The sequence below is a fragment of the Pantoea sp. SO10 genome, from assembly GCF_005281435.1.
Lineage (GTDB): Bacteria > Pseudomonadota > Gammaproteobacteria > Enterobacterales > Enterobacteriaceae > Pantoea > Pantoea leporis.
In genome coordinates, this window is sequence record NZ_CP040096.1 from 287,758 (window position 1) to 344,740 (window position 56,983).

Annotated in this window: 54 protein-coding genes (2 of these 54 running past the window's edge); 24 read left to right on the forward strand and 30 right to left on the reverse strand. The window is 54.1% G+C overall.

Features of this window, described 5'->3' with window-relative positions; all coding sequences use genetic code 11:
- Positions 1 to 1,590, forward strand: the 3' portion of a protein-coding gene (locus tag FCN45_RS20810) for an FGGY-family carbohydrate kinase (protein ID WP_137387102.1). Its footprint begins 51 nt before the window's first position; only the last 1,590 of its 1,641 coding nucleotides appear in the window; its start codon lies off the left edge, out of view; its stop codon occupies positions 1,588 to 1,590.
- Positions 1,587 to 2,195, forward strand: coding sequence for an SIS domain-containing protein (locus tag FCN45_RS20815; RefSeq protein ID WP_110867098.1), 609 nt, complete (start codon positions 1,587 to 1,589; stop codon positions 2,193 to 2,195). Before FCN45_RS20810 ends, FCN45_RS20815 begins: the two co-directional genes overlap by 4 nt.
- Before the next feature lie 110 nt (positions 2,196 to 2,305).
- Here the strand turns inward: FCN45_RS20815 and FCN45_RS20820 are convergent, their stop codons facing one another.
- The gene (locus tag FCN45_RS20820; protein WP_110867097.1) at positions 2,306 to 2,494 is read right to left on the reverse strand and encodes a YjfB family protein; all 189 of its coding nucleotides are present in this window, start codon (positions 2,492 to 2,494) and stop codon (positions 2,306 to 2,308) included.
- A gap of 610 nt (positions 2,495 to 3,104) precedes the next feature.
- Between FCN45_RS20820 and FCN45_RS20825 the strand changes: the two genes are divergently transcribed.
- The 3 genes from FCN45_RS20825 to FCN45_RS20835 all read left to right on the forward strand — a co-directional run bounded on the left by FCN45_RS20825 (position 3,105) and on the right by FCN45_RS20835 (position 6,555).
- Positions 3,105 to 4,340, forward strand: coding sequence for an oligosaccharide flippase family protein (locus tag FCN45_RS20825; protein ID WP_137387103.1), 1,236 nt, complete (start codon positions 3,105 to 3,107; stop codon positions 4,338 to 4,340).
- A gap of 5 nt (positions 4,341 to 4,345) precedes the next feature.
- Positions 4,346 to 5,215, forward strand: coding sequence for an ATP-grasp fold amidoligase family protein (locus FCN45_RS20830; protein WP_137387104.1), 870 nt, complete (start codon positions 4,346 to 4,348; stop codon positions 5,213 to 5,215).
- 260 nt (positions 5,216 to 5,475) lie between these two features.
- Positions 5,476 to 6,555 (forward strand): mechanosensitive ion channel family protein, encoded by a 1,080-nt coding sequence (locus FCN45_RS20835; RefSeq protein WP_137387105.1) that lies wholly within the window; start codon positions 5,476 to 5,478, stop codon positions 6,553 to 6,555.
- On the opposite strand, the gene FCN45_RS20840 is transcribed toward FCN45_RS20835, so the two are convergent.
- Complete coding sequence (locus tag FCN45_RS20840) at positions 6,536 to 7,084, reverse strand: GNAT family N-acetyltransferase (RefSeq protein ID WP_137387106.1); 549 nt, start codon at positions 7,082 to 7,084, stop codon at positions 6,536 to 6,538. The genes FCN45_RS20835 and FCN45_RS20840 overlap by 20 nt on opposite strands.
- A 177-nt stretch (positions 7,085 to 7,261) precedes the next feature.
- On the opposite strand from FCN45_RS20840, the gene FCN45_RS20845 reads away from it, so the two are divergent.
- Positions 7,262 to 7,723, forward strand: coding sequence for an OsmC family protein (locus tag FCN45_RS20845; RefSeq protein WP_137387107.1), 462 nt, complete (start codon positions 7,262 to 7,264; stop codon positions 7,721 to 7,723).
- Between the two features lies 1 nt (position 7,724).
- Here FCN45_RS20845 and FCN45_RS20850 read toward each other — a convergent pair whose 3' ends face one another.
- The 4 genes from FCN45_RS20850 to FCN45_RS20865 all read right to left on the reverse strand — a co-directional run bounded on the left by FCN45_RS20850 (position 7,725) and on the right by FCN45_RS20865 (position 12,972).
- Entirely contained in the window at positions 7,725 to 8,801 is a 1,077-nt protein-coding gene (locus FCN45_RS20850; RefSeq protein ID WP_137387108.1) for a diguanylate cyclase, read from the reverse strand.
- A 173-nt stretch (positions 8,802 to 8,974) separates the two neighbouring features.
- Positions 8,975 to 10,810, reverse strand: a complete 1,836-nt coding sequence (locus tag FCN45_RS20855; protein WP_137387109.1) for a methyl-accepting chemotaxis protein — start codon at positions 10,808 to 10,810, stop codon at positions 8,975 to 8,977.
- A 314-nt stretch (positions 10,811 to 11,124) separates the two neighbouring features.
- A complete protein-coding gene (locus FCN45_RS20860; RefSeq protein WP_137387110.1) occupies positions 11,125 to 11,517 on the reverse strand; it encodes an adenylyltransferase/cytidyltransferase family protein in 393 nt (130 codons plus the stop codon).
- A gap of 405 nt (positions 11,518 to 11,922) precedes the next feature.
- Positions 11,923 to 12,972: an NAD(P)-dependent alcohol dehydrogenase gene (locus FCN45_RS20865; protein WP_137387111.1), complete on the reverse strand. Its 1,050-nt coding sequence runs from the start codon at positions 12,970 to 12,972 to the stop codon at positions 11,923 to 11,925.
- A 111-nt stretch (positions 12,973 to 13,083) separates the two neighbouring features.
- On the opposite strand from FCN45_RS20865, the gene FCN45_RS20870 reads away from it, so the two are divergent.
- Positions 13,084 to 13,515 (forward strand): helix-turn-helix domain-containing protein, encoded by a 432-nt coding sequence (locus FCN45_RS20870; RefSeq protein WP_137387112.1) that lies wholly within the window; start codon positions 13,084 to 13,086, stop codon positions 13,513 to 13,515.
- On the opposite strand, the gene FCN45_RS20875 is transcribed toward FCN45_RS20870, so the two are convergent.
- Positions 13,457 to 14,281, reverse strand: coding sequence for a helix-turn-helix transcriptional regulator (locus FCN45_RS20875; RefSeq protein ID WP_110867089.1), 825 nt, complete (start codon positions 14,279 to 14,281; stop codon positions 13,457 to 13,459). The genes FCN45_RS20870 and FCN45_RS20875 overlap by 59 nt on opposite strands.
- A gap of 103 nt (positions 14,282 to 14,384) precedes the next feature.
- Here FCN45_RS20875 and FCN45_RS20880 point away from each other — a divergent pair, with 103 nt between their 5' ends.
- Positions 14,385 to 15,272, forward strand: a complete 888-nt coding sequence (locus FCN45_RS20880; protein ID WP_137387113.1) for an SDR family oxidoreductase — start codon at positions 14,385 to 14,387, stop codon at positions 15,270 to 15,272.
- 40 nt (positions 15,273 to 15,312) lie between these two features.
- Here the strand turns inward: FCN45_RS20880 and FCN45_RS20885 are convergent, their stop codons facing one another.
- From FCN45_RS20885 to FCN45_RS20900, 4 genes are all read right to left on the reverse strand, one after another.
- On the reverse strand, positions 15,313 to 15,603 hold the full coding sequence (locus tag FCN45_RS20885) for a type II toxin-antitoxin system RelE/ParE family toxin (RefSeq protein WP_137387114.1): 291 nt from the start codon (positions 15,601 to 15,603) through the stop codon (positions 15,313 to 15,315).
- An 8-nt stretch (positions 15,604 to 15,611) separates the two neighbouring features.
- Complete coding sequence (locus tag FCN45_RS20890; protein WP_137387115.1) at positions 15,612 to 15,884, reverse strand: type II toxin-antitoxin system Phd/YefM family antitoxin; 273 nt, start codon at positions 15,882 to 15,884, stop codon at positions 15,612 to 15,614.
- 104 nt (positions 15,885 to 15,988) lie between these two features.
- Complete coding sequence (locus FCN45_RS20895) at positions 15,989 to 16,810, reverse strand: Cof-type HAD-IIB family hydrolase (RefSeq protein ID WP_101761208.1); 822 nt, start codon at positions 16,808 to 16,810, stop codon at positions 15,989 to 15,991.
- Between the two features lie 122 nt (positions 16,811 to 16,932).
- Positions 16,933 to 17,571 (reverse strand): TetR family transcriptional regulator, encoded by a 639-nt coding sequence (locus FCN45_RS20900; RefSeq protein ID WP_371419614.1) that lies wholly within the window; start codon positions 17,569 to 17,571, stop codon positions 16,933 to 16,935.
- 90 nt (positions 17,572 to 17,661) lie between these two features.
- Between FCN45_RS20900 and FCN45_RS20905 the strand changes: the two genes are divergently transcribed.
- Positions 17,662 to 18,330: an O-methyltransferase gene (locus FCN45_RS20905; RefSeq protein WP_137387435.1), complete on the forward strand. Its 669-nt coding sequence runs from the start codon at positions 17,662 to 17,664 to the stop codon at positions 18,328 to 18,330.
- 34 nt (positions 18,331 to 18,364) lie between these two features.
- On the opposite strand, the gene zigA is transcribed toward FCN45_RS20905, so the two are convergent.
- From zigA to FCN45_RS20920, 3 genes are all read right to left on the reverse strand, one after another.
- Positions 18,365 to 19,585: a zinc metallochaperone GTPase ZigA gene (zigA, locus tag FCN45_RS20910; RefSeq protein ID WP_137387117.1), complete on the reverse strand. Its 1,221-nt coding sequence runs from the start codon at positions 19,583 to 19,585 to the stop codon at positions 18,365 to 18,367.
- 165 nt (positions 19,586 to 19,750) lie between these two features.
- Positions 19,751 to 20,857 carry an ABC transporter substrate-binding protein gene (locus FCN45_RS20915; protein WP_137387118.1) on the reverse strand — a complete coding sequence of 369 codons (1,107 nt, stop codon included), beginning with the start codon at positions 20,855 to 20,857 and terminating at the stop codon, positions 19,751 to 19,753.
- 116 nt (positions 20,858 to 20,973) lie between these two features.
- Complete coding sequence (locus FCN45_RS20920; RefSeq protein WP_137387119.1) at positions 20,974 to 21,726, reverse strand: IclR family transcriptional regulator; 753 nt, start codon at positions 21,724 to 21,726, stop codon at positions 20,974 to 20,976.
- A gap of 391 nt (positions 21,727 to 22,117) precedes the next feature.
- Between FCN45_RS20920 and FCN45_RS20925 the strand changes: the two genes are divergently transcribed.
- The 6 genes from FCN45_RS20925 (at position 22,118) to FCN45_RS20950 (ending at position 26,935) form a co-directional block, all read left to right on the forward strand.
- Positions 22,118 to 22,510, forward strand: a complete 393-nt coding sequence (locus FCN45_RS20925; protein ID WP_008109150.1) for a RidA family protein — start codon at positions 22,118 to 22,120, stop codon at positions 22,508 to 22,510.
- 142 nt (positions 22,511 to 22,652) lie between these two features.
- Positions 22,653 to 23,489 (forward strand): transporter substrate-binding domain-containing protein, encoded by an 837-nt coding sequence (locus tag FCN45_RS20930; protein ID WP_137387120.1) that lies wholly within the window; start codon positions 22,653 to 22,655, stop codon positions 23,487 to 23,489.
- A gap of 50 nt (positions 23,490 to 23,539) precedes the next feature.
- Positions 23,540 to 24,277, forward strand: coding sequence for an amino acid ABC transporter permease (locus FCN45_RS20935; protein WP_137387121.1), 738 nt, complete (start codon positions 23,540 to 23,542; stop codon positions 24,275 to 24,277).
- Complete coding sequence (locus tag FCN45_RS20940; RefSeq protein WP_137387122.1) at positions 24,274 to 24,918, forward strand: amino acid ABC transporter permease; 645 nt, start codon at positions 24,274 to 24,276, stop codon at positions 24,916 to 24,918. The genes FCN45_RS20935 and FCN45_RS20940 overlap by 4 nt, the downstream gene beginning before the upstream one ends.
- Positions 24,915 to 25,652, forward strand: a complete 738-nt coding sequence (locus FCN45_RS20945) for an amino acid ABC transporter ATP-binding protein (protein ID WP_008109157.1) — start codon at positions 24,915 to 24,917, stop codon at positions 25,650 to 25,652. The genes FCN45_RS20940 and FCN45_RS20945 overlap by 4 nt, the downstream gene beginning before the upstream one ends.
- Positions 25,653 to 25,663: 11 nt before the next feature.
- Entirely contained in the window at positions 25,664 to 26,935 is a 1,272-nt protein-coding gene (locus FCN45_RS20950; protein ID WP_137387123.1) for an alanine racemase, read from the forward strand.
- Positions 26,936 to 27,033: 98 nt separating this feature from the next.
- Here FCN45_RS20950 and FCN45_RS20955 read toward each other — a convergent pair whose 3' ends face one another.
- Complete coding sequence (locus tag FCN45_RS20955) at positions 27,034 to 28,056, reverse strand: LLM class flavin-dependent oxidoreductase (protein ID WP_137387124.1); 1,023 nt, start codon at positions 28,054 to 28,056, stop codon at positions 27,034 to 27,036.
- Positions 28,057 to 28,260: 204 nt separating this feature from the next.
- On the opposite strand from FCN45_RS20955, the gene FCN45_RS20960 reads away from it, so the two are divergent.
- Both FCN45_RS20960 and FCN45_RS20965 read left to right on the forward strand, forming a co-directional pair.
- Complete coding sequence (locus tag FCN45_RS20960; RefSeq protein WP_137387125.1) at positions 28,261 to 29,328, forward strand: fatty acid desaturase; 1,068 nt, start codon at positions 28,261 to 28,263, stop codon at positions 29,326 to 29,328.
- Positions 29,225 to 30,010, forward strand: a complete 786-nt coding sequence (locus FCN45_RS20965; protein WP_371419615.1) for a phosphate/phosphite/phosphonate ABC transporter substrate-binding protein — start codon at positions 29,225 to 29,227, stop codon at positions 30,008 to 30,010. Before FCN45_RS20960 ends, FCN45_RS20965 begins: the two co-directional genes overlap by 104 nt.
- Positions 30,011 to 30,094: 84 nt before the next feature.
- On the opposite strand, the gene FCN45_RS20970 is transcribed toward FCN45_RS20965, so the two are convergent.
- The 8 genes from FCN45_RS20970 to FCN45_RS21005 form a co-directional block, all read right to left on the reverse strand.
- Positions 30,095 to 31,435, reverse strand: a complete 1,341-nt coding sequence (locus FCN45_RS20970; RefSeq protein ID WP_137387127.1) for an LLM class flavin-dependent oxidoreductase — start codon at positions 31,433 to 31,435, stop codon at positions 30,095 to 30,097.
- 10 nt (positions 31,436 to 31,445) lie between these two features.
- Positions 31,446 to 33,053 carry an ABC transporter ATP-binding protein gene (locus FCN45_RS20975; RefSeq protein ID WP_137387128.1) on the reverse strand — a complete coding sequence of 536 codons (1,608 nt, stop codon included), beginning with the start codon at positions 33,051 to 33,053 and terminating at the stop codon, positions 31,446 to 31,448.
- Positions 33,050 to 33,883, reverse strand: coding sequence for an ABC transporter permease (locus FCN45_RS20980; protein WP_137387129.1), 834 nt, complete (start codon positions 33,881 to 33,883; stop codon positions 33,050 to 33,052). The genes FCN45_RS20975 and FCN45_RS20980 overlap by 4 nt, the downstream gene beginning before the upstream one ends.
- Positions 33,880 to 34,872 carry an ABC transporter permease gene (locus tag FCN45_RS20985; RefSeq protein WP_137387130.1) on the reverse strand — a complete coding sequence of 331 codons (993 nt, stop codon included), beginning with the start codon at positions 34,870 to 34,872 and terminating at the stop codon, positions 33,880 to 33,882. The genes FCN45_RS20980 and FCN45_RS20985 overlap by 4 nt, the downstream gene beginning before the upstream one ends.
- A gap of 12 nt (positions 34,873 to 34,884) precedes the next feature.
- On the reverse strand, positions 34,885 to 36,498 hold the full coding sequence (locus FCN45_RS20990; protein WP_137387131.1) for an ABC transporter substrate-binding protein: 1,614 nt from the start codon (positions 36,496 to 36,498) through the stop codon (positions 34,885 to 34,887).
- Positions 36,499 to 36,534: 36 nt separating this feature from the next.
- On the reverse strand, positions 36,535 to 37,059 hold the full coding sequence (locus tag FCN45_RS20995; RefSeq protein WP_101761768.1) for a GNAT family N-acetyltransferase: 525 nt from the start codon (positions 37,057 to 37,059) through the stop codon (positions 36,535 to 36,537).
- A 570-nt stretch (positions 37,060 to 37,629) separates the two neighbouring features.
- Positions 37,630 to 39,243: an ABC transporter substrate-binding protein gene (locus FCN45_RS21000; protein ID WP_137387132.1), complete on the reverse strand. Its 1,614-nt coding sequence runs from the start codon at positions 39,241 to 39,243 to the stop codon at positions 37,630 to 37,632.
- Between the two features lie 159 nt (positions 39,244 to 39,402).
- Positions 39,403 to 40,275, reverse strand: a complete 873-nt coding sequence (locus FCN45_RS21005) for a hypothetical protein (RefSeq protein ID WP_137387133.1) — start codon at positions 40,273 to 40,275, stop codon at positions 39,403 to 39,405.
- 488 nt (positions 40,276 to 40,763) lie between these two features.
- Here FCN45_RS21005 and FCN45_RS21010 point away from each other — a divergent pair, with 488 nt between their 5' ends.
- The 4 genes from FCN45_RS21010 to FCN45_RS21025 all read left to right on the forward strand — a co-directional run bounded on the left by FCN45_RS21010 (position 40,764) and on the right by FCN45_RS21025 (position 46,158).
- Complete coding sequence (locus tag FCN45_RS21010; protein WP_137387134.1) at positions 40,764 to 41,561, forward strand: fimbrial protein; 798 nt, start codon at positions 40,764 to 40,766, stop codon at positions 41,559 to 41,561.
- Between the two features lie 102 nt (positions 41,562 to 41,663).
- Complete coding sequence (locus FCN45_RS21015) at positions 41,664 to 42,167, forward strand: CS1 type fimbrial major subunit (RefSeq protein ID WP_101761189.1); 504 nt, start codon at positions 41,664 to 41,666, stop codon at positions 42,165 to 42,167.
- A 76-nt stretch (positions 42,168 to 42,243) separates the two neighbouring features.
- Complete coding sequence (locus FCN45_RS21020) at positions 42,244 to 44,979, forward strand: TcfC E-set like domain-containing protein (RefSeq protein ID WP_137387135.1); 2,736 nt, start codon at positions 42,244 to 42,246, stop codon at positions 44,977 to 44,979.
- Between the two features lie 12 nt (positions 44,980 to 44,991).
- Positions 44,992 to 46,158, forward strand: a complete 1,167-nt coding sequence (locus FCN45_RS21025; RefSeq protein WP_137387136.1) for a CfaE/CblD family pilus tip adhesin — start codon at positions 44,992 to 44,994, stop codon at positions 46,156 to 46,158.
- 151 nt (positions 46,159 to 46,309) lie between these two features.
- Here FCN45_RS21025 and FCN45_RS21030 read toward each other — a convergent pair whose 3' ends face one another.
- Positions 46,310 to 46,903 (reverse strand): LuxR C-terminal-related transcriptional regulator, encoded by a 594-nt coding sequence (locus FCN45_RS21030; RefSeq protein ID WP_137387137.1) that lies wholly within the window; start codon positions 46,901 to 46,903, stop codon positions 46,310 to 46,312.
- A 168-nt stretch (positions 46,904 to 47,071) separates the two neighbouring features.
- Complete coding sequence (gene fusA, locus FCN45_RS21035; RefSeq protein WP_137387138.1) at positions 47,072 to 49,168, reverse strand: elongation factor G; 2,097 nt, start codon at positions 49,166 to 49,168, stop codon at positions 47,072 to 47,074.
- 211 nt (positions 49,169 to 49,379) lie between these two features.
- On the opposite strand from fusA, the gene FCN45_RS21040 reads away from it, so the two are divergent.
- The gene (locus FCN45_RS21040; protein WP_110867062.1) at positions 49,380 to 50,291 is read left to right on the forward strand and encodes a ketopantoate reductase family protein; all 912 of its coding nucleotides are present in this window, start codon (positions 49,380 to 49,382) and stop codon (positions 50,289 to 50,291) included.
- Positions 50,292 to 50,321: 30 nt separating this feature from the next.
- Here FCN45_RS21040 and FCN45_RS21045 read toward each other — a convergent pair whose 3' ends face one another.
- Positions 50,322 to 51,089, reverse strand: a complete 768-nt coding sequence (locus FCN45_RS21045; RefSeq protein ID WP_137387139.1) for a YdcF family protein — start codon at positions 51,087 to 51,089, stop codon at positions 50,322 to 50,324.
- Positions 51,090 to 51,188: 99 nt separating this feature from the next.
- Here FCN45_RS21045 and FCN45_RS21050 point away from each other — a divergent pair, with 99 nt between their 5' ends.
- Positions 51,189 to 52,256 (forward strand): LacI family DNA-binding transcriptional regulator, encoded by a 1,068-nt coding sequence (locus FCN45_RS21050; RefSeq protein WP_137387140.1) that lies wholly within the window; start codon positions 51,189 to 51,191, stop codon positions 52,254 to 52,256.
- Positions 52,257 to 52,294: 38 nt separating this feature from the next.
- Here FCN45_RS21050 and FCN45_RS21055 read toward each other — a convergent pair whose 3' ends face one another.
- Both FCN45_RS21055 and FCN45_RS21060 read right to left on the reverse strand, forming a co-directional pair.
- Entirely contained in the window at positions 52,295 to 52,984 is a 690-nt protein-coding gene (locus FCN45_RS21055; RefSeq protein WP_137387141.1) for an aspartate/glutamate racemase family protein, read from the reverse strand.
- A 15-nt stretch (positions 52,985 to 52,999) separates the two neighbouring features.
- A complete protein-coding gene (locus FCN45_RS21060; RefSeq protein ID WP_137387142.1) occupies positions 53,000 to 55,057 on the reverse strand; it encodes an FUSC family protein in 2,058 nt (685 codons plus the stop codon).
- 254 nt (positions 55,058 to 55,311) lie between these two features.
- Between FCN45_RS21060 and FCN45_RS21065 the strand changes: the two genes are divergently transcribed.
- Complete coding sequence (locus tag FCN45_RS21065; RefSeq protein WP_137387143.1) at positions 55,312 to 56,259, forward strand: sulfonate ABC transporter substrate-binding protein; 948 nt, start codon at positions 55,312 to 55,314, stop codon at positions 56,257 to 56,259.
- Positions 56,260 to 56,393: 134 nt separating this feature from the next.
- Here FCN45_RS21065 and FCN45_RS21070 read toward each other — a convergent pair whose 3' ends face one another.
- Both FCN45_RS21070 and FCN45_RS21075 read right to left on the reverse strand, forming a co-directional pair.
- Entirely contained in the window at positions 56,394 to 56,708 is a 315-nt protein-coding gene (locus tag FCN45_RS21070; protein ID WP_137387144.1) for a DNA-binding transcriptional regulator, read from the reverse strand.
- Positions 56,701 to 56,983, reverse strand: the 3' portion of a protein-coding gene (locus FCN45_RS21075; protein WP_137387145.1) for a toxin. The gene runs 62 nt beyond the window's last position; the window shows 283 of its 345 coding nt (coding positions 63-345); its start codon lies beyond the right edge, outside the window; it ends in the stop codon at positions 56,701 to 56,703. The genes FCN45_RS21070 and FCN45_RS21075 overlap by 8 nt, the downstream gene beginning before the upstream one ends.

The window sequence follows — 56,983 nt, forward strand, 5'->3', positions numbered from 1 at the left end:
GGCGTCTTCGATATGACCGGCCGCATGGTCGGCCAGGCCAGCCGTGAGATCACGTTGTACCGCCCGAAAGCCGATTTCGTCGAACAGTCTTCCGATGAGATTTGGCAGTCTGTCTGTAACGCCGTAAAAGACGCGGTTAATCAGGCAGATATCAATCCTATTCAAGTGAAAGGCATCGGTTTTGACGCCACTTGTTCGCTGGTGGTGCTGGATAAAGAAGGTAAACCGCTGACCGTCAGCCCGTCCGGGCGAAGCGAGCAGAACATTATTGTATGGATGGATCACCGTGCTATCACGCAGGCAGAACGCATCAATGCCACCGGCCACCGCGTGCTGGAATTTGTTGGCGGAATCATCTCACCAGAAATGCAGACGCCAAAACTGCTGTGGCTGAAGCAACACATGCCGACGACCTGGAGCAACGTCGGGCATCTGTTCGACCTGCCTGATTTTCTTACCTGGCGGGCCACGCAGGACACCACGCGTTCGTTGTGCTCTACCGTCTGCAAATGGACCTATATCGGTCACGAAGACCGCTGGGACTCGAGCTATTTCCGCCAGATCGGTCTGGAAGATTTGCTGGAAAACAACGCGTCGAAAATCGGTAGTGAAGTAAAAACCATGGGTGAGCCGCTGGGGCATGGATTAACTCAGCGCGCCGCTGCAGAAATGGGGTTGATTGCCGGTACGGCGGTCAGCGTCTCCATTATTGATGCCCACGCGGGTAGCCTCGGCATTCTGGGTGCCAGCGGCGTATCCGGCGAATCAGCGGATTTCGATAATCGCATCGCGCTGATTGGCGGGACGTCCACCGCTCATATGGCGATGTCGCGTAGCGCACGCTATATCGGTGGGATCTGGGGGCCATATTATTCGGCGATTCTGCCGGATTACTGGCTGAATGAAGGCGGACAATCGACTACCGGCGCGTTAATTGATCATGTCATTCAGTCACACCCGTGTTATCAGGATTTACTCAAACAGGGACAAGACAGCGGCAAAACGATTTATGAAATTCTGAATGGTATTTTGCGCAAAATGGCGGGTGAGCCAGAAAATATTGCTTTCCTGACCAAAGACATTCATATGTTGCCCTATTTCCACGGCAACCGCTCACCGCGTGCCAATCCAACACTCACGGGCACGTTGACTGGCCTGAAATTGTCTCGCACGCCGGAAGACATGGCGCTGCATTATCTCGCCACCATTCAGGCGCTGGCGCTCGGCACTCGTCATATTATTGAAACCATGAACCAGAGTGGTTATTGCATTGATACCATGATGGCGAGTGGTGGCGGCACTAAAAACCCGATTTTTGTGCAGGAGCATTCCAACGCGACAGGCTGCGCAATGCTGTTGCCGGAAGAGAGTGAAGCGATGTTGCTCGGCAGCGCCATGATGGGCACCGTTGCAGCGGGTGTCTATGATTCGCTGCCGGAAGCCATGGCTGCAATGAGCCGTATTGGTAAAACCATCACACCACAGACCAACAAAATCAAAGAGTATTACGATCTTAAATACCGCGTATTCCACGAGATGTATCACGACAGCATGAAATATCGTGACCTGATGCAGGGGAAAACCGAATGAATGCGGAAGAAGAATTTACTCAGGCATGTCAGGCCTGGCAGACCTATAGCGAGGAATTACTGGCGTTACAACGTAATCTTGATGCCGAAACCTGGCATCAGCTCCTGATGCTGGTTACCGGATGCCACGGTAAAATTGTTGTGACCGGTGTTGGCACCTCGGGCATTGCCGCGCGGAAAATCGCCCACATGCTGGCATGCGTCGAGCAACCGGCAGTGTACCTCAACGCTACCGATGCAGCCCACGGTGACCTGGGATTTATGCGCAACAACGACCTGATGATCCTGATTTCACGTGGCGGTAATTCTGAAGAACTGACGCGCCTGCTGCCGACGCTTAAAACCAAAGGCGTTGCTATCATCAGCGTGACGGAAAACCTGGACTCAGCGATTGCCGACGCCGCTACGCTGGTGGTGAAAACGCATATCCAGCGGGAGATCGACCCGCTTAATATGCTGGCTACCACTTCTATCATGCTGGTGCTGGCGGTGTTCGATGCGCTGTGCTGTAACATCATGCTGCGTAACGGCTTCGATCAACAGCGGCTGCTCAACGTCCATCCGGGCGGAAATGTCGGCAAAATACTGCGCGAACAGGATATGTGATCGACACCTTCATCCTGTAATTTCTTCCGCTAATAACATGCCAACACTACTTAATCATTTGGGGAGTGATACCCGATCGACATCACTCCATAAAACCGTTAATGCTGACTTCAGGCAGTGGTATTAATGTTGCGCCCAATTGCAGGGTTTGCAGGCAACTGAGGAATCGAATCCAGAATGCCGCTCGCCATCGATTGCTGATTATCTAACGTTTTCTTCAGTACTAACGTGCTTATTTTATTAGCCAGTTCCATGTTATCAAGGCCGGTAGCCAGTGATGTAATTTGTGATACATCCATCTTGCTCTCCTGATTAATACGAATAATGAGTACAAAAACAGCTTTTAAAAGCCTGAAAGGCTTATCGGCATTTGCACGCATTACTTTAACGTTCATTCATAAGGCGATTCCGCAGAATCGCCCCTCAAGCCACTCACCGCATTATGAATGTCTGCGAGGCCAGCACCACAACAAAGCACAGCTGTAGGAGTCTGAAAGCCACAGCGGTACTGACGTGGTCAGAAATCAGCCCCATGAAATAGGGCATAATCGCGCAATGAATTGCGCCGCTACACTGTGTGCTCTCGGTAATTAGTCCCGTTTAAGAAAATCATGATCATCATCACAATATATAGAGCCGAACACAATTAAATAATGGACTCAATATTTGAAAACGCACGTCATTAATCTGATTAATAAAAAATCCCTTCACTAATTGGGTATCAGCAGCCACACTGTCAACCAATTAATTTAGCCTGCAGGATAAACAGTAATATTGGGTGTTTTTTATATGAATATTTCGCAATAAAACACAACATAAATGCATATACAAGAAAGCTTCAATTTTTGCGGATGGCTTGTAAACAGTCCTTAACGCTATCAACACAGCTACGTAGATGAGAGACATGCAATGTACTCTAACTCAATATGGATCATGTTAGAAAAGTCAGTCAATATCATCGGGCTACTATATATTAATGCGCTGATGGCAAAATACGTTGGCCCTGAAGACTATGGCAAAATAAACATTTCAACTTCTCTGTTTATATTTGTGCAAACGCTATCGTGGTTTGGCGGTCAGAACATCATCTTTAAACGCATGAGTGAAAAGAGTAAATCTGGGATCGCATTAGCGATACACACACAAAATCAACGGCGATTTTTCTTTCTCCTGTCATCAAGCGCGGTGTTGATCTACCTCTACTTCTTCACTGACATCATTGTGTTTCTATTTGGTGTGGCCAACTGTATTGCCACTTACTACATTGTGATGGACTTCTTTTCCATCTACAACAACACACAATTAAAATCAAAAATAAACACTATCACCAATGTGATCGGCTTATCTGTTGCCTTGTTGATTCGATTTTCTATTTCATACTTCAAAATGCCCGTGTACTACTTCACCATTCCTGTTATTATCATCCCGCTCATACCTTATTTCCTGCGTCTTATCTATTTTAACTACACCACAAAAGTAAATGAGAATCGTAAAGGCGCCGGAATGTATAACCGTCATATGTTATTCACCGGCGGTGCGCTGATTTTATCAAGTCTATCGGCTGACATCTATACGCAGATATCGAGCATTTTTTTGGCAAAAATCCTTTCTTACTCAAATCTGGGCGTGTATAGCGTCGCGTTAACCATAGGAGGTGCCTGGTCATTTATCGTATTGGCATTAATAACAAGCTTCTTCTCAAAGATATACAGTGAAAAAGATCAAATCACCGTTGAAATGCTACTCATTAAAATCAACCGAATTGTCATCTTGTGTTCGCTTATAGCGTTAGCTGGATTCTACTTTTTTGGTCAATACTTCATCCATTTACTGTATGGCGATAAGTATATGGATTCCGTGAGTATCATTCCCATCATTATCGTCGGCACTATGTTCTCTGCATTAGGTACAATTTGTTATCGCTATATGATCAAAGAGTCCGGATACAGTTACCTGGCTAAAAAGATGTTTTTATGTTGTGTCTTAACCATACCGCTTTCATGGCTAATGATTAATTCCTTCGGCATTAATGGGGCCGCATACTGTTTTTTGATCGTTGAGATTATGTCTTGCACTTTACTCAATTACTTCTTCAGAAATAAAACAATCATCAAAATGCATCTTAACATTTTCAAACTGAGATAATTTTAATGAAAATGATAAAACACACAGTCAAATCAGCGTTAAAAATCAGCGCATATATGTACCCAGAATTTTGCGCTAAAACACATTACTATATTAAGTTCAAGAAAAAACTGAACTTAACCAATCCAATCAATTTCAATGAAAAAATTCAGTGGCTCAAATTCAATGAGTTAAATGGCGATATTTATACCTTGTGCGCGGACAAGTATAAGGTTCGGGAGTATGTGATAGCGAAAGGGTGTGGTGAAATCCTGAATGAACTCTACGGCGTGTATGATGACCCAATGGATATTGACTACCGCGCATTACCCAATAAATTCGCACTTAAGTGTAACCATGGCGCAGGTTACAACATAATCTGTGATAGCAAAGCATCGCTGGACATCGAAAAAACCAACAAGCAACTCAGTAAGTGGTTGAAGCAGGATTTCTCCTCCCATTTCATTGAGCCGCAGTATAAGAAAATTGACCGCAAAATCTTATGCGAAAAATACATTGAGAATGAACGTAGTGGATTCCCAGAGGATTATAAATTCTACTGTTTCAATGGAAAACCTTATGCGGTAATGGTGTGCATGGAGCGAGAGAAAGGCACACCTAAATTCTATTATTTTGATATGAATTGGCATCCGCTTCCCTTTGAAGATACTGTTGAATTAATCAATACCAACAGCTATCCAAAGATGCCGGAAGGTTTCAATAACATGAAAGAGTATGCGGTTAAACTGGCCGCTGATTTTAAATTTGTTCGTGCTGACTTCTACCTTCTCAACGGTAAGGTTATTTTTGGTGAATTGACATTTACGCCCTCTGCGGGACTCGATGTGACACTGCAGGAAGCCGATGCTATTTTAGGCAGCCAGCTAAAGTTGTAGTTTGAAAGTGATTGATTTACCTCCTTTCGTAACAGGTGCGCATCACCGCGCACCCTACAAAAACCTTGCCAAACTGCCTAAGAGTCGCCATATGTGGCGACCGATGCATACGCCACCCATCCCCTGACAACCAAGCCTGCCAAAGCGTCTATACTGATAAACATGAATAAATAATCTGCAGATAACCGATAACAGAATGGTTACTGAATTTTTTGACTTATCTGACAACCAAGGTTGTTGGCTTAATAAAAGGGAAAGTAATGCCATTATTATTTGATGAGTTATCTGGTGCTCCAACATGGGTGCCTGCTGTTTTGCTTGTCACTCTCTCACTCGCAATAGGATTTCTGGCGCGATTTATCCTCCTTAGATTTATTCGCTACTGGCAAAAACGTGACAGAAAACTGTTCAAGTCACTGGAAAAGCATCTGCGCGGATCGCTGTTTCTGTTTATCCCTTTATTGTTAATTAGTGCTGGACTTAGTTATGTTAATATCCAGCCAGGATCGCTGAGCTTTATTACCACCACCGTTAATATATTCATTATCTTATCCTTCTGCTCGGTGCTTATTCGATTGATCAATGTGGCGCAGGATATGCTATTTATTCGCTATGATATCAATCTTTCGAATAACCTTCGTGCGCGAAAAATTCGCACGCAGATAATGTATGTGAAAAAAGTCGCGATTGTCGTACTGGTGACATTGTGTCTTTCGCTAATTTTGCTCAGTTTCCCTGGCGTGCGAAAATTCGGCACCACCATTCTCGCTGGTGCCGGAGTAGCCGGTATAATCATTGGCTTTGCCCTGCAGAAATCGCTGGTTAATCTGTTCGCCGGGATTCAGATCGCCTTTACCCAACCGATAAAAATTGATGATGCTGTAGTGGTGGAAAATGAATGGGGCTGGATTGAAGAGATCAACCTGACTTATGTTGTGGTGCGTATTTGGGATCTGCGTCGTTTAGTTTTGCCCATCACCTACTTTACCGAAAATGCCTTCCAGAACTGGACGCGCAATAACGCCCAAATATTAGGCTCTGTTTTTCTTTACCTCGATTATTCGATGCCATTAGATCCTCTGCGTAAGCATTTTGAAAAAGTCCTCAGTGAAACTAAACTCTGGGATCAACAAACTCAGGTGCTTCAGGTTACGGATACCACTGACAAAACCATGACCATCAGATTATTAATGACGGCGCAGAATTCCCCCACCGCCTTTGATTTACGCTGTTACGTGCGGGAAAAGATGATTGAGTTTATTCAGCAAAATTATCCGCAGAGTCTTCCTCATGTGCGGGCGACACTGACTGATGCCGGGTTTAGAGAGGCGAGTCAATGAAGTTGTTGTGGAAAATCTTATACAGCACATGCTCAGCTAGCGCGTGATCGGCAGGTAACGCGGGATGGAGAAAGATAGTGTGTTTCTGCATCCCCAATCGCTGCATCAGCTTCTCAGATGGCGTGTTATGAGTAGTGGTGAACGAAACGACCTCGGGAAGATGCAAAACATTAAACGCGTAAGCCAACGATGCCTGGGCGGCCTCTTTGGCGATTCCCTGCCCCCAGAACTTTTTTTTAATACGCCAGCCAATTTCCGTGCAGGGAGAAAAATCGAAGCGATCTGGCTGCTGTGCTAAACCCACGCTGCCGACAAATTCGCCGGTGGCTTTCATCTCAACGGCCCAAAAACCCCAACCCTGGTTTGCAACAATCATCGCCTTAAATCTTGCAACGACGTTGTCGCTTTCCTGACGACTCAGCGTTTTCGGGAAATACTTCATCACTTCGGGATCGGCATTGAGTTCGGCAAAGGGTTGTAAGTCTGTTTGCTGCCATTGTCGGAGGATCAGGCGGTTTGTCTCTAACATGGTAAATTTTCCCTTAAACGTTATCCGATTCCTTAAGTTTACCTAACAGCCTTCGCTATAAACAAATTACACGGCCCCTTTCCTTTCATGAAAATCGATATCACCGATCGCAGACGTTGTAGCAGCAATTCCTGATAGTCTGCTGATGTCATGTTCATTTTAAAAGGAGCATCAGTAATGGCAGCAAAAGAACACCATTATCAGGTCACGGTGCGCTGGACCGGCAACCGCGGCAACGGCACCGCATCTTATACTGCTTACGATCGTAACGCGGAGCTGATTGCCGCTGGCAAAGAGACGATAGCGCTAAGCGCCGATCCAGCGTTTCGCGGGGATGCGACGCGCTGGAATCCGGAAGAGTTATTGCTGGCTTCGGCCTCGGCATGCCACAAATTGTGGTATCTGCATTTATGTTCTGACGCCGGAATTGTGGTGGAAGCTTATGAAGATGCAGCAGAAGGGACAATGATTGAGGGCACGCGCGGTCGGTTTACCAACATCACGTTGAAACCGCGCATTGCGCTGCGCGATCCGACGGATGCGGACCGCGCGCGTGAACTGCATCATCAGGCCCATGAAGCCTGCTTTATTGCTAACTCGCTTAACTTCCCAGTGAACTGCGAACCCGAGTTCGTGTAATTCAGGCCGCGCCGGCCAGCGACGGTTGCCACAAGCGCACGCCATTGCGTCCGGCGCGTTTCACCTCATACAGCGCTTCATCGGCATGCCGCAACCAGTGACGTATGGATTCTGCATGCGCTGCCGATGCAATACCTATACTCACCGAACAACGAAACTCCGCCGATGCCGGTAAACGCACCTGCGCAATCTTTTCCTGCAAACGTTGGGCCAGCGCCACCACCGATTCGTCGCTGGCATGATGCACAATCACGCCTAGCTCATCGCCGCCAAAACGCGCCGGAATATCCTGCAATCCCACATGATTGCGCAGTAGCGCGGAGATCTCCGCCAGCAGGAAATCCCCCGCCTCGTGTCCCCACGTATCGTTTACCGATTTGAAATAATCGAGGTCTATAAGCAGTAAATAGCCAGCGCTGTCGCCACGGCGCGTGCTGAGAAATTCGCTCTCCAGCCGACGTTCAAACAAGCGACGATTGGGAATCCCCAGACCGGGATCCATCAGCGCAATGCGCTCCAGCTCGCGGTTGCGTTTACGCAGTTGCCAGGTGAGATTGTACGAGGTGACGCTGAGTACCAGCATGTAGCAGGTTGCCAGCGGCAGGCTCAGCCAGACGGTACGCGTGCTGAACGCCAAATCAACGCCTGCGCCATCCACCAGCCATACCAGCACGAATGCGCAGAGAAATGCCTGCATCGCTGCAATCAACTGGGCTGCACCGCCCGCTGCATAGCGGTCCGAGGCTAACACCGCCATGATGACAAAGGAAGGTAGCGGACTCAGCGCCATCAGCGCTACCCAAATGCCACCAAAGGCGGCATCAAGGGTTAAGTTGTGCCGCTCGGTGGCGGTGGAATCTTCGGCCCGCAGCGCGCGGTGATAAGCCAGCCACGGCCAGAGAAACGCATTCACAAATAACAGGGCGCTAAACGCCAGGCCACGATCCCGCTCCATCAGTACCGAGAGAATCGGGAAAAAACATAACATCGTGCCGAGTTGACGCATGATAAACATGCGGCGGACGAAGCGTTGGGAGCGCCGCTTCAAATGGCTATCGTCAGGTGAGTAGTAGTTCATGCAGAGAAAGTATCAGGACGACAAGAATTGCAGTTTAACGGGAAATATCGGCGGCAGATCGCTTTATTTTAAGAATATTTACCTTGTAATTCTGCGGCCGCACAAAGGTGTCAGCAAGCTGACCCAAAGAAAGTCCGTGGAAGTAAATCTGGAGCTACTTCCACGCTGTTTTTCTAACGTGCAGCACCTTGCAGGCGGAACTGCGACACCAATCGCTCCAGCATCAGCGCCTGCTCTTCCAGGGAGTTCGCCGAGTGCGAAGAGGCGCTCACCAGCGTGGCGTTCTGCTGCGTGGTGGTATCCAGCTCGCCGACCGCGCGGGCAATTTGCTCGATTCCGCGGCTCTGTTCATCCGACGCCGCGGAAATCTCTTCCATAATTTGATTCACACGCGCAATGCTGCCGAGAATCTGATCCATGGTTTCACCGGCGCGCGCCACCTGCTGATGGCCATTGCTGATGCGTCCGACCGATTCATTGATCAACTGTTCGATGTCTTTCGCCGCCCCGGCGCTGCGCTGCGCCAGATTGCGCACTTCGCTGGCGACCACGGCAAAACCGCGTCCCTGCTCGCCGGCACGCGCGGCTTCTACCGCCGCGTTCAACGCGAGGATGTTGGTCTGGAAAGCGATGCTGTTAATCACGGCGGTGATATCGGCGATCTTCTTCGAGCTGTCAGAGATTTCGCCCATGGTGTTCACCACATCACGCACCGCGATGCCGCCTTTATTGGCGTTGTACGAGGCTTCCGCCGCAATCTGACTCGCCTGTCGCGCATTGGTGGCGTTGTTTTTCACCGTGGCGGTGAGTTGCTCCATGCTGGCAGCGGTTTCCACCACCGCCGCCGCTTGTTGTTCGGTGCGTGAAGACAAATCGAGATTGCCTTGATTAATAGCGCTGGCCGCCTGCGATACGCTGCTAACGCTGCTCAGCACATCGCCGATCATGCTGCGCAGCCGTTCGTTCATGCGTCCCATCGCCGAAGTCAGCTTGCCGAACTCATCATGCCGATCGGTGGCAAACTGCGAGCTGAGATCGCCATTGGCGATGCGCTCCGCCAGTTCCAGGTTATGGAATACCGGACGCGTGATCTGACGAATGATGTACCACGCCACCAGCACGCCGAACAAAATCGCCAGACCACCAATCAGCAGCGAAATCGCCGCCGAGCCGTTGGCCAGTTCATCGTTACGCGCTTTGACGATGGTAATGATCTGTTTGATCGCTGCACTACTCTTGTCGCCCGCCACTTTGACGGTGTCCTCCGCCGCACGCAGCTGGCCATAGGCATCCGCCGCTTGCAGACTCAGGCTTTTGAATTTCTCGGTGTCCTGCCACAGTGCGGTGAATTCGCCCTGCTGTTCCGGCGGCAACTGCGCCAGCAGCGCTTTCATGCCTTGATCCGCCTGCTGGAAATGATCCTCCTGCGTTTTACGCAGCGCATCGCTGACGTTAAAACGCAACGCCCAGGCTTCTTCGCGCACATTGCTGATAGCGAACAGCTGCTGGTAAATTTGATTGGTAAGTTCAGGATTAGTAACCGGTGTGCGAATCAGTTGGGTGTAGCGCGAAGTCATATCTTGCCGGCTTAAAGCGTCAAGTTGCGAGCGCAGGCTATTGAGTTGTTGCGTGGCTTGCGTCATCGCGCCAATGCTGTTCTGGAAACTGGCGAGGTGCGTTCCCAGTTCATCCACCCGCGCTCTGGCACCTTCCGACCATGAAAGTTGCTTGGCATCACTGGTGAGTTGCTGCGCATGCGTGACGTAATTCGCCATCACCTGGCCGGATTTGTCGTCCCCATAAAGATATTTGAGGCGGTTAATTTTGGCCTGGAACACTTCAATGTTGATGTCATAAATCAGGTTGGTTTTCTGATAGATGTCATGAATGGCGTTAAAGCGCTGCACGCTTAATCCGGTTGCCAGCGCCACTAACAACAGCACGATGCCGAATCCTGCCGACAGCTTACGCGTGATGCGCACATTACGTAATCGGGATACCAGCCCCATCTTCCCTGCTCCTGCGTTAATTATTTTTGTATGGTTTGTAAGGGAGTTATCGGAGGGTTGCGGGAAATGTTTATTCAGGATGGTGCAAAAAGTGATTGCAGGATGTGACGCGCCGCGAGGACATGGAACGTAACGATTGCTGTATTAATGTTGGGCATCATCCTTTCCGCAAATGGAAATAACATTTCCGCGCGTTCACTAAATCCCTTTAGAAACCAAGTATTGCAATGCATTAAATGACGGCAAAGCCGATGAGCGTGCAGCGCAGGTTATCGCTGATGCGATAAAATAGCCTTGTATGCGGGCTGATGGCATTAGCGCTTCTTTATTATTTCGATTAAAGACGTGGTGGAGATACTAGGCGTGCGCTCAAGATAAATGACTTCAGCCAGTGAAGAAAACTTATCAAACTTCCCTTTCCAGTCATCACCCATTACCAGCGTATTGGCGTTGTATTTTTTTATGTAGTCAGCCTTCAATTCCAGCGATTCTTCAAGAAACACTTCATCGACGTATTTAATACCCGCGATAATCGACATTCTGTCGCTTTCATCGTAAACCGGGTTGCGCCCTTTTTTATGGAAGTTTAAGGCGTCCGAAGAGACCCCGACGGTTAACCAGTCACCCAGCGTTTTTGCTCGCTGTAAGATATTTAAGTGCCCAACATGGAACACATCGAAGGTTCCGAAGGTGATGATTTTTTTCATGGGTTTGATATCGATTAAAAAATTGGCCCCAAACTTAGCAATTTACATGCCACAAAAATAAAGACCTATTTTCAATAAGATAGGTGAAATTCGTTTTTTAGCGGAAGTGACATTTCCATGTACGCGGAAATGATTGATGCGGTGAGTTGTGAACGGATGGATTGCCCCAGTTGGGCATGTAGAAGTCAGATTTTGCTGTCCGACTGGCAGGCCGCAAAAGAGTTAAACCCGCGAGTTGTTACGCAGTTTTCTAAAAGTATGTTGTAACTATGAGAGCCATTTTTTCTCTGGCGAGCTAACACTGCGAATTAGAGACTTAAAATGAATGATATCAATAGTATGAGTTTGTTTATTTAAGCGATTTCAGCATGAAATCGCCCGCCACAACGTGCGGGCAATAACGCTTTACCAGCGTGTCGCTTGCATATCGATAACGAAACGATATTTCACATCGCCCTTCAACATGCGCGCGAAGGCTGTTTCGATCTCTTGACCGGCAATCACTTCAATATCGGCAGTAATATTATGTTTGCCGCAGAAATCCAGCATCTCCTGAGTTTCCTGAATGCTGCCAATCGATGAGCCGCTAATGCTCAAACGACGATTTACCATCGGCGTCACATTTGGGGACTGGTGCGGTTGCTCCGGAATACCCACCAGCACCAGGCGACCGTTGGTTTTCAGCGTGGCAAGGTAAGGATCGAGATCGTGCGGAGCCGAGACGCAGTCTACGATAAAATCCAGTGAAGTTTGCGCGGCGGCCATCTGCCGGGCGTCACGTGAAACCACCACGCGCGTCGCCCCCAAGCGCAGCGCATCTTCACCTTTGCCGGGTGAAGTGGTGAAAAGCGTGACTTCCGCGCCCATTGCGCTCGCCAGCTTAACGGCCATATGCCCTAATCCGCCCAAACCGACTACGCCGACTTTATCGCCGGCTTTTACGTTAAAGTGACGCAGCGGCGACCACACGGTAACGCCCGCACACAGCAGCGGTGCAACGCCAGCCAGTGGCAAGGTTTGCGGTACGGACACCACAAAGTGCTGATCGACCACCACATTCTGCGCATAGCCGCCCCACGTGCTGTCGCCGGTGTATTTGTCGATGCCGTTATAGGTCGCCACAAAGCCGGATTCACAATACTGCTCTTCTTGCTGCTGGCAGAAATGGCATTCGCGGCAGGAATCGACCATTACGCCGACGCCAACTACATCACCGGCTTTGAAATTCGTTACGTCCGCGCCGGTTTCAACAACGCGTCCGACAATTTCATGTCCCGGCACCAGCGGATAGCGGCTGACCGCCCATTCGTTACGGGCCATGTGCAGATCCGAATGGCACACACCGCAATACAGAATTTCAATTTTGACATCCTGCTGTTGCAGCGGTCGCAATGCAATCTGGCCTGAAGAGAGCGGTTGGGCCGCGTCGTGCGCGACTAATGCATTGATTTTCATAGGGCCTCCGAAATGAGTTGGCTTTGGCTAGCTGAAGGCGGCAGACTATAGTGAACATGGTGCAAAATTGATAGTAGTTACCTTTTGGTAACCATTCAGGAGACGAGAACTATGCCCGCGATGGTAGACGGTAAACTGTTTTTTTATGCGGATTCGCCGCCGCGACGGTTAATGGATCTGTTTTCGGTGAAATGGAGCAGCATGGTTCTGCATGCGCTCTATCATTGGCCTAACCATCGCGCACGCACCGGCGAGCTCCAGCGCAGCCTGCAGGGAATTTCGAAGAAGATGCTGTTTCAGACGTTGAAAGAGCTGGAGCAGCGCGGGCTGATTGCGCGTCACGTTTATGATGTGGTGCCGCCGAAAGTCGATTATCGCCTAACACCGCTCGGCATGACGTTCGCGACACCGATCGAGCAGATGTATCAATGGGGGCTGGAGAATCAGGCGGCGCTGGATGAGATGGAAGCCCACTTTCGCGCCGCTACGGACGTGCCATCAGCCGCGCCACACATTCCCGATCGTGCTGCTGACGCGGATTAAACACCACCAGGCTTAAACCCGGTTTACCTTCAACCGCAAAAGTGCTGTATTCCATCTCAAGCACGCCTTCGTCCGGCAGCCACAGCTGTTTAATACCTTCGCCATGCTGACTCACTTCCTGTGATTGCCACAGCTGGCGGAAGGTGTCGCTCATCTCGCACAGTTCCTCCACCAGCGCGCGCACATGCTCGCTGGCGCCGGTGCGCGCCACATCTGCGCGAAAGTTGGCCACCATGCCGCGTGTCACTTTATGCCAGTCCGGCAGACGCTTTTTCATTTCCTCGTTACGAAACATCATCAGCAGGATATTGCGCTGGGCAGGCGGCAGTTCAGCGTAATCGACAAACACTTTGGTTGCCGCACGGTTCCACGCCACCACTTGCCACTCTGCGGTTTTGACCAGCGCTGGCGTGTTCTCCATGCTGTCGAGCACGCGCTGCAGCGATGGCGAAACATCCACGCCCGCCTGCCATGTCACGCCAGGCAGACGATTTTGCGCCAGCAAAAACAGATGATCGCGCTCGGCGGCGCTCAGCTCTAATGCGCGGGCTAAGCGTTCCAATACTTCTTCCGATGGCGCGCCGCCTCTGCCCTGCTCCAGCCACGTATACCAGGTAGTGCTGACACACGCGCGCACCGCCACTTCTTCCCGGCGCAGGCCCGGCGTGCGGCGGCGAAGTAGGGTGTAACCAAGTTTCGCCGCATCCAGCCGCTGGCGACGTTCACGCAGATAGTTGCCGAGCTGGTTGTCATCTTGGGAAGTCATGCCTTTATCCTGTTAGTGCGTATACCTGTATAAGCTCACGACTTTTCGTCGCGTTGCAGACTTTTATGATAGTGCTTCAACTTTGAAAAAGTGGAGCACCAATATGCGAATTTTTGTGACCGGGGCGAGCGGCTTTATCGGTTCCGCCATTGTGAAAAAACTGCAGGCACGCGGTTATCAGGTGCAAGGTCTGGCGCGCAGCGAGGCTTCCGCAGAAAAACTGCAGCAGCAAGGTGTGCAGGTGATTCGCGGCGATCTGCAAGATCTCGACGGCCTGCGTAAGGCGGTCGAACAGAGCGATGGCGTGATCCACGCAGGATATATTCATGATTTCAGCCGCATGGATCATGCCGCCGAGGTCGACCAACGCGCGATTCTGGCGATGGGTGATGTATTGGCAGGTTCAGATCGCCCGCTGATTGTCACCACCGGCACCGCGCTGGTGTCGCCGGGACGTCTCGCCACCGAACAGATTCAACCAGCAGCGGGCGCGCATCCACGTTCCAACTCCAACGTCGCCGCGCTGGCGCTGGCCGACAGCGGTGTGCGCGTGGCGCTGGTGCGTTTACCGCCAACCGTACATGGCGCAGGCGATCACGGATTTATTCCGATGATCATCAATATGGCGAAGGAAAAAGGCGCAGCGGTGTATGTCGGCAAGGGTGAGAATCGCTGGCCCGCGGTGCATCGCGATGATGCCGCTGAACTGTTTTGCCTCGCGGCTGAAAAAGCTGAGCCGGGCGCGATTCTGCATGCAGTGCAGGAAGAAGGGGTGCCATTCCGGCAGATTGCCGAAACCATCGGCACCGGATTATCACTGCCGGTGAAAAGCCTGACGCTGGAAGAAGCAAAAGCGTGGTTAGGCTGGATGGCATTTTTCGCCTCTACCGACAATCCGTCATCCAGCGCGTGGACGCGTCAGACGTTTAACTGGCAGCCGAGCGGGCCGGGGTTATTGCAGGATATGCGAGAGGCAGGCTATTTTGATTAATGAACCCGTGATGAGTTCTCAAGATCATTAACTTAAAACGCTAAGAGAAATACTTACCCACATCGTCACGCTGATGAATAACAGCGAGCACTTCAATTCCACCGGGCACCACACGATAGAAAATCATGTGGGAGCCGCTAGGAAAACTCACAATATTCGGGCCAAGTTCGTCACGTTTACGGCCTGTGCCCGGATTTTTATCCAAATGACTCAAGGTGTTCTGCATGCCCTGAACATAGATTTGCGCTGTCATTGGCCCATACGTTTTATGCGAATGTGCATTGATGTCTCGGACCTGCTTTCTTGCTGGTCCGGTAAAAATGACGGTCATCCCTGGGTTTACTCCCCGGCAGATTTGATTTCTTCAGCAGTCAGTGGACTAAAAACATCTTCCATAGTGTAAACATCGCCTCGCTCGGAAGCAGCAATAGACTCGGTGAGCATATTGCGAAGATTCTCCAGCTTGTGTGCTTCCAGCGCGTTGTAATCGTCCACTGACATAATGACAAATTTTGGATTGCCATTTTTGGTAATGCCGACAGGCTCGCGTGTCGCTTTGTTGAGAACTTCGCCAAACTGGATTTTGGCTTCGCTGGCTGTAAAGCTATACATAATCCCACCTATTTTGGTCAAATCGTACCGATTCGTACCTATAGTAGTTCTCGCGATGCTCTATTACAATCACAACTTTGACCATTGTCGACACCTCCAAAACATCAGCCAAACGGCACTTCGCGCGCCAAAATGCGGGCGATCACGTTAAGCGCGCCTTCGTCATTGTTGCTTTCGGTTCTGTAACGCGACACAGCGCTGACTGGCGCGGCGGCGTTCGCCATTGAGAAGCTGTAGCACGCTTGACGCAGCATTTCGATGTCATTGGCGCTGTCGCCTATCGCCACCACTTCACAATCATCAATGCCCCATTTTTCCTGCAGCAGCGCGATTCCGTGCGCTTTGTGGCAGCCAGGAATGATCAAATCCACAAACCCAAAACCACTGGAAACCGGATGCATGATGTTTTCAATCGCGCCCAACTCAGCGTGCAGACGTTCCATCAAGGCATCAACGCCTTCGTGCGCCAGATTCAGCGAGAACTTAAAGATGGTGTCGTCGATATCGTAGAGATTGTCGCGCTTTTCCAGACGATGATAGTGATTCGCCAACATGGCAATCACTTCGTCGGACATTGAGGTGTGCACGTACGCGCCGTTGCGGCCACAGACCACGGTGCTGATGTCCGGCTCTTTAGCGAGGATGTCGAGGATTTGATGCACGCGCTCCTGCGCCAGTTCGCCGCAGAAGATCTCTTCATTGCTGTCAGAAACCCAGGCGCCGTTTTCCGCAACAAAAGCGATCTCGTCTTTGATATCAGGAAAGTAGCGCAGCAACTGATAATACTGATTGCCGCTGGCGACCACGAAACGAATGCCCTTCTCTTTCAGCAACGCATACTGACGCGCAAAGCGCTGCGCGTTGTATTGTTTGTTGTCATCGAGAAAAGTGCCATCCATATCCACCGCAATCATCTTCACTGCCATTTTGCTCTCCCGTTTGCTCATTCGGCTCTATAAAGGTTTTGTTAAGCTTACTCGCGGTGTGGATTATTGAGAATGTGAATAATGAGTTTGTTAACCGCTTTCAGAGATTTCCAGTCCATCTTTTACTGTAAATCGGCGCCTTTTTCCCTGATCCAGGCACAAAACATCGCCGCCATCTCTTTCGCATAAGCCTGAATCTCAGCTGGCGTGCGCGGCGATTCGGAAAAATGTTTCCCAACATTGCCCAGCGTACTGTTCAATAAATCTGCGGCGCGCGATCGTTCACTTTCCTCTGAGTGCGGTAATACTTCACGCAGAAAATCACTGATGACGTTTTGACCCGCCGTGCGCGCTTCCTGCACTTCCGGCGCATCACGATACAAAGGTGCGGCGTCATTCAGCGCGGTGCGCATCGCCGCCTCTTCACATTCCGAATGCAAAAACGCCAGTGTGAGATCGTGCAGTCGTTGACGCGGCGTGTTGGCGGTATTGCGCAGAATCGCACCTAACAAATCGCTAGTGCGTAGCCATTCTTCGCTTTGCAACCTGAAAAGAATAGCTGCCTTATTGGGGAAATATTGATACAGCGATCCAATACTGACGCCCGCGCGTTCCGCCACCCGCGCCGTGGTGAAACGCGCGGCGCCTTCCAGCGCCAAAACCTGAGTAGCCGCCTGCAAAATGGCGGAAACCAGCTCGGTGGAACGCGTCTGCCTGGGTCTTTTTCTCTCTGAAATCTTAATGTTACGTGGCTCAGTCACTATCATCTCCTGAACACGAATAGTGAAATGCGAATGATTCATCGTATTCTGTTGGCACAGCAAAATCCATTTGTCTGCACGGTGAACAACATGAATACCTTAACCTCTGCGCCACTGGCGCCGCTGCTGAATTACCTGTTTGAACTGGCCGATAATATGGCGCATCCAACCAATAACGCCTTCAGAACCATGACTGACGCCGAACAACATCGCCTGCTACACAGCAAAACCGATTACCTGGAACTTTATGGACATCTAAAAGAGGTTCCGTTGGCGGTATCGCGTGAAACCGGCAAGTTGCTGTATATGTTGGCGCGCAGCAGCAATGCCCAAAGCATCGTTGAGTTTGGCACCTCATTCGGCATTTCCACGCTGCATCTGGCGGCGGCGCTGCGCGATAACGGCGGCGGTAACATCATCACCTGCGAGTTTGAACCGGGGAAAGTGGCGTTAGCCCGTAACCATTTCGCCGATGCCGGCGTCAGCGATTTGATTGAGGTGCGCGTGGGCGATGCGTTGCAGACATTGAGCCGCGATCTACCGGCCACCATCGATATGCTGGTGCTGGACGGTGCAAAAGCGATTTACCCGGAGATTGTTACGTTGGTGCAGCCGTTTTTGCGTCCCGGCGCGCTGATTGTTGCCGACGATGCCGACTTCAGCCCGGAGTATCTGGAGCTGGTGCACAGCAATCGTGGTTTTATGTCGCTGCCGTTTAACGATGGGGTTGAGGTGTCGATGTGGGTTGGGAATGCGTAATTATGAAGGTCGCCAGGAATGGCGACCTGACTAATCAGTTAAACCATGGCTGGAACGGGTCGGGGAATTCCACCCAGTTATCGGGTCCGAGCGCCATTTCCTCATCGGTTAACAGCGCCTCTTCCAGTTTGCTACGCAGCGCATTTTCATCCATTTCTATGCCGATAAACACCAGTTCCTGTCGCGCGTCGCCGCTGCCGTCAACCCAGTTCTCTAAGATGTAGCCAAGGTTTTCCGCATCTTCCGGCCAGCGATCTTTTGGCACGCTGGCCCACCACAGGCCGGCTAAACCCTGACGCGATACGCCGCCTGCCTGCGACCATGAACCGGCATGACGCGGACGGCTGGCGAGCCAGAAGTAGCCTTTGGAACGCACCACGCCGTGCATCTCATTTTCAATCAAGTGAGCAAAGCGCATCGGATGGAACGGACGACGCGCGCGGAACACGAAGTTTCGAATGCCGTACTCTTCGGTCTCGGGCGTGTGTTCTCCACGCAACTCCTGCAGCCAGCCCGGCGCCTGCGCGGCGGCATCAAAATCAAACAAACCGGTGTTGAGCACCTGATCCAATCCCACTTTGCCGAATTCAGAGGTGATAATGTTGGCGCGCGGGTTGAGTGACGTCAGGATTGCCATCAGCCGCGCTTTTTCCGTCTCGTTAATCAGGTCAGTTTTGTTAAGAATCAGTACATCGCAGAACTCGATTTGATCGACCAATAAATCCACCACCGTGCGCTCATCCTCAGCACCCAATGATTCTCCGCGCGACTGAATGCTCTCATTCGATTCATAGTCACGCAGGAAGTTAAAGCCATCGACCACCGTCACCATGGTGTCGAGCGGGGCAACTTCAGACAGACTCTGCCCCTCTTCATCGGCGAAGGTGAAGGTCTCCGCCACCGGCAACGGTTCAGAAATGCCGGTCGATTCGATCACCAAATTATCGAAGCGGCCATCTTTCGCCAGACGATTAACCTCCAGCAGCAAATCTTCACGCAATGTGCAGCAGATGCAGCCGTTACTCATTTCCACCAGCTTTTCGTCGGTGCGCGACAGCTCTGCCCCGCCCTCGCGCACCAGCGCGGCATCGATATTCACTTCCGACATATCATTGACGATCACCGCCACACGACGGCCTTCGCGGTTATTGAGAATATGATTGAGCAGCGTGGTTTTACCTGCGCCAAGAAAGCCGGAAAGCACGGTGACGGGAAGTTTTTTGAAACCATTCTGATTTTGGGTTAATGCTGACATAGCAACTCCTCTAAATGACAAGGTTCACAAGACGTATAGGCATACGCGCAATGGTGTTTTTAGTTATGTTATAACATAACAATTAACGTTGTCATTGAGGAATGTTGATGGAGCGGATTGGTCGCCATGAATGGCGACCTTACGACGAACGGGGAAAACCTGCGATTACTGGTTGTCGGGATAACTCAAATCGATGGCGTTATCCGGCAACGTGGTGAAGTTTTTAACGATGGTGCGGAAATCCGCGTTCGGTTTTAGATCGGCAAACTGTTGCGGATAGAGATCTTTCGCCAGAATTTCCATGCCGATGATGTTGTACGGATGATTATAGAAGTGGTGGTAAACGCCATACACGCGGCCCTGTTTCACCGGCTCGATCTGCGCCAGGCCGGTGCGCTTTAGCAGCGTCTGGAAGGTGGCTTTCACTTCTTCCGGCTGCACGCCATAACCAAATGGCAACACATTAGCGTTTGGACGTTTCGATCCGGTCATGATGTAGACATCCGGTTTCATGGCGATGATTTTTTCCAGCGCCACAAATCCGGCATTGCCCGGCAGCAGTTCAGAGCCGATATTTTTGCCGCCTACCGCTTCCACCAATCCGCCCCAGCCATTGTGGCTGTGCGTAAAGCAGCAGTTGTCGCTATTCCCGGCTATCGGCTCGATAAACACCGTTGGCTTCTCTTTTACTTGCGCCACGCCTTGGGTAATGCGCGCGAATTTCTGCTGATAGAAATCGGTATAAGCCCTGGCCTGGCTTTCGCGGTTCAGCACTTTACCGAGCAGCGTCACGCTCGGCGCGGTGTTCTGCGCGGGATGCAGTTCATAATCCAGGAACACCACCGGAATATGCAGATTCTGCAAGGTACCGAGCACGCCCGATTGCTGTAACGCCGGTTTGGCACGCAGTTGCGCAATCATCAAATCAGGTTTCTGCGCCAGCACGCTTTCGAGATTGACCTGGCCCTGATCGTTAAAGCCCATATCGACGATTTTCGTCGCTTCCGGCCAGCGCCCTTTCAGTACATCCCAGGTTTGCGTGTCCTGCTTTTTCGGCAGATTGTTCCACGCCACCACGCGCTTAAACGGATCGTCGCGATCCAGCAGCGCCAGCGTCAGAATGTCGCGCCCATCCTGCAATATGATGTGCTGCGGCTCTTTGTTGATGGTTTGCGTGTTGCCGTCCATGTCGGTGACGGTCAGCGGATACGTGGAGGCAGCCGCCGCCGTTGAAGCCAGTAATCCCATTGCCAAAAGCAGGCGCGTTTTAATGCCAAAACTCCGTGGTAAAAAGAATAGTTATTATTATCAATTACCTTAACACAACCTTAAGTGGCGAGAATAAACGCCACTTCAATCAGTTGTAACAGAGTTTTATACGGGTGCTGTTAGGTGAAATCAGAGAGTTTTTGTCCGGAAGTGATCAGTTCCTGCAGCAGCATCTGGCGACGCTCCTGCGGCGTATCGCGGCTGACCATAAAACAGATTGCCGCCACCGCCTGACCGCTGCGCGAACGGATCGGCGCCGCCATGCAGCAGGTAAAGCTTTCCGACAAGCCTTCGGTCATGCAGTAACCGAGTTTTCCAGCGTGATGAATTTCATCAAGAAACGCCTGCTTATCGAGGATCTGGCCGCTGGCGAGGCGATAATCCTCCTCCGGGATCAAATCCAGAATCGCGCTGTCCGACCAGTTACTCAGCAGCAAACGCCCGGTCGCGGTCCAGGTAATCGGGACACGCACGCCGATATCAGAGGTGATTTTAAACGGATGCGCATTGCTCTCAGAAAGCACCACGGTGTATTTGTTGCCCTCCAGCATGCAGAGCTGCACGGTTTCACCGTGGCGCGCCACAATCTCCACCATGAGTTGATGCGCCCGACGGATCAGATCGTTATGCGCCATATAATCCGCACCGTAATAGTGCATCTCACGGCCAAAGAACACTGCGCCTTCGGCATCCAGCTCCACCAAACCGGCTTCACTTAGCATGCTGACTAATTCATAGATGCTGGAACGAGGTGCGCCGGTGGCGTCGATCAACGCGCGCATCGACATCGGCTGACGTACGCTGTGCAACTGCCGAAAGATATCAATAACCCGGTCAACGCCGCGCGCCCGCGAGGGTTTTTCGTCCGGCATAAACTCACTCCTTGGTGGCTTGGGTACAAAAGGTAAAGGCAATGAAAGAAGGGCATGATACACCGCGCATCGGCTTTTACCCATCCCGGATTAAATAAATATTAATTACCTGCCATTAATTAGCACGATCAATTTTGGTGCCTCATTATGGCGCAATACGCTCACTCAACATTTATAAAACTACGATAAAGATCACACTCCAATATAAACACAGACAAAAGTTAATTTTATTTTGCGATCCCGACGACATCACAAAAAATTAAATCGCTGTGCACATATTGCAAAAGAAAATTTCCTGTGCAAATCTTGCCCTATCCAGTATTGCAGATAGCAGTCTGGTATATCAGACAACACAGTAAACAGATATTCGCTGCAACAGGAGCAGAAAGGGATGACGATTAAACGTTATGGCGTAGAAGGCGGAACCGGTACCGGCGGGCAGAAACTGCCGTTTGCCCGCGCGGTGGAAGCCGATGGCTGGCTCTACATCTCCGGCCAAACGCCGATGCGCGACGGCGAAGTGGTGGAAGGTGGCATCATCGAACAGACGCAGCTGGCGTTCGAAAACTGTCTCACCATCATGCGCGAAGCCGGTTATCGCGTCGAGGATGTGGTGCATGTCACTGCGGTATTAACTGATGCGCGTTATTTCAGTTCATTTAATAAAGTATTCAGTGAGATATTTAGCGGAAATCCCCCGGCGCGTATTTGTAGCGTGCAGGATTTAGTCGTCGACTGCAAAGTCGAAGTCGATATGAAATGCTTCCGCGCCGATCGTAAATAAATATTACGGTTAAAACAGGCTGGCGAATGTTTACTTTCTCCGCCCACACCAGGACAGCCTGTTATTAATTGATGCCTTTCTATTTTGCTGTGAAATAACGGTACTACACCGTCTCGTCAAAATTTCTAAAGAGAACATAACAATGAAGACAACATCGCTAAAAGTGAGCCTCAACGCGCTAGCCGGCGCGCTGGTATTACTGACGCTGGCGGGCTGTACGCCAACCGAAGAGAAAAAAGCAGCGGGCGCCGCGCCGCAATCAGCGCTGCAGACCGTGTTGCAACGTGGCACGCTGCGCGTCGGTGACTGCCTGAGTTTCGCCCCGTTCGGTTTTTACGATAAAGACGGTAACCCGGACGGCTACGATGTTGATCTCGCCAAAGCGCTGGCCAAAGAGATGGGCGTGAAACTGGAAATGGTCAACACCACCAGCGCCAACCGCATTCCTAATCTGCAAACCAATAAAGTGGATGTGGTGTTCTGCAACTTCACCCGCAATCTGGAACGCGCCAAAGAGATCGGCTTCACCAACCCGTATGTGGTGGCGAGTGAAGCGATGCTGGTGCGCAAGAACAGCGGCATCCAGTCCGCACACGATATGGGCGGCAAAACCATCGCCACGGTGAAAGGCTCGACCAACGGTGACGAAGTGCGCAACCTGGGCATTGACGTGAAGATTCAGGAGTACGACTCATCGCAGGCTGCCATCCTCGCGGTGAAACAGGGCCAGGCTGATGCGATGATCGAGGATAACAACTTCCTCGCCTATCAGGCCAAGCTCGACCCAACGTTAACCGTGACCAATGAAGCGCTGGTGCCGCTGGAATACAACGCCTTTGGCGTGAAGCAGGGCGATCAGGTCTGGACCAACTATCTCAACGAATTCCTGTTTGAAATTAACGCCTCCGGTGAAAACGCCCAGCTGTATCAGAAATGGTTCGGCAACAAACCGCGTTATCCGCTGAATCCGCAATATTGATCCGCACGCGGCGCGGCAACTGCTGCTGCGCCGCCCGAAGGAGCAGAACCATGAGTTATCAATGGCTAACCCTGTGGCGCTACGCCGACACTTTTCTTGCCGCCGCGTGGCTCACCTTGCAAGTGACATTGCTGGCGTTTGCGCTGGCGGTGGCGCTCGGTTTGCTCTCGGCGCTGGCGAAAGCGTCGCCGCTGGCCCCGCTGCGCTGGATCAGTCACTGCTACGTTGAGTTCATCCGCAACACGCCGGTGCTGCTGCAGATCTTCATCATCTTTTTTGGTCTGCCGTCGCTCGGCATCACCATGAGCGCCTTTACCGCTGGCGTGCTGGCGCTGGGGATTAACGTCGGTGCCTACCTGTCCGAAACCTTCCGCGCAGGCATTCAATCGGTGCCGAAAGGCCAGCTAGAAGCCGCATGGGTGCTGGGCATTCCCCGTCGTCAGGTGTTTCTCACCGTGGTGCTGCCGCAGGCGGCGCGCGCGGTGTGGCCCGCCATTATCAACAACCTGATTAAGCTGCTGCTCGGCACCTCTTTGCTGTCAGCGATTGCGCTGCCTGAACTGACCGGCACCGCCACAGTGATTAATGCGCGCACGCTGCTGTATATCCAGACATTTAGCGTCGTTGCCCTGGTCTATCTGGTGCTGAGCAACCTGTTCTCCTGGCTGGGAACGATGGCAGGACGGCGCATGTTCCACCCGCCGCAGGTGACCCCGATAAAAAAGTCCGCCTGGTGGTGGGCAAGAAAATGGCTGACTAATCCAGTGAAACGGGAGAACGCGCTATGAACGAGTTAATCATTAGTTCGTTACCGATTCTGCTAAAAGGGCTCGGTATCACGCTGCTGCTGTCGGTGGCCGCGATCATTGGCAGCACGCTGCTGGGCTTGCTGGCGGCGGTGTTGCGCACCAGCCGCTTGCCCGTTCTGAAGCAGATTGCGGTGATCTACACCGAGCTGTTTCGCGGCACGCCGGTACTGATCACGCTGATGTTCATCTACTTCGGCGTCGCCTATTTCGGCTATGACATCAACCTGTTTGCCGCCGGTATTCTTGGCCTGAGCATCTATCAGGGCGCGTATATCGCGGAAGTGTTCCGCGCCGGCATCGAAGCGGTGCCAAAAGGCCAGTGGGAAGTGTCATGGATTTTGGGCCTGTCGAAGCGTCAGACCTTTATGAACGTAATCCTGCCGCAAACGCGCGGCATCGTGCTGCCGCCGCTGGCGGGCCAGTATCTTTCCCTGATCAAAGACACCTCGATCGTCAGCATGATCGGCATGTCCGAACTGATGCATCAGGGCCAGGCGATTGTCGATCGCATCGGTCAGCCGGTGGTGGTTTACGGTCTGGTCGCCCTGCTCTACTTCGCCGTCTGCTTCCCGCTTTCCCGTTGGGTTCAACATCATCAAACCAGGAGCCAAATCTCATGAGCAAATCCGCGATTACCTTAAGCCGGATAACCAAATCGTTTGGCGCAACCCAGGTGCTGAAAGAGATCAGCCTGGATGTTTCACCGGGCGAAGTGCTGGTGCTGATTGGCGCATCCGGCTCTGGCAAAAGTACCGTGCTGCGCATCATGAGCGGGCTGGAAGTGGCCGACGGCGGTGAAGTGTGGGTCAACGACGTTCCGCTGCACCAACGCAAGCGCGCCAGCGAAATCTGCGGTCACGTTGGCATGGTGTTCCAGCAGTTCAACCTGTTCCCGCACAAAACCGCGCTCGGCAACGTCACGCTGGCGCTGATCAAAGCGCAAAAGCTGTCGGAAGCCGAAGCCAATAAACGCGGCATGGCGGCGCTGACGCGCGTCGGACTGGCCGAGCGCGCGCATCACTATCCGGCGCAGCTTTCCGGTGGTCAGCAGCAGCGCGTGGCGATTGCCCGTGCGCTGGCGGTAGAACCGAAAATCATGTTCTTCGATGAAGCTACCTCGGCGCTGGACCCAGAACTGGTAGGCGAAGTCATGGAAGTGATGCGCAGCCTGGCGCGTGAAGGCATGACGATGGTGGTGGTGACACACGAAATGGGCTTCGCGCGCAAAACCGCTGACCGCGTGGTGTTTATGGATCAGGGCGTGATTGCCGAACAAGGTTCGCCCGAGCAGATTTTCGTCAATCCACAGAACCCGCGCACGCAGCAGTTTTTATCGCGCGTACTTGAGCACTAACAGGAGGATCTATGTCGATTCGCTTTCCGCTGCAGGCGGATGGATTACTGGATGCGCAGCAAACCGCGCCACGTTTTAAATCGGTTGCCGGAGCCGGCGAGTCGCCGCTGGCTCTCGGCACGGCGGTGCTGAACAGCGATCAGGTGTTTTCGCCGCTGATGATCATGAAACAGTCGGCGCTGGAGAACAATCTGCGCCAGCTGGCAGACTTCTGCCGCGAAAACGGCGTGATACTGGCCGCGCACGGGAAAACCTCGATGTCGCCTGCCGTTTTGCGCCGTGCGATTAGCGCAGGCGGCGCCTGGGGTTTGGGTGCCGCCACGCCCGCGCAGGTGCGCGCGCTGCGTCAGTTCGGTATCCGCAATGTGTTTCTCGCCAACGAGTTGGTCGATCCGGCGGGTATTCGCTGGATTGCGCAATGGCAGCAGCAGCATCCCGATCATGGCTTCCTGTGCTACGTCGATTCGCTGCAAGGCGTGAAGCTGTTGGCGGAGAACCTCGGCGACAGCCAGATTTCGGTGCTGCTGGAGATGTCTGTCAGCGGCGGCCGCACCGGTTGTCGTTCTCAGCAAGATGCGGTGGCGATTGCCGAAGCGATCGCCGCCTGCCCGGCGCTCAAGCTGGTGGGCGTGGCCGGTTATGAAGGCGCGCTCGGTGCAGGCCGCGATGAAAGCGGCATTCAGCGCGTGAAAGATTACTGCCAGATGATGATCGCTACCGCTGAATTGCTGGCGGAAAAGCAGCTGTTTGCCAGCGATCACATCATCCTCAGCGCCGGTGGCGGCGCCTGGTTTGATGTGGTGACAGCGTGCTTCACCGCGGCGAAACTGCCGCTGCCGGTGACGCCGCTGATCCGCTCCGGCGCCTATATGGCGCACGACAGCGGACTCTATGCACGCATCGCGCCCTTTGCTCAGCCGGGCGCAACGCATCATTTTGCTGCCGCGCTGGAGATTTGGGGCCGCGTGTTGTCGCGTCCGGAGCCGGGCCTGGCATTCGTCGATTTTGGCCGCCGCGATGTCCCGTTCGATCAGGATCTGCCCAATCCGCTGTGGATCCGCAACGCCGATGGCAGCGCCCCACGTGCGGCGACGCATTTGCGTATCAGTGATGTGAACGATCAGCATGCTTATCTGTTATTGCCGGAGGATGAGCCGCTGCATGTAGGCGATTGGGTCGGCTGCGGTATTTCGCATCCTTGTACCGCCTTTGATAAATGGCGCTATCTGCCGCTGGTGGATGATGATTATTGCGTCACAGATTCACTGGAAACAGCGTTTTGATGGGTAATTAGTCGGTGTTCGTAGCGGGGCAATTTATTGCGCGATAAATCGCGCCGCTACGGAATGGTGCATCTGTTGTAGCAACGCAATTTATTACATCAACGCCAACCCAACTCCGGTGCAACGTGGGTCAAAATGCTCTCAATCACGTGCGCACAGTAATCCACGCCTAACTGATTCGGGATGGTCAGCAACAGCGTATCCGCTTCGGCAATCCCTTCGTCCTGCGCCAGCTGTTTGATCAACTGATCCGGCTCGGCGGCATAACTGCGACCAAAGATGGCGCGGGTTTTCTCGTCGAGGAAACCCACCGAATCCCGATCCTGTCCACTGCGACCAAAGTACGCGCGGTCGGTGTCATTGGTCAGCGCAAAAATGCTGCGGCTCACCGAAACACGCGGCGTACGCTGATGGCCCGCCGCTTCCCACGCCTGACGATAAGCACGAATCTGCTTCGCCTGCTGCACGTGGAACGGTTCGCCGGTTTCATCATCTTTCAGTGTGGAGCTTTGCAGGTTCATGCCCTGCTGCGCCGCCCAGATAGATGTCGCGTTGGAGCCAGAACCCCACCAGATACGCTCACGCAAACCGGCCGAGAACGGTTCAAGACGTAACAAGCCCGGTGGATTGGGGAACATCGGCTGCGGATTGGGTTTAGCAAAACCTTCACCGCGCAGCACTTCCAACAGTTCCTCGGTATGGCGACGGCCCATATCGGCATCGCTCTCACCGTTTTGCGGATCAAAGCCAAAGTAGCGATAGCCTTCGATAACCTGCTCCGGCGAGCCACGGCTCAGGCCGAGCTGCAGACGACCGTTAGAAATCAGATCCGCCGCACCGGCATCTTCCGCCATATACAGCGGGTTTTCGTAGCGCATGTCGATCACGCCGGTACCAATTTCAATCTTTTTGGTGCGCGCACCGACCGCCGCCAGCAGCGGAAACGGCGAGCTTAACTGACGCGCAAAGTGGTGCACGCGGAAGTAAGCGCCATCGGCACCCAACTCTTCGGCGGCGACTGCTAAATCAATCGATTGCAGCAGTACGTCCTGCGCCGAACGGGTAGCGGATTGTGATGATGGGGTCCAGTGACCAAAAGATAAGAAGCCAATCTTTTTCATGCTGAAATTCTCCTCGTGAGCCGCGCTGGCTCGAACGTTTTCAATGCAGCAAGGTTACGCCACAGACGAGGTGACTGATAGCCAATAGATTTCGCGCGCTTCATCAACTTTTTTGCATAACTAAGAAAAAGAGATTCTTTGTGTTCATCACGGTGATCAATCATCGTCAAAAGCCTAATTACTGTTTACAGGTTCGGCTTCACCATGAATAAAGGGACATCCGCCTATCTCAGTGCGCAACAGCGTGACGTGGTGCAGCAACTGGCGCGCAGCTGGCTGTGGCGCAGCGAATTGCCAACGTGGCTATTGATGGTGGCGGTGTACGGCGGTTGGTTCGCCAGCGTTGTCTATTGGCGAACGTTGGGGTTAACGCTGAGCACGCTGCTGCTGGTCCTGTTTACCACCTGGTATATGTCCCTGCAGCACGAGTTGATTCACGGCCACCCGACGCGTTTTCCCCGTTTCAACCAGCTGTTCGGCACGCTGCCGCTGGCGGTGTGGTATCCGTATGGCTTGTACCGCGACTCGCATCTGGCGCATCACCGCAACCACACGCTGACCGATCCCGATGAAGATCCGGAAACCTACTACCTTTCGCCTGAGCGCTGGGCGCAACTCAAGCCGTGGCAGCAGCAGGTGATTCATCTGCGCAACACCTTTCCCGGACGTTTGCTGATCGGCCCGCTGCTGGATATGGCCGCCACCCTCAAAAAGCTGGTGCAGGCCTTTATTGATCGCGATAAACCGGCGATGGCGATGTGGATTATTCATCTCACCTTACTGAACGTGCTGTTTTACTGGATGACGCTGCATGGCTTCTCGCCGCTGTGGTTGGTGCTGACGGTGAGTTATCCGGCGCTGATGCTGACCAAAGTACGATCCTTCTACGAGCATCGTGCCGACGAGGAGCCGCTGGCGCGCTCGGTCAATAACGAAGCCGCGTTGCCATGGCGTTTGCTGTTCCTCAATCTCAACTATCATTCTGTACATCACGATCTACCCGGTTTGCCGTGGTACGGATTACGCAAAGTCTATTTGCTGTATCGCGATGGTTATCACCAGCGTAACCACGGTTTTCGCGTCGCCGGTTATGGCGAATGGATAACCCGCTTCTGGCGCAAATCGGTCGAGGTTAATGCCCATCCGGGTACGCAAAAGGATGCACAGGATGCCCACTCTTTCGTTACCGATGTACGACATCAACCATCAGGCGACTATCGGCCTGACCTCAGCGCTAACGACGCTGCTGCAACAACGCGGCGTGCCAGCTGAAGTGAGCTGGCCGCAGGATTTACTGCCGCACTGGCGCGATGACCGGCTGCTGCTGAGCCAAACCTGTGGTTATCCGTTGGTGGAGCTGCTGCCCGATGTGCAACTGGTTGGCACCTTCCTCTCCAGCGCCCAGGGCTGCGACGGCCAGCGCTATCGCAGCTGGCTGGTAGTGCGCAGCGCAGATGAGAACCTGACGCTAAGCGACTTTCGCGGACGGCGCGCGGTGTGCAACAGCAACGATTCCCACTCCGGTTTCAACTCGCTGCGCTACGTGATTGCGCCGCTGGCGCAGAACGGGACATTCTTCAGCGCAACCCGCTTCAGCGGCAGCCATCGTCAGTCGCTGGCGGCGTTGCGCGCGGGCGAGGCGGATATCGCGGCGATTGATTGCATCACCTGGGCGCTGCTGCGCCGCAATTTCCCGCAGGAGCTGGCGGGGCTGGAGATCATCGGCGAAACACCGCTGTGCGCCGCGCTGCCGCTGATTACGTCAGCCAAAACCGATGCAGCAACCCTCGAGAAATTGCGCAGTGCGTTGAGCGAACTGACCAGCGAAAAGCGTTATCAGGATCTGTTAGCGGAGAGTTTGATTAGTGGATTCAGCGTGAGCGATCGGGCGTTTTATGACGAAGTGCGGGAGTGGAAAGATCGCGCCGCCGCGCTGGGCGTGACGAGCCTGTGATATTCAACCCTGAGCAATAAATTGCGCCGCGACGAACATGTGCATCTATTCGCAGCGGCGCGATTCATCGCGCTGTTTTAATCTTCATGCCACCTGCTGGCTACTACGCTGCACGGCGAACTGGTTTTCCGGCTCGGCCAACCCGAGATTTTCACGCAGCGTCTCGCCTTCATACTCTTTGCGATAAATACCCCGCGCCTGCAACAGCGGAATGACCTGCGCCACAAAATCATCAAACGCCGTTGGCGTACCGCCACGCACGATAAAGCCGTCGGTTGCGCCCTGCAGGAACCAGTTTGCCAGCCCTTCGGCAACCTGCTCCGCCGTACCCAGGAAACTCGGACGCGGCGTCGCTTCTTCCAGCGCCGCCTGGCGCAGCGTTAAGCCACGTTCGCGCGCGTTCTGTTTGATCTTGTCGGTGGTGCTGCGGAAGCTGTTGCTGCCCAGCTCGCCAATGTCCGGGAAAGCTTCATCCAGCGCGTACTGGCTGAAATCGTGATGCTCGAAGTAGCGACCAAGATACTCCAGCGCTTTATCGATGGTCACCAGCTCGGCGGTTTGCTGATAGCGGCGCTCGGCATCCTGTTCCGTTTCGCCAATAATCACGCTGATGCCCTGGAACACACGGATATCATCGGCATCGCGCCCGCGTGCCGCCAGCCGGCGGCGCACGTCTTCACGAAACTCGCGCGCCTGCTCCAGCGTTTCCTGGCGCGTATAAATGGCATCGGCGGCTTCGGCGGCAAAGGCTTTGCCCGCTTCCGACGCGCCTGCCTGGAACACAATCGGGCGGCCCTGCGGCGAGCGACCGACGTTGAGCGGTCCCTGCACCGAGAAGTAGTGTCCTTTATGATTTAGCGTATGCAGCTTGTCGGCGGCGAAGAATTCTCCGCTCTGTTTGTCGCGCACAAAGGCATCGCCTTCCCACGAATCCCACAGCCCTTTCACGACCTGCAAATATTCGCTGGCAACGCGGTAACGCTCGTCGTGTTCTGGATGGGTGCTGCGCGAGAAGTTTTTCGCCGATCCTTCCAGCGGCGACGTCACCACGTTCCAGCCGACGCGACCGCCGCTCAGATGATCGAGGCTGGCGAACTGGCGCGCCACGGTAAACGGCTCGCTGTAGGAGGTAGAAAGCGTAGCGACCAGACCGATTTTTTGGGTCACCAGCGACAGCGCCGACAGCAAGGTGATCGGCTCAAAACGGTTGAGGAAGTGCGGAATCGACTGCGGCGTGATGTACAAGCCATCGGCGACAAACAGGAAATCGATCTTCGCCTGCTCAGCTTTTCGCGCCAGATCCAGCACGTAATCGATGTTAATGCTGGCATCCGCCACCGCATCGGGATGACGCCATGCCGACATGTTGCCGGATACGCCCTGAATAATCGCGCCCAGCCGCAGCTGGCGTTGTGTCTGACTCATTCTGCTCTCCTTAGTATGCGTTCGCGGGCTGCCAGTCAGGAATGACCGGCAGCGCCTGTAACAGTTTTTGCGTCCACGGATGCTGCGGCGCGGCGAACACCTGCTGCAGCGCCCCGCTCTCCACCACTTGCCCGTTCTGCATCACCAGCACGCGATCCGCCAGATGCTGGATCACGCCGAGATCGTGAGAGATAAACAGCAGCGCGGTGCCGTGTTCGGCCTGCATATCGGCCAACAGATCCAGCACCTGCGCCTGCACCGAAACATCGAGCGCGCTGACCGGTTCATCGGCCACCAGCAGCGCCGGATTCGGTGCAAAAGCGCGCGCAATCGCCACGCGCTGGCGCTGACCGCCGGAAAGCTGTTGCGGGTAGCGCTGCAGGAAGCGGTCGCCGAGCTGCACTTCATCGAGCAGTTGACGCACGCGCTGACGCCGCGCATCGCCGTAAATTCCGGCACTATCGAGGCTTTCGCCGATAATTTTCTCTACCGTGTAGCGCGGGTCGAATGAGCTGAACGGATCCTGCGCGATCAGCTGCAAGCGCGCACGCCGGGCGCGGCGCGCTTTCTCCGGCAGACGATCCCAGCGCTCACCTTCCAGCAGCAGCGTGCCGCTGTCCGGTTCGGTTAAGCCCATCACCACTTTCACCAGCGAGGTTTTGCCGGAGCCGGATTCGCCGACCACGCCAAGCGTCTCTCCGGCGTGCAGCGTGAAGTTGATGTCGTTGAGCACCAGGCGATCGCCATAGGCTTTATGCAGGCCGATGCCTTCCAGCAACGGTGCGCTGCTGGGTGTCGGGCGCGGCGGCAGCGGCGTCGGCTCAGCCGCGCTCAGGCGCAGACCGCGCGTGGCGGGCGTTGGCACCGCGCGCAGCAGGCGCTGCGTCCAGGCGTGTTGCGGACGATGGAGCAGCGGACCGCTGTTGCCCTGCTCCACCACTTCGCCATCGCGCATCACCAGCACGCGATCCGCCAGTTCCGCCACCACCGCCAAATCGTGGCTGATCAGCAGCAGGCCGTGGCCGTAGCGGCGGCGCTGCGCCAGCAGTTGCAGAATCTGGCGCTGCACCGTCATATCCAGCGCGGTGGTCGGTTCATCGGCGATCAATAAGGTTGGCGTACCGGCCAGCGCGGTAGCAATTAACGCACGCTGGCGCTGGCCGCCCGAGAGCTGATGCGGATAGCGTTCGAGGCGGCTTTCGGCATCGTGAATGCCCGCCGCCTTCAGCAGTGCGAGGCTTGTGTCCTGCAAATTGTCGCGATGACCGGCGGCGCTTAGGGCATCACTCAGCTGCTGACCAATGCGGCGTAGCGGATCGAGCGACACCAGCGCGTCCTGCAACACATAGCCAATGCGGCGACCGCGCAGCGCGCGCCAGTCGCCGCGGCTGGCGTGGCGCATATCGCGGCCGTCAATGGTGAAACGGTCGGCGGTTAACACTGCGCCCTCCGGCAGCAGGCCAAGCAGGCTGCGCGCGGTCAGGGTTTTGCCGGAACCGGATTCCCCGACCAGCGCCACGGATTCGCCCGCCGCGACCTGCAGGTTGAGGTTTTTCACCACCTGCTGCGGCCCGAAACGAATCGAGAGATTCTGGATATCAATAAACGGCTGGCTCATGCGGATCGTCCTTCAAAACGTGCCTGCCAGTAACGACCCAGCGTATTCACCGCAATCACCGTCAGCGTGATAAAAACGCCCGGCCACACGGCGATCCACCATGCGTTACGCAGATAATTGCGTCCTTCCGCCAGCATCAGGCCCCATTCGGCGGTCGGTGGCTGCGGCCCCATGCCGAGGAAACTCAGTCCGGCGGTACCGATAATCGCGGTGCCGAGCCCCAGCGTGGCCAGCGCCGGCACCTGCGCAATGGCGTGCGGCAAAATGTGGCGCGTGATCAGCGTGAAACGTGACAGGCCAAACGTACGCGCCTGCTCAACATAGCCGGAGGTCATCACGCTGTAGGTTTGTGCCCGCACCACGCGGGCAAAACGCGGCACCGATGCGACGCCGAGCGCGATAATCAGGTTGTTAGTGCCGGGCCCGGTAAAGGCGATCAGCATCAGCGCTAGCAGCAGATCGGGAAAGGCGGAAATCACATCCACCGTGCGGCTCAACAGCTCATCAACTACGCCACGCGCCAGCGCCGCCGCCAATCCCAGCAAGGTGCCAAACACCACCGCCAGCGCCATCGCCGCCACGCTGATCAGCAGCGAATAGCGGCTGCCGTAGATCACACGCGTCAGCAGATCGCGTCCCAGCTGATCGGTGCCCAGCCAATGCTGCGCCGACGGCGGCAGCTGCGCGTTAACCGGATCGGCCAGCAGCGGATCGCTGTGCGCCAGCCACTGTGGCGCGATCACCGCGATAGCCAATACAATGAGAAACAGAATCGCTGCCCATACCGCGGCGGGCAGCGCAACCGGGAGACGTTGCAGCACGGCAATCATGATTTGCTCTCCCCGCGCAAACGCGGATCAATCCACAGTGATAGGATGTCAACCAGGGTGCTCATCACCACGTAGATCAGCGCCGAGAGAATCGCTACCGCCAGCACCATGGGTAGATCCTGCGCCAGCACTGCATCGACGGTCAGTTTGCCAAGGCCGGGACGACCAAATACCTGTTCAGTAATCACCGCGCCGCTCAGCAATCCGCCCACCAGCCAGCCGGTTAACGTGACCGCAGGCAGCGCCGCATGACGCAGCGCGTGGCGCAGACGAATAGTGGTTTCCCCCACGCCCCACGCGCGCAGCGTCAGGGTGAATGGCGCATCCAGCGCGCGCTCCAGCTCGCGGCGCAGCAGCTGAGCGATCACCGCGCCCTGCGCCAGACCGAGCGCAAGCGCCGGTAGCACCAGCGACGATAGCGAGCGATCGCCCGCCACCGGGAACCAGCGCAGCGTAAAGCTGAAAATAAACAGCAGCACGATGCCCATCCAGAAAGAGGGCGTGGAGGCCAGCAGCAGCTCGACACCGTTAGCCACGCGGCGACCAATGCGACGATGCGCGGTGCCGACGGCAATCACCACCGCAAAAATAATGCTGACCAGCAGCGCCGCCAGCGTCAGTTTGATGGTGGGCCACAGCTGCGTGGCCAGCAGATGGCTGACTTCAGTGTTGAGCATGTAAGAACGACCAAAATCGCCGTGCAGCACGCGCCACATATAGTGTAGATATTGCCACCACAGCGGTTCGTTCAGGCCCCATTCGGCGCGGATCGCCGCCTCAATGGCTGGCGTACGCAGCTGCTCACCGATCAGCAGGCTGACGATATCGCCCGGCGCCAGATGCACGCCGAGAAAGGCCAGCGAAACCGCCGCCCACAGCACCAGAACGCCGCCCAGCAGGCGGCTGACGATACGGCGCGTCAGGTCGCTGCGCCACACCGATGGCCGACGCGCGCGTGGCGTGCGGGTGACAATGCTTTCCAGACTCATCTTCGCCTCCTGTTAGTGGTCGCTGAGCCAGATGTCGTACGCGTTCTCCGGCATCTGTTTAAAACTGCGGAAACCGGCACCGTGCACGTAGCTGGCGGTGGCGATCTGGTCTTCTGGTTCATACAGCGGGATCGCCAGCGCCTGCTGTCGCAGCGCGTATTGCTGCAGCTGGCTGTAGAATTTACGGCGCTGATTAATATCCAGCGTCGCTGCCGCCTGATCGAGCCAGCCGTTGATTTGCGGGCTGTTGATGCGGCTGTAGTTAATCGGCCCGCCAGCTTTTACCGGTCGATAGTGGTTTTCGATATCGATGCCGTCGGTTTCGGTATTCGAGTTAGCAATCGAGCCGAAGTGGCCGGTGTTGCGCACCTCGGTGTAGGTGCCAGAATCGACGTAGCGCAGTTTGATCTCCACGCCGAGACGCTGGCGCGCCTGCGCCTGAACCGCCTGCAGCAGCACATCACGCTGATCGCGCACCGTTGCCTGCGCCTGAATCACTTCAATGCTCAGACGCTGGCCGTCTTTAGTGCGGAAACCGTCGCTATCGCGCGTTTGCCAGCCCGCTTCATCCAACAGCTGGTTGGCGGCAGCGGGATTGTTACCATACTGACCTTCGAGATCGTTGTTGTAGAGCGGATCGACCGGCGAAGTAATCCCCCACGCGCGAGTGCGTTCGCCGCGATACACCGACTTCAGCAGCGGATCGATATCCAGCCCTTGTAGTAACGCCTGACGCACGTTCACATCCTGCGTCGGGCCGTATTCCACATTAAGGAACAGTGAATACGGCGTGCCGGTATTCAGCGCGTGCTGATAAGTGAAGTCGGGATTGTCTTTGAATTCACCGGCGTCATTGCCGGAAATCCCTTCAATCGCGTCCAGCTGCCCAGACAGCAGCGCGCCGGTACGCACCGAGGATTCCGGCAGGAAGCGATAGGTCACGCGTTCCAGATAGGCCGGGCCTTGATGCTTAGCGGTGGCGGGCGCCCAGTTGTAGTGCGGGTTGCGTACGAATGTCACCTGCTGGCCTTTTTCGTAGCTCTCGATAATAAACGGCCCGGTGCCCGCAATCTCTTTGCCACCGGCTTTCAGCTGCGGCGAGTTCCAGCTGGCCGGTGCCAGAATCTGCAATTTGGCGGCGAACGACAGGAACGGCGAATAGCCCTGCTTCAGTGTGATGGTGACGGTGTGATCGTCTGGCGTCGCCACGCTGGCAATTCTCGCGCCCAATGCGCAGATGCTGCTGCCGGCGCAATACTTTGCATCCTGCACATGGCGGAAATTCTCGGCCACCGCATTGGCATCCAGCTTCTCGCCGTTGGAAAAGGTGACGTCGCGGCGCAGGCTAAAGCGATACACTTTGCCGTCCGGACTGACCTCATAACTTTCTGCCAGCCAGGGTATGAAACTGCCGTCGGTTCGACGCGCCAGCAGCGATTCCCACACGTTACGCAGCGTCACTTCCGCTTTGGATTGCCCATTCAGCTGCGGGTTAAACGGCACGGGTTCAGTTTCGACGCCGAAGGTTAAGCTGCCGCCGCTGCGCGGTTGCTCAGCGGCAAAAAGAGATGCGCTTCCCAGCAGGCAGGTCACACCCAGCGCGAGAGTGATTGAATTCGCTTTCATAAGATCCTTGGTGGTTGCAGGTGCTTTTTTAGTTATTCAGGCGATTTTGGCGATGGGTTGATCGGCTGGCGGGTTGAATTCCTTTTTCAGAAACACCAGCGCTTCGCCTAATGGATTGGTGCGGTGATGGAACGGTTGATAACCGCGACGCAGATAGAGCTCGCTCAGCCATGGATGCTTGATGGCGGTGGCGAGATAGACGCCCGGCGCTTTCAGCGTCTCTTTCAGCAGGGTTTCTTCGGCGTAGGTGATGATGTCGCGGCCGTAGCCCTGCCCTTTGTAATCAGGGTCGACGGCGAACCAGTGGATAAACGGCAGCGACGAAGGCGCATGTTCATCCTGCTGCCACGGAAAACGCACCGTGACGGTCGCCACCGCGCGTTTCCATTTGCGCAGCACCAGCACGGTTTCCTGCTCGATGACGCGGCGCACCTGCTCGACGTTGCCCTGTGAAATGGTGAAATGCACATCCAGTGCCACCAGCGCAGCATAGGCGCGTTGCAACAGGGCAAATATTTCTTCCGCATCGTCGGGCTTGGCAACTTCAATTAGCTGACTCATGGTGACCGTTTCCTTATTCAATCCTGCCGAAAGTATTAAAATCCGGCGGATTAAAGTAAACCGAGAATAACGGCAATCGATTTGTTGAATATGGGAAATGGTATTTTATTGCGATGCAATAATGCCCACGGAAATAAAACCCTCGTAGGGTCGCAATTAATGGCGTAATGACTGTCAGTTAAGCAAGCATTTTGCTTTGAACAGGTAGCGGGCTCTGACACATCTGCTGCGTCACGGGCCGTCCTCGCGCCGCTTACGCGGTACCTTCGGCTTCAACGTTGTGCCAAACGGACCGTTCGCGGATCGGCCGTCCTGGCCGGCCCCGAACTGCCTCACGCATCCCTGCGTGAGGCTCCTGGCCCAACGTAAAAGCCTCAGCGCTGCGGATAGCCCTTTTGCCGCAGCAGACGCGCCAGCGCCTTTAGCAAATGTGCCCTTTTCAAAAACACGCACAGAAGTTTAAGCAGGCCGGGGCCACTTTTGGGCAGGCAATCCGCAGCGCTGAACGAAGCGAGGAAGCCAGGAGAGCCCGCAGGACGCGGGCGAAAGGCGGAGCCGGAACGGGCGATATTACGGTTTAGTTACCCACACATCGTAAACGCTTTCTGGCATCTGCTTATAGCTGCGGAAACCGTAGCCGTGCACGTAGCTGGCGGTGGCTAACTGATCTTCCGGTTCGTAGAGCGGCACTGCCAGCGCCAGCTGCGGTAGCGCGACCTGCTGCAGTTGGCTGTAGAAATCGCGGCGCTGCTTAAGATCCAGCGTGCTGGCGGCTTTATCCAGCAAGCCATTGATCTTCTCATCGTTGACGCGGCTGTAGTTAATTGCGCCGCCCTGAGCGATCGGACGATAGTGGTTTTCGATATCCACGCCATCGGTTGGCGTGTTGGAGTTGGCGATGGTGCCAAACTTGCCGCTTTTACGCACATCAGCATAAGTACCAGAATCAACGTAGTTCAGCTTGAGATCCACGCCAAGACGCTGACGCGCCTGCGCCTGAATCGCCTGCAGCAGCACATCGCGCTGGTCGCGCACCGTTGCCTGTGCCTGAATCAGCTCAATGCGCAGACGCTGGCCATCTTTGGTGCGGAAGCCTTCGCCATCGCGGATTTTCCAGCCTGCTTCATCCAGCAGCGTGTTGGCCGCATCCGGATTGTTGCCGTATTTGCCCTCCAGCTCTTTGTTGTAAAGCGGATCGATGGGCGAAGTAATGCCCCACGCGCGGGTGCGTTCGCCGCGATACACCGACTTCAGCAGCGGATCGATATCCAGACCTTGCAACAACGCCTGGCGCACTTTCACATCCTGCGTCGGGCCATATTCCACGTTGAGGAACAGGGAATATGGCGTACCGGTGTTCAGCGCATGCTGATAGGTAAAGTCGGGATTGTCTTTGAATTCACCGGCATCGTTACCGGAAATGCCTTCAATAGCATCAACCTGACCAGACAGCAGCGCGCCAGTGCGCACCGATGATTCCGGCAGGAAGCGATAGGTCACGCGATCAAGATACGCTGGTCCCTGATGCTGCGCGGTGGCCGGCGCCCAGTTGTATTTCGGGTTTTTAACGTAGGTCACCTGCTGGCCTTTCTCATAGCTTTCGAGAATAAACGGCCCGGTGCCCGCCAGATCTTTGCCGCCCGATTTCAGCTGTGGAGATTTCCAGCTGGCCGGCGCCAGAATCTGTAAGCCCGCAGCGAAGGACAGAAACGGTGAGTAGACCTCTTTCAGGGTGATCACCACCGTGTGATCGTCCGGCGTTTCAATCTTCTCAATATGCGAACCCATCAGGCACAAACTGGTGCCGGCGCAGTATTGCGCGACCTGAGTTTGACGGAAGTTATCAGCCACCGCGTTGGCATCAAACTTCTCGCCGTTAGAGAAGGTGACGTCCTGACGCAGATTAAAGCGGATCACTTTACCATCCTGGCTGGCTTCATAACTCTGCGCCAGCCACGGCACAAAGCTGCCATCCGGGCGGCGCGCCAGCAGTGATTCCCAGAAGTTACGCAGCGTGATTTCCGCTTTGTCCTGACCGTTAAGCTGCGGGTTAAAAGTGGTCGGCTCGGTTTCAACACCGACCGTCAGGCTGCCGCCGCTTACCGGTTGGTCGGCGGCTACCGCGTTAATCGTGCTTCCCAGGAGGCTAAAACCTAATGCCAAAGCTATTGAAGTGAATTTCATAGTGTCCTTGGTAATTGCAGGTAAATATTATGTAAGGCCTTAATCTGGCCTGTATTAATTCCCGCTGAATTATTAAAACCCGGACAAATAAATGTAAAACGACAATAGTGGCAATCGATTTGTTGGATTTGGCAATTCACCAGTCAGCGAAAAAGCAGATTATCGTGACAGGCTCGCCGGTAGCTGAGGCACGCCAGTTAAACCGCGCAACCCGTACTCGACCATCGCCATATAGACCGCAAAATAATCCAGCGCCATCTGCATAAAGGAGAGATGCAAAATGAGCGTATTACTGGTTTTATTCAGCGTCAGCAACCCGGCTGCTTCAGCGTCCTGCAGGCAGCGTTTAATGTGCGAACGCGAAACCCCACATTTCACTGACGCTTTCAGATAGTTGTACTCAATAACAGTGGTTTTTTGTTGCAGACTCTCGATGTACAGATCCATCAACAGCATGTGCCCGGCATCCCTGAAAATGAAGGCTTTACTCTCTGGCACCATATCGAACAAGTAAACATGCTTGAGCGTGATTTCAGCGTAATTTTTGAAGTATTCGGCATGAAAGTTTTCCATTTTCAGGCAAGCCGAAACATCGAAATCGTCGTACAACATACCGTAAGGAATCATCATGGTATTAATTAAAGCCCGCGTTTCATCCAGCGCTTTGCGGGTCACCGTGTAGGTTAACTTTCGTTTATCCTGCGCGTCCTTTTTAACTTCCATACGCCCACCGACCCGAATAAAGAGCAGAAAGGAATCAATAGTGTTGTCGCTAATCAGACCGGTTTTTTTACAAAAGTCTTTTACATCACGCAGCGTTGGGTTTGCTGAGGTGAAGGCGTACGCCATGATGGCCGAGCCAATAATAAAGCGATTAGCTTTGAAAATGACTTTAAAATAGAGCGGCTTAGTCAGATACAATCTGAACAACAGTTTGTAATGCTTCTGCATAACTAATGAGATGTTGTCATTTGACTTAATCTCGGCTGCGCGTTGGTGAATTAATGCTGTGAGTTGCTGTTTGCTTTTCATATTGCTGTGTGGTGTGCCTGGTTATCAATTATAAAATTTTTAGAAAATCACTCTCATGCTCCTGGATTTATTTAAATCCTGTTGAGAGGCGGTTGATGATGCTTTATGGAGGTATTATTTCTGAGGTTAATATTTTAAGATTAACATGGGTCTTTTTGCCCTTCTGGGCACGATCTTACCATCAATGGACTATTTTATGTAAAGCTTGATTTATTCTGAGCTGACATGCCCATTTCTAAGCCTGAAAATTGATCTTTGTTTTTACAATTATTTCATTAAGTTAGGTCGCGATATTTCCTCAAGTATTCCCTTTGTAGCACGGCTTAAAAAAATTAACCACAAAAATGGACAGTGACTTAACAAAGCCCCTATGAGAACTTTCTTAACGCACGGTTATTCCACTTGGTTAAGTGAGACTGGTTTATAGCTAAGCCGATTCATACAGGGAATATCCGACAGATTTTTGATGGAATTTATAAGGATATATCATGGAAGACTCACCGCATAAGACACTGCGTCACGGCCTTTCAATGGCTATTTTAAGCCATAACACCCTGGTGAAAAAACTCGCTTACACACTGATTATAATGGGTTTTATTTCCATGCCAGTGGCATGGGCGAATATGAGTGTCTATCCGATGGAAGCCACCCTAAATAATCAGGGTGCGGCACAGGTGCAGACATTATCGCAAAGCGGTGAAGCGCAGTTTATTCGCGTCAGCATCAAGCGAATTGAGCGCCCTGCAACACCGTTTGAAAAAGAAATATTGGTTGAAGATGCCGTTTCGCCATCGCTTATCGCCACTCCGGATAAATTCGCGCTGGCTTCCGGTTCACAACGCATTATTCGGCTGATTTCATTACAACCGCCAGAAAAAGAGACTGCCTGGCGCGTTTACTTCGAGGCCGTGGCTGCCCCGGATGAATTGAAAGATAAATCGCCGCAGAATAATAACATCAGCAACCAGGTCGGCATCAATTTAGTCTGGGGCGTGCTGGTACATATTCCGCCGCGTAATGCCAGATTATCGCTCACGCAATCAGCATCAGGCGAAGTCAAAAACGCTGGCACGGTTCGCGTAGTGATTCGTGAGGTCGCGGTTTGCTCAAAACAACATAGCAGCAGCAGCTGTCAGTGGAAAAAAGAACACGCCACGGTTTATCCGGATGAGACATTGCGTTTTAAAGCCTGGAGTTCGGCAGAATTAGCCGCTGCTCAGGAAGTCAGAATAAAACATGTTGATCTCAATACGCGGAATATCGCCGAGTACGTTATAGGACACTGATCAACACGTATTAAAGGAATAACAACCTGTTTGTTATAAAGCAGTTCATTACCCATGAGACGGTCATTTACGGCCAGTACAAGGATTTTCACGGAGCTACAAATGCAAAAATTAATCAAACCACTAGTCATCGCTGCTGCGTTAACGGCTGTATTTAATGCACAGGCGGTGCAGAAAGATATTACGGTGAATGCGAATGTTGATTCGACGGTGGATATGACGCAGGCGGACGGAACCGCATTACCCGGCACCATTAATATGCAATATATTCCGGGCCGTGGTTTATCTACCTATTCTCTGGACACCAAAATCTGGTCGAACTCGCAAACTGCCAATATCAACGTTGCGCTGGTGAGTGCCGCTCAGCTTAACAATACCGTTACCGGTACAGCGGTACCTTTGACCGTCACGCTGGGTGCGGATTTAAAACCGATCACCACCACGAACACGGCCCTGACTTACGCCTCGCTGTTCCCGGCGGGCACCGCAAACGGTTCGTCAGTATTGCCACTGAAAATTTCGCAGACCACGCCGGGCGTGCTGGCAACCGGCACCTATTCCGGCGTTGTGAGCCTGTTAATTACGCAGGCCACCACGCAGAGCTAATTTGTCGGCATTGACTGATCAATTATTTCGGGGGCCGCTCGGCCCCCTTATTATTCTTTTTCAGCAGGATGCTGTAATGAAGGTCAATATTCACGTCGCTTTAATAGCCTCTTTCATTACCCTGATCCCTTCTCTTGCTCCTCGTGCTGCCACGCAGGTTCCGCCTGGTTTTGAATCGCTGGTTACCGGCCAGACGCTGTGGGTCAACCTTTTTGTTTACGGGCAATCGCTTGGCTTGTTTGAAGCTTCTGTTTCGCTGGATAGCGTCAGGTTCTTGAAACCGCATCAGGTTGCACGGGCGGTGATGCAGCATTATCAAAAGGATCCGCAGCAGGAAAAGCGCTTAAACCATCTCATCAGTGAACCTTTGGCACGCAACGGTAATAAGGCATGCAGCAGCAACGGCGGCGCAGCGGGCTGTGACTATCTGGAGACCGATTCCCTCGCGCTGATCTATGACGAAAATAATGCCAAAGTGGCGCTGTTTCTCGGCTCGGAATTTGTGCCGCTTGCGGCTGACAACTCATCGCCCTATTACCAGCAGACCGCCGAAACGGAAGCGGCGTTTATTCATCAGCAGAATATTAACTTCGTCACCAACCGCGATGACCAGACGTTATCGCTGCAGGGGGCGGGCGCGCTAGGATTCACTGAAAACAGCTATGCCGGAATTGACTGGGACTATCTGGCGCAAAAATACCGGCAGCAAAGTCATCAGGAAGTGCGTTTTAACAACGTGTTTCTGCGCCGCGATCTCGGCAAACGCTATTATGTGCAGGCCGGACGCATGGATTCGCGCGATATCTTCAGCAACGCCGGCGGCAACATTACCTTAAGCCAGCTGCCGCTCAGCACCATCGAAGGGGCGCGCGTGGGATCGACGCTCGCCTGGATGAACCGCGCACAGGCGGCGCAAGGCACGCCGGTCACTGTCTTTATTACGCGCCCGTCGCGTATTGATGCTTATCGCGGGCAGCAACTGCTTGGCACCTTTTACCTCAATGCCGGCACGCAAAATCTTGATACCAGCGCCTTTCCCAATGGTAGCTATAGCGTGACGCTACGTATCTATGAAGATAATCAGTTGTCGCGTACCCAACAGGTTCCTTTCAGCCGCACCGGTAATGCCACCAGCCAGAACATTGAATGGTTTGTGCAAGGCGGCTCCATTCCCGATCGCGAGATGCAGGGCAACGGCGCTGCATCGCAATCGGGTGCCGATCGCCGTGTGATGCAGGCGGGCATCAAAGTGCCTGTGATGCAAGACGCTGCGCTGACCGGCGGTGTCGCCGTGACCAACCGCAACCGCTTTATTGAAAGCGCACTCGACTGGAGCCACGGATTTGATAATCCCCTGCTCGACGGCATCCTCACCACCCGCTTTAGCTACCTGAAAGGCAGCGAAGGTTCGCGCGGCAATATCCAGCAGGTCGCTTATAACGACGGATTCTCCCTCAGTTTCTACCGCAGCGCCCTGTATGCGCAGGATTGCTACAGCAACAACGGTGGGCAATACGGTTTTAGCGGGTGTTACCAGAGCAGCAGCCTGATGTTCAGCGTGCCGGTGAAAAGCTGGTATCTGAATGCCGGTTACAGCGCCAGCAAGAACGAGGGCCGCAATGTACTTCCGGTGCAGTGGGATGATAACGGCATCGTGCCGCAGTGGGCGCGCCGCAACATCTACAGTAAAACGCAGACCACCACCTGGCAGGCTGGCCTGGGGCGCGGCTTCAGTGTCAACGGACTCAATATTAATACCAGCGCCAATCTCTTTACCCGCACCAGCAGCAGCGGAACTCAGCGCGACAACGGTGGCTTCCTCTCCGTCTCACTCTCGCGCGTCAGCACGCCAACCATCAATTCACGTTCGAGCTACAGTTCGCTCGGCATGACCTACCAAACCGATCGCAACAACAAGGATCAGATTGGCTATAACGTGGCGCAAAACTGGTATTTCGATGCGCAGAATCAGCAGGAGATCGGCGTGAACCTTAACGGTAATCAGGAAAATACTTTGAATGCTTCCGTTTACGGCAAAACTGCGGGCGAATACGGCAGCGGCAGCCTGGCATTCAGCTCTGCGTCGTCCGGTTCATCCGCTCAGCGCTTCAGCAGCAGCGGCAGCTACAACTCCTCATTGGCGGTAGCGCGTTCCGGCCTCTATTGGGGCAAATGGGGCAACGGCCTGCCCGGGGCGGCGGTGGGCGTACATGTGGCAAGCAGCGATGAAAGCCGCGACACGAGGGTGGATGTCTCCGTTGATGGTGCGGGCAGCGCCAGCCTGCACGGCACCGGCCGCACGTTATTCAGCGTACCGGCTCACACCCAGAGCGCGATCAGCATCAACGATTCCATCGAATCCACCGACGGCATGCGCAGTGAAATCACCCAGGGTGCCGGACGACGCACGCTGTTTATCGCGCCGGGCCGCATGCTGGTGAGCAAAGTGAATATTGTTTCGCGCTACACCTGGCTTGGCAGGCTGATGATCAATCAACAGCGTCCACTGGAAGGCGCCACGCCGCTGAATGTCGCCAGCTGGTCCGGTTTAGGCCAGGGCGGATTCAGCGCTGAGACCGATCACCGCATAAAAAATCTGTACATGGTGCGCGGCATGCAGATGTACCGCTGTGAAATGAAGGTGAAAAGCACCCATGACGTAGTGCGTTATGTCGGCGACAGCGACTGCAAACCCATCGAGCTGGCTTCAGTGCCGCAGGATGTGCAGCAACGAGCAAAAATGCTGATTGTCACCCGCCAGGCGGATGAGGTTCCGCTGGCACGTACCACGTCGTCTTCGCCGGAACAATAATAGGGATTTTAAATGAAAAGTAGAGTTATTCGCGCGCTGACGCTGTTGGCCCTCATCGCGGGCATGCAGGTGCAGGCCGCCATGCTCACGCCTTCAGGGCGCAATACCAGCGTTGCCGTAACCTTTGACCGCATGTCAGTACCGGCGCAATTGCCGATCTGGACCAATGAAAATGGCGGTTACGATACCAATGACGCACCAAAATGGGGCCGCAATACGCTGGTTTGCCAGTCGCGCACCAGCAATCAATATGGTGCCTGCCTGACATTACCTGTCTGGCTGGAAGCGTCGCCGTCACCCTATCCCGTGCCGCTGTTGTTTACCGAAAGCAGCACCAAACAGACGTTGGTACTGAATGTCTATCTCACCAAAAGACGCTCGCTGAATAATGTGGTGGTGGCGACCAATCTGGTTCCGATGAATGCCTTTGGCGGGGCCGTCACGCCACGTGGCGATGGCACCGATTATTCGGCTTATCTTCCCTCTTCCGAGCTGAGTAAATTCCCATCGGCGGGCACCTGGAGCGCGACGCTGAAAATGTCGCTGATGCAGTGGCCAGTGACGTCCTGCACCGGAAATTCGCAAAACGTAAACGTGGGTTGTACCAATGTGACGAAAATGGGTGACTGGATCGCCAACATGACCTTTAAGGTGACAGATTACGGCAACCAGCAGATCTATCTGCCGGAGTTTGGCAATGCAGCCGCCACTGTGGATCTCGGTTTAAAAACCTTCCCCGGAGCGCGCGCCACTACCACCGTTAGCGGCAGCCGTTCGCTGGATATGTGCCTGTACGACGGCAATAATTCTGACAGCAACCGGGTTAGCCTGTTGTTTCAGGACGAAGGTGCAGCCGCGCCCGGCCGGGGAACGGGGTTGTTTTCGCTATATCGCACAGGCGCGGATAAAACTCTGGCGCAAAATCGCCTCGATTATGCGATTGAAGTAATCAACCCGCTGACCAAAGCGCGTCAGGTGGTTGAGAACGGCAGTGAGATTATCTGGAGTGGCACCAACAGAGGTGTGTTGCGACGGGTTGTGTTACCGGGACAGAGCAATTCAGTGCTGTGCGTTCCTGCGCCGATGCAGCTTGTTACACCCGCCTTCACGTTATCGTCAAAAACAGCGGGGCGTTATCAGGGGACGTTGAGAATTATTTATACCCCGACGACGCAATAATGGCGCGGGCGGTAATGTCATAAAAACTGTAATTACCGAGCGCACACACTGTAGCGGCGCAATTTATTGCGCGATAAATCGCGCCGCTACGGAATGTGCGATGATTAGACGCAGCTATCAAATTATCGGTATTATGCATTAGATTTGTGATTTAAAAATTATTGGTGAAACGCTGATAGAGATGCAGGCTGTTTTTCAGATTGAGTTTTTTTACGATTTTATTCTGATGGCTATAGAGCGTTTTTTTATTTATCCCGGTTATTTTCGCCACATCTTCAATCGATTCGTAAGTGAATAAGCATCGCAGAAAGTTAAACTCCTTCCTGGTTAAATGATTATTTAATCCGGGAGCCGTCATTAGCTGGTCGCTCTTATGCTGGCACAGCATCATTGCCAACTTAGTACTAATGGTACCGGTTGAAGATTTTTTATCGATAAAACAATCGGCTGCGATGGCATGGCTGCTATAGTTAATCTTGTTTTTCACTGAATCTGAAAAGAAAATCAGCGTCGCGTTCAAGGTGATTTTTAGTCTGGTCAGATAATCTATCTGAGCCAGCGCCGCGCGGAAGTTTTCTGGCAGATCAAAAATAATGATTGGCGAAAGAGTGGCGGTTTTTTCCCTGTCACACATCAGCGCCTTCATTTCTCGAAGCGTATTACAGCACGTGATATTTGAATGTTCCAGCAGTGCAATTAAGCCCTGCTGGTGGTAGCAAGACTGATCCAGATAAATGACATCCATGATTAATTTCCGATAAATATCCCTAATTCTGCGAATACTATCGGCTTCCTGGCGGAAATTAACTGTCCATTTTTGGTGCTAAATGACTCACGCGGTCGACAGGTCGATTTAAAAGTAGGCCGGGTACAAAGTGTTACCTCTGTGCCCGGTCTGATTTCATACTAAAGCTTAGGCGCGCGCGGCAATGATGCTCTCAGCCACGTTGCGGGGTGCTTCCGCATAGTGCGCAAACTCCATGCTGTAAGTGGCGCGGCCTTGCGACATCGATCGTAGCGTGGTGGCGTAGCCAAACATCTCGGACAGCGGCACTTCGGCGCGAATAATGCGTGCACCAAAGCTTTCATCCATGCCTTGCAGCGTACCGCGCCGCGCCGACAAATCGCCCATCACGCCACCGGCATACTCTTCCGGCGTTTCCACTTCCACCTGCATCAGCGGTTCGAGGATCACCGGATCGGCCAGTTTCGCGGCGGCTTTAAAGCCAAAGATCGCCGCCATACGGAATGCCATCTCCGATGAATCGACATCGTGGTACGAACCAAACGTCAGCGTGGCTTTGATGTCCACCACCGGATAACCAGCCAGCACGCCGCTGTTCAGCGCTTCACGAATCCCCTTCTCCACCGAAGGAATGAACTCGCGCGGTACTACGCCGCCTTTGGTGGCGTCTTCAAAGGCAAATCCGGCCCCCGCCTGCTGCGGTTCCAGCGTCAGCACCACATGGCCGTACTGACCTTTACCGCCCGACTGGCGCACAAACTTACCTTCCACTTCACGCACCGTTTTGCGAATGGTTTCGCGATAGGTAACCTGCGGCCGACCGATGTTGGCTTCCACGCCAAACTCGCGCTTCATGCGATCCACGATAATCTCCAGATGCAGCTCGCCCATGCCGGAAATAATCGTCTGGCCCGATTCCTCATCGGTGTGCAGACGGAACGACGGATCTTCGGCCGCCAGCCGCTGCAGCGCCAGGCCCATTTTCTCCTGATCGCTCTTGGTTTTCGGCTCAATTGACAGCGAAATCACCGGATCGGGAAACTCCATGCGCTCCAGCGTGATCACCGCATGGGGATCGCACAGCGTTTCGCCGGTGGTGACCTCTTTCAAACCCACGCAGGCGGCGATATCGCCGGCACGAATCTCTTCGATCTCAATGCGGTCATTGGCCTGCATCTGGACGATGCGACCGATACGCTCTTTGCGTCCTTTCACCGCGTTCCACACGCTGTCGCCTTTACGCAGCACGCCGGAATAGACGCGCACAAAAGTCAGCTGGCCCACGTAAGGATCGCTCATCAGCTTGAACGCCAGCGCCGAGAACGGTTCGCTGTCATCCGCATGACGTTCATCGTGTTCGCCCTGCTCGTTGACGCCGTTCACCGCCGGTACGTCGAGCGGCGAAGGCATCAGCTCAATCACCGCGTCGAGCATGCGCTGCACGCCTTTGTTTTTGAACGCGCTGCCGCACAGCATCGGCTGGATTTCACCGAGCAAGGTGCGCTGACGCAATCCGGCAACCACCTCCTCTTCACTGAGATCGCCCTGCTCCAGATAGCGATCCATCAGTGCTTCGCTGGCTTCTGCCGCCGCTGCCACCATGTTCTCGCGCCACTCAGCAGCAAGTGCCTGCAACTCAGCAGGAATCGGCGCATAGCTGAAACTCATGCCCTGGCTGGCGTCGTCCCAGTAAATAGCGCGCATTTTGTTGAGATCGACCACGCCGCTAAAGTGCTCTTCCGCGCCGATGGGAATGACAATCGGCACCGGATTGGCGTGCAGGCGATCTTTCATCATCTGCACCACGCGGAAGAAGTCCGCGCCTTGACGGTCCATTTTATTGACGAAGGCGATGCGCGGCACATGATATTTGTTGGCCTGGCGCCACACGGTTTCAGACTGCGGCTGCACGCCGCCAACCGCGTCATACACCATCACCGCGCCATCGAGTACGCGCATTGAGCGCTCAACTTCAATGGTGAAATCGACGTGTCCGGGCGTATCGATGATGTTGATACGGTGCGGCGTAAAGCTGCCGTCCATGCCCGGCCAGAAGCAGCTCACCGCCGCCGAAGTAATGGTGATTCCACGCTCCTGCTCCTGCGCCATCCAGTCAGTGGTTGCCGCGCCATCGTGCACTTCACCTAACTTATGGCTCATTCCGGTGTAAAACAGGATGCGCTCGGTGGTGGTGGTTTTACCGGCATCGATGTGCGCGGAGATGCCGATGTTGCGATAACGTTCGATGGGGAGGGTTCGGGGCATGATGCGTCCTTAGTCATTCGACTCGTTCTGCGGCGCGCACCATTGCCCGCCGCTGCGCAACAGCCTAAACCTATTGTACGAGTAAATACGAACAGTTTGAGCCTTTTTTAAACATCGTTAAAATCTTGTAGGTGATTCAGCATTTACGGGCTGGAAAGCCGTCGCCGGTCACTTTAAGGTAAGACTTTCACTCTCAACGGGAAAATTGACCATGCGTATTCTGGTAGTCGGCGCCGGCGCCACCGGCGGCTATTTTGGTGCGCGTCTGGCGCAAGCAGGACGTGATGTGACTTTTCTGGTGCGCGAGCGCCGTTTTCAACAGTTGCAGCAAACCGGTCTGGTGCTGAAAACGCCCGGCGGCAGCGAAGTGATTCAGCCGCAGCTGGCGCAGGCCGGTTCGCTTGATGGCCATTACGATCTGATTATTTTGACGGTGAAAAGCTTCGCGCTGGATCAGGCGATGAATGACATCGCGCCCGCCGTCGGTCCGGACACGCTGATCATGCCGATCCTCAACGGCATGCGGCATTTCGATACGCTGCGCGCGCGTTTTGGCGACAAGGTGATTGGCGGCTTGTGCAAAATCAACGCCACGCTGGGAGAAAATGGCGAAGTGATGCAGATGACACCGCTGCATATTCTCTATTACGGCGCGCTGGACGGTCACAACGATGCGCGTTTGCAGCGCGTGGATGAAGCGCTGCGCGTGGCGCAGTTTGATACGGTGTTTGCCGACAACATCATCAGCGAGCTGTGGGAAAAATGGTTGCTGCTCAGCACGCTGGGTGCGGTGTGTTGTATCGCGCGTGGCAATACGCAACAGGTGCTGACGTCACAAGGTGGCGAAGCGCTGCTGCAAGGCGTTTTTGGCGAAGTGTTGGCGGTGCTGAGTGCGGAAGGTTATCAGCAGCGTCCGGCGGTGACGGCGAAGATTTATGAGACGCTGAACAATCCTCAAGCGGCGATGACCTCGTCAATGTACCGCGATTTAACCCAGGGCTTTGAGATTGAGGCCGATCAGGTGATTGGCGATCTGCTGGTGCGCGGCGCACGCAGCGGCGTAGTGACGCCGTTGCTGAACGCGGTGTATGTCAATTTGCAGGTGTATGTGCAGAACCGATAACGTTGGTCGCCATTCATGGCGACCGAAACATCACAACCGTGACTGCACGCCGGGCAACTGCTTCAGGCGTTGCCAACCGGCTTCCACCGCTTCTGGCACCTCGACGTGGCCAAGAAAACCTTTTCCGCGCGGCCCGTAGCCGTTTTCATCATCGCGCAGGCGCTGGATTTCACCCATCAGCAGCGACAGAAAACGCTCCATCGACCACAATCCTTGCGGCGGCGCGCCGATGATGCGCAGCATGCCCGCGTCCATCATCACCTGCGGCACAAATACCGGCCAGCTGATAAATTCCGGTGCATCCGCACGATCGCGCCATTGATAGCGGAAGGTTTCCCAGGTGCGACGCTGCATCAGCGGATCCTGCACCAGCAGCACGCGCTGCGGCTGCCAGCTGTGCTCATCCAGCAGCTTTTGGCTGAAGGCGGCGTTTTCCCCGCAGTTGCGTGAGGCGGTTTCCAGCAGTAGCAAATCGTCCGGCAGCGCGGCAAATACGCGGGCGACATCGCCCAGCAACTCGGCTTCGCTTTTGCCTTTGCTGTCGATTTGGCGATACAGCGGATGTGCGGCAAGCATCTCCACCAGCAGCGAGGTTGAGTGACCGGTGCCGCCGCTGATCAATAACGGCAGCTGATACTTTTTCGCCACGGCAATCACCGCTTCCACGTTCGGCAGGACCGCGTGACCAGCGAGAATGGCTAAATCGATGTCGAGCGTGCCATCTTGTGGCATCTGATCCAGCGCCAGCCAGGCCGCCAGGGTGTTGATATCCTGAATCTGATGGTTATTGAGCTGCATCCGGTTCTCCTCTTTTTACCTTTGGCAGTGTAGCGGCTTAAGTGCGTGTCGGCAGGGAAAAATTTGCTACACTCGCAGCTTAATCTTCAGGAGAGATTCATGACTGCGCGCTCCGTAACCCTCGACGATGTTGCTCATCTGGCTGGGGTTTCTTATCAAACCGTTTCCCGCGTCCTCAACCATTCCGAGCAGGTTTCGCCGCGCACCCGCGCCAAAGTAGAAGCCGCGATGCAGCAGCTCAACTATGTGCCGAATCGCGTGGCGCAGCAGCTGGCGGGCAAAAACACCCGCACGCTGGGTCTCGCCACCAGCGATTTAGCCTTGATGGCGCCCGCGCAGATCGCTTCGGCGATTCAGCAACGGGCGGCGGCGCAGGGTTATCATCTGGTGATCGCCATGGCGAATCCCGATAATGCGCCGCAGGATACAGTGAATGAACTGCTGGCGCAGCGCGTGGATGCGCTACTAATCAACCTGCCGCTCGATGCGGCGCAGGCTGCGCAGATTCAGCAACAGTGCGACAACAAGCCGGTGCTGTTTCTTGATGTGGAGCGCAGCGCTGAAGTGGCGCAGTGCCAGTATCAGAGCGAATCCGGTGCGCAGCAGGCGGTCGATCATCTGGTGGCGCTCGGCCATCGCCAGATTGGCGTGTTAAACGGCCCGGCAAGTTCTGCCTCGGCGCGCGCGCGTTTCGCCGCGTGGCAACAGGCGCTGGCGGCGCACCAGCTCAGGCCATTCTGCGTGCTGAGCGGTGACTGGAGCGCGGCATCGGGTTATCAGGCGCTGCTGGCGCGGTTGCCCAACACTCTGCCGCAAGCGCTACTGGTGGCTAACGATCAAATGGCGCTCGGCGCGATGCGCGCGCTGCATCAGCACGGCGTGAAGATCCCGGCGGAGATTTCGCTGATTGGCTACGACGATACCGCGGAAAGCGCGTGGTATCAGCCGCCATTAACCACCGTGCGTCAGGATTTGCAGCAGTTGGGCGCGGTAAGCGTTGATCGCTTGCTGGCGCAGCTGGAAGGTGGCGATATGGCAGAGGAGACGCTGGAAACCGAGTTAGTGTTGCGGGAAACCACCGCGACGCCGCAGCAAGATGAGGTGGATGTGGCGGAGATTGCGCAGCAGTTGCAGGTGTTGGCGCGCAAGTTAAAGCGCACCTCATAAATAAGTTTAGGTGCGCGAATTTGCGCACCTGGTCGTAATTACCCGAGTGCGAGTTTTACGGCGTCTTCTGCGTGAATCAAGGTGGTATCGAACAGCGGCACGCTGGCATCTTCCGCTTTTACCAGCAAGGTGATTTCGGTGCAGCCGAGAATGATCGCCTCTGCGCCCTGCTCCACCAGCTCAGCAATAATCTTGCGGTATTGCGCGCGAGATTCATCGCGGATCACGCCAAGACAGAGTTCCTGATAAATGATGTCGTGCACCACTTTACGACCGGCTGCATCGGGAACCAAAACGTCGATCTCCGACTGATTAAGTCGGCCTTTGTAGAATTCCTGTTCCATGGTGAACGCCGTTGCTAGCAAGCCGACTTTTTTTACGCCCGCCTGACGAATGCGCTGCGCGGTGGCATCGGCGATATGCAGCAGCGGAATGCGGACCGCATCAGTGATCTGCTGCGCGACTTTGTGCATGGTGTTGGTACAGAGCACAATAAAATCCGCGCCGCCCTTTTCCAGACTGAGCGCCGCTTCTGCCAGGATCTCGCCGGCTTTTTGCCACTCGCCAGCGGCCTGTAGCTTTTCAATTTCGTGGAAATCGACGCTGTACATCAGGCTGCGCGCGGAGTGCAAACCGCCCAGCTGCTGCTTCACCTGCTCATTGATAATACGGTAATAGAGCGCGGTGGATTCCCAGCTCATTCCGCCAATCAAACCGATCATTTTCATCTGCTTAACTCCGTTTTAAACATGCTGCTCAGCACTGTAATGGTTTTCCGGCCAGCGCGCTGCAGGAAACAACGATAAGCGAATATTGAACAGGTGGAACATTGGCGCAAACAGCGTGTTCTCCTGCAACGCTGCCGCTTCCAGCCGCAACAACAACGTATTCAATTCCGCTAACAATTCCGGCTGCGGCGCGGTTTGCAGCGATTTTAACCGACGCTTAAGAAACTGGCTCAGCTCATGGAACATCGCCGCGCTTTCGATGTGATGCGCCAGCAGCAGCTCACGATGACGCGTGTAATAGTCGTAGCAGTTTGCGCCCAGCCAGGCTTCGGCAATCAGATTGCCGCCGGAGACCAACTCCGGCACCGGATCAACACGCTTACGCGGCAGAATAATGTTGACCTTATCCAGCGTGCGCGAAACAAACTGCTGACGCGCGGTCAGCGTGACGCTGTTGAGCCGCACCGTGGCGGTAAACTGTAGCAGCTCGCGGATACCTTTGCGCACCGCGCGTTTGGCGGTCCACGACGGGCGCTTGTTGCGGATCAGCGCCGTGATCACCACCGCGAAGGTAATGCCCACCAGCGTCGAAAGAATAGCGTTCACTATAAGCTGTAGATCAGGCTTGAAGTTGTGGCTCATGCCAATCAGCCCGGGAATCTGCGTGGCGACAATCAGGCCAATCAGGTTGGTTGACGGATTGGCGATAACCAATCCCAGCGCCAGCAAGCCCGGCGCAAGGCAAATCACCAGCGCTTCGAAGGTCACCGCCTGCGGAATCAGCAAGGTGATATACAGCAGGCTGATCACCACAGAGATCAGCACCCCTTTCAGGAACAGTTTCATCGGCGCAATCGGGCTGTCCATGCCGGCAAAGAAGGAGCACAGCACCGCCGCCATCATCGGTGCGGTGGTACCATCCACCCAGCCGCTGCCGATCCAAAATACGCAGGTAACGAAGGTGGCAATAAACGCGGTAAACGACGACAACAGCAACAAACCCTTATCGACGTGTTTGTGCGCGCGCGCCATTTTTCCGGCTTTGACCGCGGGCGTCCATTCACTGACGCGCTCGCTCACGCTTTGATAGGCATCAACGATGCGCACAAAATTGAGTAAGCGCTCCAGCAATCCGCTCAGCAAAATGCTCTCTTCGCTGTTGAGCCTGCCCTGTTGCCACGCCCGTTTCAGCTGATCTTGCGCGTGGCTGAGCTGGTCGCGCACCGGCAGCTGATCTTCACCATTTAGCCACAGCAAAAATTGCTGAAACACCTCGGCGATAAAGTCGGGGAAACGGATTTGCTGCTGCGCCAGCAGATTGAGGCGCGATTCGATTGCCGTCAGCGTGGGGATGAAATAGGAGAGATGCTGATACTGCACGCTGACTAAGCGCACCAGACGCCGCGCGGCATCGCCTTCATACACGCAGTGCGTGATGAGCGTTTCGACGTTAAGCGGATAGTTGGCCATCTGAATCAGGATATCTTCGCGCTCCACCGACTTCTCAGCGGGCATCGCCGTGACCAGTTCGCTGCACAGCTTGCGCGCGTTCTGATACCACAGGTTCACGCTCTGCTCTAACAGATTGCGCATCGAGACCGGCCACAGCAGGCGATGCACCAGGCTGCTGCAGACGATAGCGACAGTGATCTCCTCAACACGCGAGATCACCGTGTAGGTGATGGCCGAGGGCGACACCACATCGGGAAAACCCATGATCGCCGCGCTGTAGCCCGCCAGCATAAACACATAGCTTTTCGGCGTGCGGTCGTGCAGCGAAAGATAGAGACAAACCGCGACCCAAAGGGAGATGCACAGGCTGAACAGCAGCGGATCCTGCACCGTGGCGGGGTAGATCAGTAGCGTAAACAAGCCGCCCAGCAGGGTGCCGAAGAAACGGAAAACCGATTTCGATACCGTCGATCCCGAATAGAGCTGCGAGGCAACGTACACTGTAGTCAGTGACCAGGCCGGTTTATCGAGATTGAGTTCCAGAGCAATGTAAAAAGCCAGAAAGGCAGCAAGACAGGTTTTGGCAGAAAACAGCATTGCGCTTCGTGAAAACCACTTCATAGAACGGGTAAAACCTTATGCAGGCAGCGGAATGGCTTATCCTGACAGAAGCTTTTGGCAATGGCATTTTGATTTGTTATACAAATTATTACCGTGCTAATTATATGGGCATCTATGGAAATGGCGGACGCGTTTGCTGATTACAGTGAATGATCCAGATCACATAGATAATAGTTATAAGCGATCAAAATTAGTTATTTATTGGTTATATAAGGGCTTTGCTAAGGTGGCAAAAAAACCACGCGAGAATCATCATGAAAGCAAAACTTCCTGTCCTGAGCGCTTTAGCTCTCAGCTTTGGCCTGCTCTCCATGCACGCTTTTGCCGCTAACCCAGAAACCGTCACCATCGGCTATCAAAAAGCCAACATCTTTGCCCTGCTGAAATATCGCGGCACGCTGGATGAAACCTTTAAGAAGGAAGGCATCGCTATCCGCTGGGTGGAGTTCCCGGCGGGCCCGCAAATGCTGGAAGGCTTAAACGTCGGCAGCATTGATTTGGCAGCAACTGGTGATGCGCCGCCTGCCTTCGCGCAGGCAGCGAAAGCCGATTTGATCTATCTCGGTCATTCACCGGCTAACCCAAAAACCGAAGCCATCGTGGTGCCGAAAGATTCCGCCATTAAAAGCGTAGCGGATTTGAAAGGTAAACGCGTCGGTCTGAACAAGGGTTCTGACGTCAATTATCTGCTGGTGAAAGCGTTGGAAGATGCGGGGCTTAACTACAAAGACGTGACGCCGGTGTATCTGCCGCCCGCCGATGCACGCGCGGCTTTCCAGAAAGGCGCGATTGATGCATGGGTGATTTGGGATCCGTACCTTGCCGAAGTGGAAGCCAATGCCGGTGCGCGTGAAATCCGCAATGCGGAAGGATTAGTGCCACATTACACCTTCTATCTCGCCAGCCGTCCGTTCGCGGAAGGTCATCCTGATACTGCGAAACAGGTTGTCGATGAGTTGAGCAAACTCAGCGATTGGGCCAACAAGAACCCGGATGACGCGGCAGCGATTCTGTCGAAATCAACCGGCCTGGATAAATCCATCTGGCAAACCACCATTAAACGCCTGCCTTACGGCGCGTCACGCATGTCGCCGCAGGTGTTTGATGAGCAGCAGGCGTTAGCGGATACCTTTACGCGCGTGGGAATGTTGCCGGTGAAAGTGGATGTGCGCAGCGCGACCTGGTCGCTGGATAAGAAGTAAAAATAAATAAATCCGGGCCTGACTATTGGCCCGGATTTATCTTTTATTCGTAATGGTAGTCATTATTCAAACGCTTTTTTGCCTCGTGCAATAGGTTCAAACTTTGACGGTACGATGAGTAACAACCGCGTGTGTTAAAGCTGTGCGAGCGTTTTCAGGGTTTCAGGATTCTGCTGAACCATGCGTATAAGCAAAACAGCCTGGGCGTTAGGCCTGGACCTGCCTTGCTCCCAGTTTTGATAGGTGGTTTCACCTGTGTGAAGGTAGTGCGCAAAAACGGCCTGAGAAAGGTTAAGTTTTTCGCGTACATCACGCAGCTCCTGTGGCGCGATGGTGACGGGCGCGCGCTTGCTGACCTGGTAGGTCTTGAGCGTGATTTTTCCGTCCTTATGATCTTTCAGCTCCTGCATTCCCGTCATCAGCTCACTGAAAATATCGCGTTCAGTCATGTCTCAGCCCCTTTTTAATCACGTTCAGCGCCGAACCCAAGGCGTCGCGCTGCTGTTTGGTCAGATCGTCGCGTTGATCCTTATCGTAAATGGTAAACAGGATGAACTGGCCTTTTTCGTTCGTCCAGTAATAGATAACCCTAATGCCGCCTCTTGTGCCCTTGTTTCGACGCTCATCCCTGAACCGGACTTTACGCAGGCCGCCCGTATCTGGGATCACGTCGCCCTTTTCAGGGTCGGCCATCAACATATTCTGGAAAAGCCTAAACTGATCA

Coding starts and splice junctions, on each gene's coding strand:
- FCN45_RS20885 (WP_137387114.1), bottom strand. CDS start 15,603: ATGACCGTCATTTTTACCGGACCAGCAAGAAAGCAGGTCCGAGACATC.
- FCN45_RS21015 (WP_101761189.1), top strand. CDS start 41,664: ATGCAAAAATTAATCAAACCACTAGTCATCGCTGCTGCGTTAACGGCT.
- FCN45_RS20925 (WP_008109150.1), top strand. CDS start 22,118: ATGACGATTAAACGTTATGGCGTAGAAGGCGGAACCGGTACCGGCGGG.
- FCN45_RS20950 (WP_137387123.1), top strand. CDS start 25,664: ATGTCGATTCGCTTTCCGCTGCAGGCGGATGGATTACTGGATGCGCAG.
- FCN45_RS21005 (WP_137387133.1), bottom strand. CDS start 40,275: ATGAAAAGCAAACAGCAACTCACAGCATTAATTCACCAACGCGCAGCC.
- fusA (WP_137387138.1), bottom strand. CDS start 49,168: ATGCCCCGAACCCTCCCCATCGAACGTTATCGCAACATCGGCATCTCC.
- FCN45_RS21045 (WP_137387139.1), bottom strand. CDS start 51,089: ATGCAGCTCAATAACCATCAGATTCAGGATATCAACACCCTGGCGGCC.
- FCN45_RS20945 (WP_008109157.1), top strand. CDS start 24,915: ATGAGCAAATCCGCGATTACCTTAAGCCGGATAACCAAATCGTTTGGC.
- FCN45_RS21030 (WP_137387137.1), bottom strand. CDS start 46,903: ATGGATGTCATTTATCTGGATCAGTCTTGCTACCACCAGCAGGGCTTA.
- FCN45_RS20825 (WP_137387103.1), top strand. CDS start 3,105: ATGTACTCTAACTCAATATGGATCATGTTAGAAAAGTCAGTCAATATC.
- FCN45_RS20890 (WP_137387115.1), bottom strand. CDS start 15,884: ATGTATAGCTTTACAGCCAGCGAAGCCAAAATCCAGTTTGGCGAAGTT.
- FCN45_RS21010 (WP_137387134.1), top strand. CDS start 40,764: ATGGAAGACTCACCGCATAAGACACTGCGTCACGGCCTTTCAATGGCT.
- FCN45_RS21000 (WP_137387132.1), bottom strand. CDS start 39,243: ATGAAATTCACTTCAATAGCTTTGGCATTAGGTTTTAGCCTCCTGGGA.
- FCN45_RS20965 (WP_371419615.1), top strand. CDS start 29,225: ATGCCCACTCTTTCGTTACCGATGTACGACATCAACCATCAGGCGACT.
- FCN45_RS21025 (WP_137387136.1), top strand. CDS start 44,992: ATGAAAAGTAGAGTTATTCGCGCGCTGACGCTGTTGGCCCTCATCGCG.
- FCN45_RS20860 (WP_137387110.1), bottom strand. CDS start 11,517: ATGAAAAAAATCATCACCTTCGGAACCTTCGATGTGTTCCATGTTGGG.
- FCN45_RS20905 (WP_137387435.1), top strand. CDS start 17,662: ATGAATACCTTAACCTCTGCGCCACTGGCGCCGCTGCTGAATTACCTG.
- FCN45_RS20815 (WP_110867098.1), top strand. CDS start 1,587: ATGAATGCGGAAGAAGAATTTACTCAGGCATGTCAGGCCTGGCAGACC.
- FCN45_RS20985 (WP_137387130.1), bottom strand. CDS start 34,872: ATGAGTCTGGAAAGCATTGTCACCCGCACGCCACGCGCGCGTCGGCCA.
- FCN45_RS20855 (WP_137387109.1), bottom strand. CDS start 10,810: ATGGGGCTGGTATCCCGATTACGTAATGTGCGCATCACGCGTAAGCTG.
- FCN45_RS20820 (WP_110867097.1), bottom strand. CDS start 2,494: ATGGATGTATCACAAATTACATCACTGGCTACCGGCCTTGATAACATG.
- FCN45_RS20850 (WP_137387108.1), bottom strand. CDS start 8,801: ATGAACTACTACTCACCTGACGATAGCCATTTGAAGCGGCGCTCCCAA.
- FCN45_RS20930 (WP_137387120.1), top strand. CDS start 22,653: ATGAAGACAACATCGCTAAAAGTGAGCCTCAACGCGCTAGCCGGCGCG.
- FCN45_RS20845 (WP_137387107.1), top strand. CDS start 7,262: ATGGCAGCAAAAGAACACCATTATCAGGTCACGGTGCGCTGGACCGGC.
- FCN45_RS20935 (WP_137387121.1), top strand. CDS start 23,540: ATGAGTTATCAATGGCTAACCCTGTGGCGCTACGCCGACACTTTTCTT.
- FCN45_RS20960 (WP_137387125.1), top strand. CDS start 28,261: ATGAATAAAGGGACATCCGCCTATCTCAGTGCGCAACAGCGTGACGTG.
- FCN45_RS20870 (WP_137387112.1), top strand. CDS start 13,084: ATGCCCGCGATGGTAGACGGTAAACTGTTTTTTTATGCGGATTCGCCG.
- FCN45_RS21055 (WP_137387141.1), bottom strand. CDS start 52,984: ATGAAAATGATCGGTTTGATTGGCGGAATGAGCTGGGAATCCACCGCG.
- FCN45_RS21060 (WP_137387142.1), bottom strand. CDS start 55,057: ATGAAGTGGTTTTCACGAAGCGCAATGCTGTTTTCTGCCAAAACCTGT.
- FCN45_RS20840 (WP_137387106.1), bottom strand. CDS start 7,084: ATGTTAGAGACAAACCGCCTGATCCTCCGACAATGGCAGCAAACAGAC.
- FCN45_RS20980 (WP_137387129.1), bottom strand. CDS start 33,883: ATGATTGCCGTGCTGCAACGTCTCCCGGTTGCGCTGCCCGCCGCGGTA.
- FCN45_RS21040 (WP_110867062.1), top strand. CDS start 49,380: ATGCGTATTCTGGTAGTCGGCGCCGGCGCCACCGGCGGCTATTTTGGT.
- FCN45_RS20975 (WP_137387128.1), bottom strand. CDS start 33,053: ATGAGCCAGCCGTTTATTGATATCCAGAATCTCTCGATTCGTTTCGGG.
- zigA (WP_137387117.1), bottom strand. CDS start 19,585: ATGTCAGCATTAACCCAAAATCAGAATGGTTTCAAAAAACTTCCCGTC.
- FCN45_RS21020 (WP_137387135.1), top strand. CDS start 42,244: ATGAAGGTCAATATTCACGTCGCTTTAATAGCCTCTTTCATTACCCTG.
- FCN45_RS20920 (WP_137387119.1), bottom strand. CDS start 21,726: ATGCCGGACGAAAAACCCTCGCGGGCGCGCGGCGTTGACCGGGTTATT.
- FCN45_RS20880 (WP_137387113.1), top strand. CDS start 14,385: ATGCGAATTTTTGTGACCGGGGCGAGCGGCTTTATCGGTTCCGCCATT.
- FCN45_RS20865 (WP_137387111.1), bottom strand. CDS start 12,972: ATGAAAATCAATGCATTAGTCGCGCACGACGCGGCCCAACCGCTCTCT.
- FCN45_RS20835 (WP_137387105.1), top strand. CDS start 5,476: ATGCCATTATTATTTGATGAGTTATCTGGTGCTCCAACATGGGTGCCT.
- FCN45_RS20830 (WP_137387104.1), top strand. CDS start 4,346: ATGAAAATGATAAAACACACAGTCAAATCAGCGTTAAAAATCAGCGCA.
- FCN45_RS20995 (WP_101761768.1), bottom strand. CDS start 37,059: ATGAGTCAGCTAATTGAAGTTGCCAAGCCCGACGATGCGGAAGAAATA.
- FCN45_RS20970 (WP_137387127.1), bottom strand. CDS start 31,435: ATGAGTCAGACACAACGCCAGCTGCGGCTGGGCGCGATTATTCAGGGC.
- FCN45_RS21065 (WP_137387143.1), top strand. CDS start 55,312: ATGAAAGCAAAACTTCCTGTCCTGAGCGCTTTAGCTCTCAGCTTTGGC.
- FCN45_RS20875 (WP_110867089.1), bottom strand. CDS start 14,281: ATGACTTCCCAAGATGACAACCAGCTCGGCAACTATCTGCGTGAACGT.
- FCN45_RS20895 (WP_101761208.1), bottom strand. CDS start 16,810: ATGGCAGTGAAGATGATTGCGGTGGATATGGATGGCACTTTTCTCGAT.
- FCN45_RS21050 (WP_137387140.1), top strand. CDS start 51,189: ATGACTGCGCGCTCCGTAACCCTCGACGATGTTGCTCATCTGGCTGGG.
- FCN45_RS20940 (WP_137387122.1), top strand. CDS start 24,274: ATGAACGAGTTAATCATTAGTTCGTTACCGATTCTGCTAAAAGGGCTC.
- FCN45_RS21070 (WP_137387144.1), bottom strand. CDS start 56,708: ATGACTGAACGCGATATTTTCAGTGAGCTGATGACGGGAATGCAGGAG.
- FCN45_RS20955 (WP_137387124.1), bottom strand. CDS start 28,056: ATGAAAAAGATTGGCTTCTTATCTTTTGGTCACTGGACCCCATCATCA.
- FCN45_RS20990 (WP_137387131.1), bottom strand. CDS start 36,498: ATGAAAGCGAATTCAATCACTCTCGCGCTGGGTGTGACCTGCCTGCTG.